Source organism: Pseudomonas sp. Pseusp16, from assembly GCF_047324915.1.
GTDB lineage: Bacteria > Pseudomonadota > Gammaproteobacteria > Pseudomonadales > Pseudomonadaceae > Aquipseudomonas > Aquipseudomonas fluorescens_CD.
Genome location: NZ_CP168522.1, coordinates 3,131,623 through 3,188,128, shown reverse-complemented (window position 1 = coordinate 3,188,128; position 56,506 = coordinate 3,131,623). Strand labels below are relative to the sequence as shown.

Genomic DNA, 56,506 nt, shown 5'->3' with positions numbered 1-56,506 from the left:
AAGCGTGTCGTTGAACCCGGACTCCGTGCTGGAAACCTGGTTCTTCCTGGCTGAGGGTCAGGCTTCGGCTTGATCGTGTGAAAACGGGCCGCTCTCTCTGTAGGAGCGAGCTTGCTCGCGATGGACTTCAACGATAACGCGTTTATCCTGGATAAACGTGGTGTCCTGAGGTTCTTCGCGAGCAGGGCTCGCTCCTACAGGGAGCGGTCTTTTTGAGATTCAAGTAGGGCGGGCTCCTGTAGGATGCCGCCCTTTTTTGTGCAAGAGATTATGCAAAGCAGCAGCAACCTATTTCCTGTCGCCCTGATCAGCGCCGAACGGCGCGGTGATCTGAGCGAAGATGTGTATCGTTTGAAGCCCGGCAACAGCCCTGACTTCACCGTCGAGCTGGCTGTGACGCGTCTCGGCTTGGCCGATGAGCCGTCTTCCCGCGGTGTGCCGGTGATCCTGCTGCACGGCAGTTTTTCCAATCGCCGGTTCTGGTTTTCTCCCAAGGGCCTGGGGTTGGGCGCTTATCTGGCCCGGTTGGGGTTCGACGTCTGGATTCCGGAAATGCGCGGTCACGGCCTGTCCCAGCGCAACCACGACTATCGCAAGAACCGTGTCGCTGACTACGCTCGCTATGACTTGCCGGCCATTGGCGCGTTCGTGCGCGAACAGAGCGGGCAGGTCCCGCACTGGATCGGTCACTCGCTGGGCGGCATTACACTGGCAGCGGCGCTGGGCGGCGAGTACATCGGTGAGCCAGTCGTGGCTTCGGCGGCGTTTTTTGGCGCCCAGGTCAGTCGCACCTACTGGCCATTGAAGATTCCGCCGGTGGAGTGGAGCGGTCGCTTCATTCTCAAACGTTTTGCCCAGTTGTCCGGATCAAGGCTCAAGCGCGGTCCGGAGGACGAGCCTATCGGCCTGGCCCTGGAAAGCATGCGTTGGTACGGTCTGTTCGGGCGCTTCGGCGATGCCGATAAAAACTGGTGGGACGGTTTGGCCGAGGTCAAGTTACCGGTGCTTGCCGTGAGCGCAGCGGGTGATCATCAGGATCCCGCGTGGGCTTGTCGCAAACTGTTCGAGCAGTTCGGTTCCGAGCACAAGCAATTTATCAATCTGGGTCGTGACCAGGGTTTTGTCGATAATTTCGGCCATGTTGAAATGCTTGTCAGCAAACCTGCCCAGGCTGAAGTCTGGCCTTTGGTGGTTCGCTGGCTGGCGGATCAGCAGACGCCGTTGTTGGGAGAGCAAGGGGATTTGGCCGCGGCGGTTTGAACCTGATGCTCTAACAAGGGCATTTCGCTCTGGTCGGCTTGCGGCTAAGATATGACGCATTGAGCTGTTCTGGTCACTTTCCGTGACTGAGCCATCACTGATGTTCGTGCTGTCTTCCTCTTTACAGGAGTTTCTCGATGATCCATTACCTCACGCCTGACCTGTGCGATGCCTATCCGGAACTGGTGCAGGTGCTGGAACCGATGTTCAGCAATTTCGGCGGCCGTGATTCTTTCGGTGGCGAAATCGTGACCATCAAGTGTTTCGAAGACAACTCGCTGGTCAAGGAGCAGGTCGAGCTCAAGGGCAATGGCAAGGTTCTGGTGGTCGATGGCGGGGGCTCCCTGCGCCGCGCGCTGCTGGGCGACATGCTCGCCGAGAAAGCGGCCAATAATGGCTGGGAAGGCCTGGTGATCTACGGTTGCATCCGTGACGTCGACGTCATTGCGCAAACCGACCTGGGGGTCCAGGCGCTGGCCAGCCACCCGATGAAAACCGACAAGCGCGGGATCGGTGATCTCAACGTTGCCGTGACCTTCGCTGGCGTGACCTTCCATCCGGGCCATTACATCTATGCGGACAACAACGGCGTGATCATCTCGCCCAGCCCGCTGAAAATGCCTGAATAAAAACGGCTGCAGATCAGAGGAGTGCGGATGTTCGAGGAAGAAAACGCGCAATGGGGGCTGGTGCATGCCCTGGTGCTGGACGGTAGAGGCGGCGCGCGTTCGATTGCCCGGACTGAACTTGATGACTTGCAGCTGCAGGCGCATGAAAGCCTGTGGCTGCACTGGGATCGCAGTCATCCGCAAACCCGGACCTGGTTACGCAAATCCAGTGGTCTGAGCGAATTCAGCTGTGACCTGTTGCTCGAAGAAAACACCCGTCCGCGACTTTTACAGCTTTCCGACAGCGAACTGCTGCTATTTTTGCGCGGGGTCAATCTGAACCCCGGTGCCGAGCCGGAAGACATGGTGTCGGTGCGGATCTTCGGTTCTGCCCAGCGGGTCATTTCCCTGCGTTTGCGTCCATTGCGCGCCACTGAAGAGTTGCTGGTGCAATTGGCCGACGGCAAAGGGCCGAAAACAGCCTCCGAACTCATCCTGTACATGGCGCAGTACCTCACCAACAAGGTGCAGGATCTGGTCAGCGACCTCTCGGAAGTGGTCGATGAGGAAGAAGAAAAGCTGGATGCCGACGAACGGTATGCGCCGGAACACGGTGCTGTATTGCAGATCCGCCGCAGGGCCGCCGCGTTGAAGCGTTTTCTTGCTCCGCAGCGGGATATTTTCGGGCAGTTGACCCGGATCAAGTTGCCCTGGTTCGTCGAGGACGATGGTGATTACTGGAACGAATTGAACAACAGCCTGACCCGCTACCTCGAAGAGCTGGAATTGACCCGGGAGCGGGTGGGGCTGGTTCTGGAAGCGGAAGACCGTCGGTTGAGCGTGCGCATGAATCGCACGATGTATCGCTTTGGCGTCATCACCGGGATCTTTTTGCCGATGAGTTTTCTGACCGGGCTTCTGGGGATCAACGTCGGTGGAATTCCATTCTCTGCCAGCCCTTATGGCTTTCTGATCGCCTGCCTGATGATGGTTTCGGTGGCGCTGGGGCAGTGGTGGTTGTTCCGACGTTTGCGCTGGGTCTGAGGGAAACCATGTGACCCGATCAAAACTCACCGCGTCTTCCACAGACATCACGAGAGGTGCGTATGCACGATCCGTTTGAACAGTCTTTGCGCGACATGCTCAACGCCTCACCGTCCACCCGGGACGACGATGCGTGCCTTGGGCGAGTACTCAAAACCGCCAACCGCCAGGTCGGCGCAGGCGATCTGTTCAGCCTGCTTGGCCGCTGGCTGCCCGCCCTGATGATCGCCCTGAACAACGGCTCGGCCCATGTCGCGCCAGTGTCCCGTCTTCGCAAACCTACCGCTCGCACTGCTGATAAGGCTGATTGAATATGGAACTTGATCTCTGGACCCAGAGCCTCGTCACTGCAATGACTGCGTTGTGGACCAAGGTTGCGAACTTCATTCCGAACCTGTTCGGCGCACTGGTCGTGCTGCTGTTGGGTTTCGTCGTGGCCAAGCTGCTGGACACCCTGCTTTCCAAATTGCTCGCCAAATTGGGCCTTGATCGCTTGATGGGTGGCACCGGTCTGACCAAGCTGCTGTCCCGCGCCGGATTGCAGGTTCCCATTTCGACCCTGATCGGCAAGATCGTCTATTGGTTCGTCCTGCTGATTTTTCTGGTTTCTGCCGCAGAATCTCTTGGGCTTGAACGAGTTTCAGCTACGCTGGATATGCTTGCGTTGTATGTACCGAAGGTTTTCGGCGCGGCGCTGGTGTTGCTGGTAGGCGTTTTACTGGCGCAACTGGCCAACGGGCTGGTGCGTGGAGCGGCAGAAGGCGTAGGCCTGGACTATGCTGCAGGGCTTGGACGAATTGCCCAGGGCCTGGTGATCATCATCAGTATTTCGGTTGCGATCAGCCAGTTGGAGGTCAAGACCGACCTGCTGAACCATGTGATCGTGATCGTTTTGATAACCGTTGGTCTGGCGGTAGCGCTGGCCATGGGCTTGGGAAGCCGGGAAATTGCCGGCCAGATCCTTGCGGGTATCTACGTGCGTGAGCTGTACCAGGTTGGGCAACAAGTGCGTGTTGGCGAGGTCGAAGGCCAGATCGAAGAGATCGGCACGGTTAAAACCACATTGCTGACCGATGAGGGTGAGCTAGTCTCTCTTTCCAATCGGATCCTCCTTGAGCAGCATGTGAGTAGCCGCTAACCCGGCAAACCCTGCTAATGTATGCCGCCGCAAAATGCCCGCTGATGCTGGCTGCGGCGGACATTGACCTGACTGTCGGCCCGACTTGTTTTGAATAAAGCCCAATCGTTATCCATGCGCTACGACCCCCGCGAGCTCTCTGATGAGGAGTTGGTCGCGCGCTCGCATACCGAGCTGTTTCACGTAACACGCGCCTATGAAGAACTGATGCGGCGTTACCAGCGAACATTATTTAATGTGTGTGCGCGATATCTCGGGAACGATCGTGATGCAGACGATGTCTGTCAGGAGGTCATGTTGAAGGTGCTGTATGGCCTGAAGAACTTCGAAGGTAAATCGAAGTTCAAGACGTGGCTATATAGCATCACGTACAACGAGTGCATCACACAGTATCGGAAGGAACGGCGAAAGCGTCGCTTGATGGACGCATTGAGTCTTGACCCCCTCGAGGAAGCGTCCGAAGAAAAGGCGCCGAAACCTGAGGAAAAGGGTGGACTTGATCGCTGGCTGGTGTATGTGAATCCGATTGACCGCGAAATTCTGGTGCTACGTTTTGTCGCAGAGCTGGAGTTTCAGGAGATCGCAGACATCATGCATATGGGTTTGAGTGCAACAAAAATGCGGTACAAACGCGCTCTGGATAAATTGCGTGAGAAATTTGCAGGCATTGCTGAAACTTAGTTCAGCGCAAATATCTCTTACGTGTAGGCAAGTTCTGTTAGACTTGCCGCCGAGTTGTCCCCCGGTTTGCGGGACTGCTTCACAATCACCAGATGGGGATTTAACGGATGAAACTGAAAAACACCTTGGGCTTGGCCATTGGTACTCTTATTGCCGCTACTTCGTTCGGCGCACTGGCACAAGGCCAAGGCGCAGTTGAAGGCGAGCTCAACTACGGGAAGAAGTACAACGACAGCGTTAACAACGTTGAAGACGGCTACACTCCTGGCGCCTCCATCGGTTACTTCTTGACCGACGACGTATCGTTGAACTTGACCTACAACAATGACGACCACACCCGTTCGAACAACGGTACTGGTAATCAGAAAATCGAAGGCGACCAGTTCGGTCTGAACGCTCAGTACCACTTCAACAACGCTGGCGACGCTCTGCGTCCTTACGTTCAAGGTGGTGTCAAGCACGGCAGCATGACCAACGTAGCCGCTGACGGCCACACCGGTCGTGACCAGTCGACTTTCCTGACTGCTGGCGCTGGCCTGAAGTACTACTTCCTCGAAAACGTCTACGCTCGTGCTGGCGTAGAAGCTGACTACAAACTGGACAACGGCCGTTGGGACTACATCCCGTCCGTAGGTCTGGGTGTGAACTTCGGTGGCGGCAACAAGCCTGCTGCTGCTCCGGTTCCAGCACCAGAAGTCTGCTCCGACAGCGACAACGATGGCGTTTGCGACAATGTCGACAAGTGCCCGGACACCCCGGCCAACGTAACTGTTGACGCTGATGGCTGCCCGGCTGTTGCTGAAGTCGTTCGTGTAGAGCTGGACGTGAAGTTCGACTTCGACAAGTCGGTAGTCAAGCCAAACAGCTACGGCGACATCAAGAACCTGGCTGACTTCATGAAGCAGTACCCATCGACCACCACTACTGTTGAAGGTCACACTGACAACGTCGGTCCTGACGCTTACAACCAGAAACTGTCCGAGCGTCGTGCAAACGCCGTTAAGCAAGTTCTGACCAACCAGTACGGTGTTGAGTCGTCCCGCGTTCAGTCCGTTGGCTACGGCGAATCCCGCCCTGTTGCTGACAACAAAACTGAAGCTGGTCGCGCTGTTAACCGTCGCGTAGAAGCGCAGGTTGAAGCTCACGCTAAGTAATTAGCGCGCAGCTCTGAGAAAAGCCCGGCTCAGGCCGGGCTTTTCTTTGCCTGCGATTTGGTGAGGAAGGACGCGTCAGGCGCGTTGAAGTCCAGCATTGATGTCGACGAATGGAGCCTCTTCGCGAGCAGGCTCGCTCCCACAGGAGGGGATGGCGTTAGCTGCGACTGCGCCGATCACCAGGATTGCCGGGCTTTTCAACTCGAAGGCACAGGCATCTTCCTCCATTGCCATCAGGCTGCTTCGACATTCCCGTTGATGCGGCAACGACGCGTTTTCAATCATCGCAACCGGCGTGTCTGCGGCCATTGCCCCCGCCAGCAATTGCTCACGGATTTCGCTGAGCTTTGCCACCCCCATGTAGATCACCAGTGTCGTGCCACCTTGGGCCAGCGCTTGCCAGTTCAGGCTGCTGTCATCCTGAGTGTGGGCGGTCACCAGCGTCACCCCGCGTGCCACGCCGCGCAAGGTCAATGGAATATCGCATTGCGTCGCGCCTGCCAGCCCGGCAGTGATGCCGTTGACCAATTCGGTCTCGATGCCACGCTCGCGTAGCCACTGCGCTTCTTCACCGCCACGCCCGAAGATGCACGGGTCGCCCCCCTTGAGTCTCACCACGCATTTTCCCTGGCGGGCATAACGCAGCATCAGGCGATGGATAAAGGCTTGCGGCGTTGAACGACAGCCACCGCGCTTACCCACCGGAATAATCCGTGCATCGGGGCAATGTTCCAGCACCGCGTCGTTGACCAGATCGTCGATCAGCACCACATCCGCTTCCCTCAACGCCCGAACAGCTTTGAGGGTCAGTAACTCGGGATCGCCGGGACCTGCACCCACCAGCCAGACTTTTGCACTCATAGTGTTTTCCTCACGAGATGGCGGCTTGCGGCTGCGCTGTGGCGGCCAGCAAACGCTTGATTTCCGGGACGCAGGAGCCGCATTGCGTGCCGCAACCCAATTCTTGTTTCAAGCCCTGCAAGTCCAGGCCGCGGCGGATGCCGGCGCAGACCGCGTTCTGGCTGACGTTTTTGCAGTTGCACAGGGTTTTGTTGCCGATCTCTTCAGCGTCGACCTGGCCCGGTGGGGCACTCAGTGGCGCCAGCAGCCAGCGCCGTAGCTGTTCATCGGCGCGACCTTCAAGCCAGAGGTTTTGCAGCCAGTGCCGGGCGAGGGTTTCACCCGCCAAGCGGATCGCGGTGATCCGGCCGTTCTCGATCCGCACGCGTTTACCGATGGAGCGTCGTGGATCGTCGTAGGCCAGGACCGGTCCATCGTTTAGCCCCAGGCATTGATCGATATCGCGCAGCAGTTGCGGATCTGGCGCCATGGCGCTGGCAGCGCGTATCAGCAGTGCAGGGCGCTCGCGACCGGTCAGGCTGAGGCTGACGTAGGAAAACGCCTCGCAGAGAGGGCGTAGAGTCTCAAAATGTTGTTGGACATCGCCCTCTATCAGCGCGAAAAGGTGCCAAGGCAATTGCACCGGTTCCAGGCGCACGCCGCTGTGTTTGAGCTCCGGTTGTTTCGACAAAGGGTCGAAGGCGGGCAGGGTGAGGCTGTTCACGCCCCCCTTGAGAAAACGGTCACCAAAATGCATCGGCAAGAAGGCTTGGCCCGGACGCACACTGTCGTCACTGGCGACCGGCATGATCACCGCGCCGCGGCGGCTTTTCAGGCTGATCAAATCGCCTGTTTGCAGGCGATGCCGGCGCAGCTCATCCGGGTGCAGGCTCAACACGGCTTCACTGACATGACCGAACAACTGCGCGGCGGTGCCGGTGCGGCTCATGCCGTGCCATTGATCACGCAGGCGGCCGGTGATCAGGGTCAGCGGGAAGCGTGCATCGCGTTGCTCTTTGGCGGCACGATACGGATCGGCCACGAACTGTGCGCGTCCGCTGGAAGTCGGGAAAATGCCGTCGAGATAGAGGCGGGCGGTGCCTGCGCTGGACCCCGTAGGAAAGGGCCATTGTTGCGGGCCGATTTTGTCGAGCAACCCGTGGCTGATCCCGGACAAGTCCAGATCCCGACCACGCGTCAGTTGTTTGTATTCGTCGAAGACCTGCGCCGGGGTTTCAAAGGCAAACAGGCTGGTCGCTTCCGGACGCAGATGTTTCTCCAGGCGCTGTGCGAAATCCACCGTGATCGCCCAGTCCGGACGTGCTTCACCCGGTGCGACGATCGCGCGGCGGACATGGGAAATACGCCGTTCGGAGTTGGTCACCATGCCGTCCTTTTCGCCCCAGCTGGCGGCGGGCAACAACAGGTCGGCAAACCTGGCGGTTTCAGTGGTGCGAAAGGCCTCCTGCAAGACCACGAATGGACAGGCTTCCAGTGCCGCGCGCACGGCAGTCTGATCGGGAAGAGACTGCGCGGGGTTGGTGCAGGCGATCCACAAGGCTTTGATCTTGCCGCTGGCCACCTGCTCAAACAACTCGATGGCAGTCAGCCCCGGGTTTTCAGGCAGTTGATCAACGCCCCAGTAAGCGGCCACGTCGGCACGGTGCTCAGCGTTGGCGGCGTCACGATGGCCCGGCAGCAGGTTAGACAGGCTACCGGTTTCCCGCCCGCCCATGGCATTAGGCTGACCGGTCAACGAGAAAGGGCCGGCACCCGGGCGGCCAATTTGCCCGGTGGCCAGGTGCAGATTGATCAGTGCACTGTTTTTCGCGCTGCCTGCGGTGGACTGATTAAGCCCCATGCACCACAGCGACAGAAAGCTTGGTGATGTACCGACCCACTCGGCACATTGCTGCAATTGCTCGACGCTGATTCCGCAGAGCTGCGAAACCATTTGCGGCGTGTAGTCACGCACCAGGCTTTTCAGCTCAGCCAGACCTTCGGTGTGGTCCCTGATGAAGTCACGATCAATCCAGTCTTCCCACAGCAGCAGATGCAAAATCCCATGGAACAGGGCGACATCGGTGCCAGGCAAGATCGCCAGGTGCAGGTCAGCCAAATCGCAGGTATCTGTACGACGTGGGTCAATGACGATGACTTTCATCTGCGGCCGGCGGGATTTGGCTTCTTCCAGCCGACGAAACAGCACCGGATGGGCGTAGGCCATGTTGCTGCCGACGATCATCACGCAATCGCTCAACTCCAGGTCTTCGTAGCTGCAGGGCGGGGCGTCGGCACCCAGGCTGCGTTTGTAGCCGACCACCGCCGAGGACATGCACAGCCGCGAATTGCTGTCGATGTTGTTGGTACCCACCAGGGCACGCGCCAGCTTGTTGAAGGTGTAGTAGTCCTCGGTCAACAGTTGCCCGGAAATGTAGAACGCCACGCTGTCCGGGCCATGTTCGGTTATGGTCGCGGCAAAAACGCTGGCGGCGTGATCGAGGGCGGTATCCCAGTCGGTGCGGTGGCGGGCAAGGCCTTTGCCCAGGCGCAGTTCGGGATACAGCGCCCGCGCCGTCACGTCCCCGGTCAGGTGCAGGGTCGAGCCCTTGCTGCACAGTTTGCCGAAATTGGCCGGGTGTGCCGGATCGCCGCTGACGCCGAGGATGCGCTCGCCGTCGTGCTCGATCAGCACCCCGCAGCCGACCCCGCAGTAACAGCAGGTGGACGCGGTGATCTGGCGGTCCATCAGCCTGCGTCCCGCAAGGCCAGCATCACTCGGCCATTTTCGACCCGTGCCGGGTGGTGGTGGGCGCAGCCGACGTCCGGGGCCAGGGCTTCGCCGCTTTGCAGATCGATTTGCCAGTTGTGCAGCGGGCAGGCCACTCGTTTGCCGTAGATCAGGCCTTGGGACAGCGGGCCGCCCTTGTGCGGGCAGCGGTCATCGAGGGCGAACACTTCGTCGTCGCTGGTACGAAAAATCGCGATGTCTCCCTTTGGGCCGGCGACGATCCGCGAGCCCAGGGCATTGATTTCATCCAGTGCGCAGATATCCAGCCAGTTCATGCCAGCACCTCCAGGTTTTTCACGGGGATGACGTCGAATTCTTTTTTCAGCTGTGGCTGTTCCAGGCGTTCCTTCCACGGGTCCTGTTCGAACGACAGCGAGAATTGCAGGCGATCGTTGAGCGCCTTGCGACGCTCCGGGTCCTCAAGCACGGCTTTCTTGATATGGTCCATGCCGACCCGCTGCAGGTAGTGCACGGTGCGTTCGAGATAAAAGGCTTCTTCGCGATAGAGCTGCAGGAATGCACCGTTGTATTCGCGGACTTCCTCGGCGGTTTTCAGTTTGACGAAGAATTCCGCGACTTCGGTCTTGATCCCGCCGTTGCCGCCGATGTACATCTCCCAGCCGGAGTCCACGCCGATGATTCCTACATCCTTGATGCCGGCTTCCGAGCAGTTGCGCGGGCAACCGGAGACAGCCAGTTTCACCTTGTGCGGTGACCACATGTTGAACAGGTCATGTTCCAGCTCGATACCCAACTGTGTGGAGTTCTGCGTGCCGAAACGGCAGAACTCACTGCCGACGCAGGTTTTCACCGTGCGGATGGATTTGCCGTAGGCGTGGCCGGACGGCATGTCCAGGTCTTTCCATACCCCTGGCAGGTCTTGCTTGCGGATGCCCAGCAAGTCGATGCGCTGGCCACCGGTGACCTTGACCATCGGCACGTTGTACTTGTCGGCAACGTCGGCAATGCGCCGCAGTTCCGAAGGATTGGTCACACCGCCCCACATCCGCGGGACGACAGAGTAAGTGCCGTCTTTCTGGATGTTGGCGTGAGCTCTTTCGTTGATCAGGCGCGATTGCGGATCGTCCCTGGCTTCCCCCGGCCAGGTGGAAATCAGGTAGTAATTGAGTGCCGGCCGGCAAGTGGCGCAACCATTGGGTGTGCGCCAGTTCAGGTAGCTCATGGTGCCGGCGATGGTCAGCAGGTGCTGCTCGCGAATGGCCTGGCGGATCTGTCCGTGGTTGAGATCGCTGCAGCCGCAGATGGCCTTTTCGCTTTTCGGCTTGACGTCGGCGGCGCCGCCCACGGTGTTGATCAGGATCTGCTCCACCAAACCCGCGCATGAACCGCAGGAGCTGGCCGCCTTGGTGTGTTTCTTGACTTCGTCGACACTGAACAGCCCGTGCTCCTGGATCGCCTTGACGATGGTGCCTTTGCACACGCCGTTGCAGCCGCAGACCTCGGCACTGTCGGCCATGCTCATGGCTTTGTCCTGGCCCTGGTGTCCTACGTCGCCGAGTGCATTTTCACCGAACATCAAGTGATCGCGGATCTCACTGATGGCATGGTTTTCACGGATCTGCCGGAAATACCAGCCGCCATCTGCCGTGTCGCCGTACAGGCAGGCGCCGACCAGCACGTCATCCTTGATCACCAGTTTTTTGTAGACCCCGCCGATCGGGTCCGAGAGGGTAATGGTCTCGGTGCCTTCACCACCCATGAAGTCGCCGGCGGAAAACAGGTCGATGCCGGTGACCTTCAGTTTGGTTGAGGTCACCGAGCCCTTGTAGGTGGCAAAACCGAGTTGCGCGAGGTGGTTGGCGCAGACCTTGGCCTGTTCGAACAGTGGCGCCACCAAACCATAGGCGATGCCGCGATGACTGGCGCACTCACCGATGGCATAGATCCGCGGGTCGTAGGTTTGCAGGGTGTCGTTGACCAGAATCCCGCGGTTGCACGGAATGCCGGATTTCTCCGCCAGTTCGGTATTGGGGCGAATGCCGGCGGCCATCACTACCAGATCCGCGGGGATGATGTCGCCGTTCTTGAATTGCACCGAACCGACCCGGCCGTTGCCCGCGTCGTGCAAGGCCTGGGTCTGTTCGCACAGGCGAAAGTGCAGGCCACGAGCCTCCAGGGCGGTTTGCAGTAATTGGCCGCTGGTCTTGTCCAGTTGCCGCTCCATCAACCACTCGCCGATGTGTACCACGGTGACGTGCATGCCCCGCAGCATCAGGCCGTTGGCGGCCTCCAGGCCGAGCAGACCGCCACCGATCACCACGGCGTGCCGGTGGGTTTTCGCGGTGTCGATCATGGCCTGGGTGTCGGCGATGTCGCGGTAGCCGATCACGCCCTCAAGGGTGTTGCCGGGAATGGGCAGGATGAAAGGTGTCGAGCCGGTGGCGATCAGCAGGCGATCGTATTCGGCTTCGCTGCCGTCTTCGGCAATGACCCGGCGCCTGACCCGGTCGATCTCCACCACTTTGCGGTTGAGCAGCAGTTTGATGTTGTTGTCCAGGTACCAGCTCAGGTCGTTGAGCACGATCTCTTCGAAGGTCTGTTCGCCCGCCAGCACCGGCGACAGCAGGATGCGGTTGTAGTTGGTGTGCGGTTCGGCGCCGAAGACCGTGATGTCGTACAGCTCTGTGCTCAGTTTGAGCAGTTCTTCCAGGGTCCGGACCCCGGCCATGCCGTTGCCGATCATCACCAGTTTTAGTTTTTTCATCAGGTTCTCCGGGGAGCTCAGGCCTGCCTCATCAGGGTTCAGGCCATGCTCGACAAATTTTGCGCAAACAAAAAAAGGCGTCCCGCCAGTTACCTGGCGAGGACACCTTTGTCCTGGTCCCGTTCTCTCGGGAAGTGCAGCCTTCGTCGTTGAAGCCTGCGCTTTATGTCTGTTGAAAGAGGTAATGCAGCGGTTGTGCCAAGTCGCTCAGGTCCCGTGTTTATTGGCGTTCATCCTCTTCATAGGGACAGAATCGTGAGGGAATGCACCGATTCAAAGCGCGCTGCCCGCTAATGGAGCGCAACCACCAGCAGCACCAGATTGAGCAACAGCGATACCAGCGCCAATGTCCGCCAGACTTTCAGTGGCTCGCGTTCCAGCAACGGCTTGGGGCGCACATTCAAACTGCGGCGTTCGCCCTGTTCGATCAGCAGCAGCCATTCTTCCGCCGTTTCGAAGCGTTGATCGGGGGCCACCGCCACGGCGCGCTCCAGGTTATGGGCGATCCAGTCCGGCAAGTCGGGCCGGTAGCGGCTGGCGTTGACCGGGATGCCAAACCTGGGGCGCTGGAACGCTTCGATTTCGCCATAGGGATAGTGCCCGGTGAGCAGGAAATACAAGGTCACACCGACGGCGTACAAGTCCTGCTGTGGCGTCGGCATTTCGCCGCGAAAGGCTTCTGGCGCGATGTAACTGGGTGTACCCGGCAGGGCCCAGGGTAGATCTTGCGAGAGACCGGGGCAGTAGGCGAGGCCGAAATCCAGCAGGCGCAGCTCACCATCGTGCCCCAGTAACAGGTTTTCCGGTTTGATATCGCGATGCAGAATCTGCCGTCGATGCAACAGGCCGACCGCTCGCAACAAGCGTTCGGCGATGTCTTGCCACTGGGGCAGCGGCAACGGTCCGCTTTGCTCATACCGTTGCGCCAGGGTAGCGCCCGAATATTCACGCATCACGTAGTACAAATGCTGACGCTGACTGGCGGCATGGACTTCAGGAAAATGTCGACCGGCCACGCGTTTGAGAAACCACTCTTCCGACAGCAGTGCTTGCCCAGCCTGGTGATCGTCGTGCAGGCGCCCCGGCAGCGTTTTCAGCAGCCAGGGTTGTTGCTGATTGTCGCGAACGCGATAAAGCAGTGATTGCTGGCTCTGGGCGACGATCCCCTCGACTTGCCAGCCCTCGAACGCCTGACCCGGTTTCAAGGCTGGCGGCAGTGGCCATTGCTGCAAGTGAATCAACGCATCGCCAATGCTTGCTTCACCGAGGGCATCAATCCGCACCAGTAAAGCGCTGGCATTGTCCTGGCTGCCCGCCAGGTGTGCGGCATTGACCAGGGTTTGCGCAGCGCTTTTCAAGTCCGGTTGATCACGCAGGATCGCCGCAATGGCGGTATCGCCCAGGACGGCCCAGATGCCATCGCTGAGCAGGACGAAACTTTCATCGGGGCGCAACTCACCGTCAAGAAAATCCAGCACCAGATGTTGATCGAGGCCCAGCGCCCGTTTCAGCACATGTTGCATGCCCGGCTGGTCCCAGACGTGATCCTCGCTGATTCGCTGCAATCGATCGGCGTGCCAGCGATACACCCGACAATCACCGACATGGGCCAGGGTAAAACGCCGACCGCGCAGGACCAGCGCACTGAGGGTGGTCAGCAGCGGTTGTCCGCCGCCGTTGGCCTGCAACCAGCGGTTTTGTGCCAACAGCAGACGGTCAAGTGCCTGGGCGACGCTCCAGGTTTCCGGCGTGGCGTAGTAATCCAGCGCCAGCGCCTGCAACGTCGAACGGGCAGCCAGACCGCCATCGGCGCACTGGCTGACACCGTCGGCGATGGCGAACAGGTAGCCTTTGCTCGCCGCCAGCGCAGGAGCCGGCGTGACCAGGCGCAAGGCATCCTGGTTTTCCTCGCGGGGACCGATGGCGCTGGCTTCGGCGAAACTCAGTTGCAGGCTCATCGCGACCTCAGACCCGCGCAGCTGTCACGGCGGCCGAACCCCAGGTGGTTCTCCAGCGGCGTTTCACGCCGTGCAGGCCGAACCAGGCCAGCACGCCGAGGCTGGCGAACAACCACAGCGCCAGTTGATAGCTGCCGGTGCTTTGCTTGATCGCGCCCATGCCGGCCGCGAGTGCAAAACCACCGATGCCGCCAGCCATGCCGATCAGGCCGGTCATCACGCCGATTTCCCGACGAAAACGCTGCGGCACCAACTGGAATACCGCGCCATTACCGGCACCCAAACCGAGCATGGTGCAGACGAAAAGCGCCAGTGCGGCGTAGGAGTTCGGCAGGTTGAAACCTACAGCGGTAATGCAGATTGCCGCGACGGTGTACATCGCCAGCAAGGTCCGAATACCGCCGAAACGGTCAGCCAGCGCACCGCCCAAGGGGCGCATCAGGCTGCCACCGAACACGCAGGCAGCGGTGTAGTAGCCGGCAGTGACCGGGCTCAGGCCGTACTGGTCGTTGAAGTAACCGGGCAGGGCGCTGGCCAGGCCGATGAAGCCGCCGAACGTCACGCTGTAGAAAAACATGAACCACCAGCTGTCACGATCGCCCAGGGCCTTGAAGTAGTCGGCCATGGATTTGGCTTTTGGCCGCTCGGGGGCGTTTTTGGCCAGCCAGGCGAAGACGATCAGGGTCAGGATCAGCGGAATCAGGGCGAAGCCGAACACGTTGCTCCAGCCAAACGCCGCCGCCAGCACCGGGGCGATCAATGCGGCGAACACCGTACCCGAGTTCCCTGCACCGGCGATGCCCATGGCCTTGCCTTGATGCTGCGGCGGATACCACTGCGATGCCAAGGGCAGGGCGACGGCGAAAGACGCGCCGGCCATGCCTAGGAACAGCCCCAGCAGCAACGCTTGCTCGTAGCTGTGGATACCGAGTTTCCAGGCGCCGAACAGGGCGCAGATTACAATGACCTGACCGATCAGGCCGGCTGTTTTGGGCGACAGGCGATCAGCCAGCATTCCCATGATAAAACGCAAGACCGCCCCGGCCAGAATGGGCGTGGCCACCACCAGGCCGCGTTGCTGCGTTGTCAGGTGCAGGTCGGCGGCGATCTGTACCGCCAGAGGTCCGAGCAGATACCAGACCATGAAGCTCAGGTCGAAATAGAGGAAGGCTGCGAACAATGTCGGTGTATGGCCAGATTTCCAGAAGCTTGAATTCATCGCGCACCTCAGCTGTGAAGAGTCTCGGAAGGAGTCATGAGCTTGCAGGTGGGGCGCCGTTACGGCCGCACCACCGGCCCCGTGCTGTGGGGCCAAAACGAAAAAACGCCGCGACCCGATTCGCCAGGGGCAAATGAGGTGCGCGACGTCTTTGTCGTAGGTGGGGCAACCGCCGTTGGTTACCTGTGGTGATTACTTAGCGAGATTTGTGCCAACAGTTAGAGACCGAGTCGCCGCCATTCGCGAGCAAGCCCGCTCCCACATGGATAGTGGGTGTCCACAAAACCTGTGGGAGCGGGCTTGCTCGCGAAGGCAATAGAACATTCACCACTGGACTTCAGCCAAGCAACTCGCTCATGGCAATGATCTGCTCCGCCACTTGAATCAGCTTCTGCTGTCGGCTCATCGCCTGGCGGCGCATCAGGGTGTAGGCCTCTTCCTCGTTGCAATTCTTCATTTTCATCAGCAGCCCTTTGGCCAGTTCGATGCGCTTGCGCTCGGCCAATTGCTGGTCGCGGGCATGCAACTGGGCACGCAAGGCCTGGTCGCTTTCGAAGCGCGCCATGGCCACATCGAGAATCGGCTGCAGGCGTTGTGCGTGAATGCCTTCGACGATGTAGGCACTGACCCCGGACTTGATCGCCTGTCGCATCACCTCGGGGTCGTGCTCGTCGGTGAACATCACAATCGGTCGGGGCTGGTCGCGAGTCACCAGCACCACTTGTTCCATGACATCGCGCCCCGGTGACTCGGTATCGATCAGGATCACATCCGGACGCACCGTTTCGACGCGTTCGGGCAAGTCGATGGTCAGGCCGGATTCATCGATCACTTCGAAACCGGCCTCGGTCAGGGCGGCCTTCAGGCGTCCGACTTTTTTGGCAGTGTCGTTGATCAGCAGGATACGCAGCATGTTCGTGGTCTCCTGTCAGCGGCTGGCAAAAAGGGTTGAGCTGTCGCTCAGGGCGTGCAGTTTGAAACTGCGGGCATAGCCGGCCGGGTCCGAGCCGTCCCAGATTTTGCCGTCGATCAACTGACTGCTGCGCATCTCCTTACCCAGTGCCGCGACACCTACAGCGCTGGCCGCTTCACGATATAAGTCTAGTTGCTGGACTTGACGGGCCACGGCCAGGTAATCCGGGTCGTCGCGCAACAAACCCCAGCGACGGAATTGGGTCATGAACCACATGCCATCGGACAGATGCGGCAGATTGACCTCGCCTTCACCATGGAAGCGCAGGGCGTGCGGGTCTTGCCAGCGATTGCCCAGACCATCGGCATAGTCGCCCAGCAGGCGCGGCTCGATGCATTCCAGTGGTGCATCGAGGTATTGCGCTGCACTGAGCAATTGCGCGGTGCTGCGACGATTTTCGCTGCTTTCTTCGATGAAGCGACTGGCCTCCAGAATCGCCATCACCAACGCGCGGGCAGTGTTGGGGTATTGCTCGACGAAGGCGCGGGTGCAGCCCAGGACCTTTTCCGGGTGATCGGGCCAGAGGGTCTGGGTGGTCGCCATCGTGAAACCAAGACCCTGTTGCACTGCGCTGGCGGACCAGGGCTCACCGACACATAAACCGTCGATGCGCCCTGCTTGCAGGTGCGCGACCATTTGTGGCGGCGGCACCACCACGCTGTCGACATCCTGCAGCGGGTGAATGCCCTGGCTGGCGAGCCAGTAATACAGCCACATGGCATGGGTGCCGGTTGGAAAAGTCTGGGCGAAGGTGAGTTTTGAGCGAGTTTGGTGCACGTGCCGATCCAATGCCTCAGGACTGGTCACTCCCAGCGCCTGCAAGCCGCGGGACAGATTGATGCTCTGGCCGTTCTGATTCAGGCCCATCAACACGGCCATATCGGTCGCGGCCACACCACCGATGCCCAAGTGAACGGCGTAGACCAGACCGTAGAGGCTGTGGGCTGCATCGAGTTCGCCGCTGACCAGCTTGTCTCGAAGGTTGGCCCAGGACGACTGGCGCTTGAGGTTCAGGGTCAAGCCGTGGGGTTGGGCGAAGCCCTGGGTGGCGGCGACAACCACCGAGGCGCAGTCGCTCAGGGCCATGAAGCCGAGATTGATTTCGGTTTTTTCCGGGGCATCGCTGCCATTGACCCAGGCCAGAGGGCCGGCTGACGGTTCGTTCATCGCGCGTTCACCTTGCAAAAAAAACGTCGTCACCGGTCCGTGCATGAGCAGGCCGGGGACGACGCCATTGTCTTTGCACACATTCCGTCGTTGGCATGGGTGCTGGTGCCTTGAATGGTGCAAGGCATATGCCAGTCCGGGCTTCATCAGCTTTCCATCAGGATTCAACGCGCCATCTCTTTCATCCTGCCGACTCCTGATCGTCAGGCTGTGAAGGAGGTTGGCGTGCACATCGAATCACCAGGCGCACCAGGTTTCCCTGATGCCCGTTTCAGCGGGCGGGTGCTGCATCTGTGCGTCAGCGAATCCCCTGTACATCTGGTTTCGCAACGGTGCGCATCGGCCTGCCACCTGCAGGTCGGCTGGGAAGGGCTGATTGCGATGAACGGAGTATTTGAGGTGCGCGGCAGTGTGCAGGTCTTGCCAATTCCGCAAGCAGCACTGGTGAAACTGCAAGTGTTCATCGATCTGGGGAACGCGCTGAACGATCAACGACTCAACCAGGCTCCCTGGGCGGCATTGCCGGTGGCGCATCAAACCGTTCAGTCCGAGAGAGCGCTTGAGCGCTGGTATATCGAACAGGCCATGACCGGTGGTTTGGCTTATCAAGCCTTTGCCAGCGTGCTGCGTCATACCGAGAGTTACGGACTTGTGCGTTTCCTGCTGGAGCAGGGCACCCACAGCGAAAAGTTGAGCATCCTGGCGCAGCGTTATGGCGTTTCCGTGTCGCATTTTCGTCGACTGTGCCAACAGGCGCTGGGCACGGCAGCCAAGCCTGCCTTGCGTGGCTGGCGGACGGCCCAGGCACTGCTGAACATGAGTCTGCAGGACGGCTCCCTGACGGATGTGGCGCTGGAGTTCGGTTTTGCCTCTTCTTCGCATTTCTCCAAGGAAATCCGTGAACTGGTGGGCTTTGCCCCCAGCAGCCTGGCCGACATTACCTACCTTCCAGGCAAGTGAGTCGATGAACCGCCGATCGTTGTCCATATCCCTTTTGCCCATCTGCTTAAGTGGCGTGTTCCTGCTCGCACCCTTTGCCGCGCAGGCCGATGTTTTCAGTTTCGAGGCCCGTGAACAGAGCGCACGCACCTTTTTCAGCGAGCTGTCCGGATCACTGGGCAAGCCGGTGATCGTCAGCAAGGCTGCTGCGATCAAGCGGATCTCCGGTACGTTCGATCTGCTCGTGCCGCAACGAACCTTTGAGCGCGTCGCCTCGCAAATGGGCTTGATCTGGTACAGCGACGGTCAGGCGATTTATCTGTATGACGCCCCGGAAATCAAAAGCTCCATGGTCTCGCTGCAAACCCTGACCGTGGCCAGGCTGCAGGCGTTCCTGGAGCGCTCCGGATTGCACGATGCCCGTTATCCGTTGCGTCATGACGGTCTGCGTACTTTCCATGTGTCGGGGCCGCCGATGTATGTCGATCTGGTTGTGCAAGCGGCCGGGATGATGGATAACCAGCGCTCGGAACTGTTGCTGGGCAAGCAGCAGATCGGTGTCATTCAGGTACGGAACACCTTTGTCAGCGACCGTAAGTACGAACTGCGCGATGACAAGGTGACCATCCCCGGGCTGGCCACCGTGATCGAGGATCTGTTGCGCGGTGAGACGCGCGAGGTCGAGCCGTCGGTGGCGCAAGTTCCTGCGCCGCGTCCACAGGGATTGATGCCGGCGTTTCCCCTGGAAGGCCTGGCAACCAACCCTGCGGATCAGGACCCGGCAGCGCCGCGGATCATTGCGCGAGACATGGCTGCCGGAAACATTCGGGTAGTGGCATACCCGGACACCAACGCCTTGCTGGTCAAGGGGTTGCCGGAGCAAGTGCGCTTTATCGAGAACCTGGTGAGTGCGCTGGACACGCCGAAACGACACGTGGAACTGTCGTTGTGGATCATTGATTTGCACAAGGATGAACTCAATCAACTGGGCATCAACTGGCAAGGTGCGTTGAGGTCGGGGAAATTCGCTGCATCGCTCAATGCCGGCTCGGCGACCACCCTCGATGGCCTGTCGTTCGTGACCCAGGTCATGGCGCTGGAGCGCACCAACCGGGCCAACGTGGTCTCGCGACCGGTCATCCTCACCCAGGAAAACGTACCGGCGATCTTCGACAACAACCGCACGTTTTATGCCCCGCTGGTGGGCGAGCGCAGTGTCGATTTGCAGCACGTCACCTACGGCACGCTGGTCAGTGTACTGCCCCGTTTCGCCCAGGCGGACGAGGTCGAGATGTCGCTCAATATCGAGGACGGCAACGAGGTCGAAAAACCGGATCAGGGCAAGCAGCCTGGCACATTGCCGACGGTCGGCCGCACACGGATCAGCACGGTGGCGCGGGTGCCTCAGGGCAAGAGTCTGTTGGTGGGCGGTTTCACCCGCGATGACAACAGCGAGCAAGTCGGCCGGATCCCGGTACTGGGTTCGATTCCGTGGGTCGGACGCTTGTTCAGCTATCGGCAGAATCGCTCGGCCAATACGGTGCGGGTGTTCCTGATTCAACCCAAGGAGATTGTCGACGTACTGCAACCCGCCACGACTGAACCGGCCACGCAGTTGCTGAGCCCGGAGCAGCATGAGCGTGTGCGCCGTGCCTATTTTCGGGCAGCCATAAAATGATCCTGCCACCGATTTCCACCGGAGGGCGAGCCGCCCAGGCGAGGCTTAATACCGAGAAAGCTGCTGAGCATCCACAGCCGCAGGCAGATGCCGATATCGATCTCGACGACAGCGGTACGACCGCCACCGTCCAGCGCTTTGTACACAGCAGCGATGAAATGTCCGCGGCACTGGCGCAGTTCCGTGGTCGTCGGCATTTCGAACTCAAGTCCGACACCCTGACCGATAACTTCGAAAGGGTCCTGGACGACGACACCGTGCCCAAGGCGCGACAGATACTCAACCTTGCCCGGTTGACCGATAAATCCGTCACCTGGCTGTTGCAAATGGCGCGAAAACTGTTCGCCGATGACAGCGACCTGGCATTGGTGCTACGAGAACTGTTGCGCCGCAGGAAACTCGAGACAGGCACTCGTCGGCGACTCGAAACGCTGTTGCAGACGGTGGTTGCCCAGGGCTCCCCCAAGCGCATGAACGCCGGGATCAACGCCGCCCTGAAAGCCCGGATGTTCGGTAAAGGCATGGCGGTGCACGCAGGCCTGTTGCGTGAGACGTACCGCGATTTTCTCGAGTCGGACCAAGGTCCGCTCAGTTGCTACCAGGACTGGATCGCGCTGTACGGTCCACACCAACGCATGAGCGTGCTGGCCTTCATCGAAGCGGCGTTGCTCACCGACATCAGTGCCCAGGATCCCAGTTGCTCGCGCGCAGAGTTCGGCCAACTGCTGGTCAGGGTGAACGAGCTGAAGTGCCTGCGTTCAGCCGATGAGCTGTTCATCGGCCGCCTGCTCGGTGATGCTCTCATCTGCCGGCACAACCCCCACGAGCCTGACTGGCTGGTGTTCCTGTTCGGCCTGTTGGCCTACCCCGATGAGCTAGATCAGCTGCTGCTCGGCGCATTGGGCGAGGGCGTGCTGTTGAGTCCGCACCGTGAACGCTCGACCGTTCTACAAACGGTGCGCCGGCTCAGCCTGCAACTGCCGACACCGCTGTTTGCCGATGAAGAGGCGCCGGTGCGTCTGGCACAGCAGTTCACCCGACTGGCTGACATCGCCTATGCCCACGAATGTATTGAGCAGCGACGCCGCGGTGGTGGCTCATGACTTTTTCCCGGAACTGACCTGCCATGCTCAATGTGTTTTTGCGCAACGTCGGCGCGCGCCCGGAGCTGCTGATCCTGACGCTGATGGTGATGATCATCGCCATGCTGATCATTCCCCTGCCGACAGTGCTGGTGGATTTTCTCATCGGCCTGAACATCGTCATCTCGCTGCTGGTGTTCATGGGCTCGTTCTACATCGAACGCATCCTCAGCTTTTCGACGTTTCCGGCCTTGCTGCTGTTGACCACGCTGTTTCGCCTGGCGCTGTCGATCAGCACCAGCCGGCTGATTCTCAGTCAGGCCGATGCGGGGGAGATCATCGCGTCCTTCGGTGAGTTCGTGATCGGCGAAAGCCTGGTGGTGGGCTTTGTGATTTTTTCCATCGTCACCATTGTCCAGTTCATCGTGATCACCAAGGGCTCGGAGCGGGTGGCCGAAGTCGCGGCGCGCTTCTCGCTGGACGGCATGCCGGGCAAGCAGATGAGCATCGACGGTGACCTCAAGGCCGGCGCCATCACTGCCGAGGAAGCCAGGGAAAAACGCAGCGTGCTGGAGCGCGAAAGCCAGTTGTATGGCTCGTTCGACGGCGCGATGAAGTTCATCAAGGGCGATGCGATCGCCGGCATCATCATTATCTTCGTCAACTTCATTGGCGGCATGGCCATCGGCGTCGGGCAAATGGGCATGGACATGTCCACAGCCTTGTCGACCTACACCCTGTTGACCATTGGCGATGGTTTGGTGGCGCAGATTCCCGCACTGCTGATCGCCATCGGTGCCGGTTTCATCGTCACTCGTGTCAACGGCGATGACGCCAACCTGGGGCGCAACATGCTCGCGCAGATGCTGGGGCATCCGTTCGTGCTGGGGGTGACGGCGCTGCTGGCGGTGGGTGTCGGCCTGCTGCCCGGGTTTCCGTTGCTGACTTTCCTGCCTATTGCCGCCGTCCTGGCACTGGTGGTGTTCGTCCGGCAGCGCAAGGCTTCCCGAGGTGAAAGTACAAATGAAAACCGCCCGACCTCTGCCCAGGGGGATGCCATGCAGAGCGGATCGGGTCTGCTCGACGACATTGACAACATTGCCACCGAAACCGTCGCCTTGATGTTGCTGGTGCCCACGGCGCGGTTGGAAGAGTTGAGCAAGGCCCGCTGGGCCGCACGTTTTCGCAGCCAGTTTTTCGTCGACTACGGGTTGCGCATTCCCGAACCGCAGATTCGCGCCAGCGAGGCGTTGCCGGCCCATCAAGTGGCGGTATTGATCAATGAAGTACGCGCCGAACAGTTCGACATCCATTTCGATCAATGGCGTCTGCTCGACTACTCGCCGGAGCTGGAGCCCTTGGGCTTTGCCCTGGTGCGCGGCAATGACAGCAATCGCCTGGGCGGTGTCTGGGTCAACGCGGCCGACAGGGAGCGGGTGCAGCAGTTGGGGTATCACCTGCGTGCGGCGGACGAGGAATGCTATCGCTGCCTGGTCACGCTGCTGGCGCGCAATATCCAGGAGTTTTTTGGCGTGCAGGAAACCAAGCAACTGCTCGACGAAATGGAAGCGCGCTACCCCGATCTGCTCAAGGAAGTGTATCGCCACGTCACGGTGCAGAAGATCGCCGAGGTGCTGCAGCGGTTAATCGGCGAGCGCATTTCAGTGCGCAACATGAAGCTAGTTCTCGAGTCGCTGGCCCATTGGGCGTCGCGGGAAAAGGACGTACTGGCACTGGTCGAGCACGTCCGCGGCGCGATGGCCCGCTACATCAGCAACAAGTTTGCCCAGGGCAATGACCTGCGTGTGCTGTTGTTGTCGGCGGAGTTCGAAGAGGTGGTGCGACGAGGGATTCGACAAACGTCGGGCGGCAGTTTCATCAACCTGGAACCGGCCGAGTCGGAGGAGCTGATGGACCGACTGTCTGTCGGTCTGGACAGTGTGCACATCGCCCACAAGGACATGGTGCTGCTGTGTTCGGTCGATGTGCGGCGCTACATCAAGAAGCTGATCGAGGGACGGTTCAGGGAGCTGGACGTGATGTCGTTCGGCGAAGTTTCCGAAACGGTCTCGGTCAATGTCATCAAAACGCTGTAAGGAAAACCTGTAAATGATGCCAATGGATATCGCTGACCTGTTGCGCGAAGCACTGCGCCACAGCGGCTGCAAGGACAGCCAGATCGGACATTTTGACAGTCACAGCACGATTGAAATGCAAATGAGGGATCTGCCCGATGTCAACGTCGGGGACGTGGACGGGGATATATGGGTCTGGGCCGCAGTCATGGAGATCGGGCCTGCACAATTGGGCCATAGCGCCGCTGCGTTGTTGCAGATTTTACTGCAGGGTTGCCCCTGGTCCCGCAGTGGGCAGTTGCACCTGTGCGAGGTAGAAGGGCAGCTCGAGTTGCGGTTGATGTGCAACGAACACGCCCTCAGTGATGCCAGCCATTTCGCCCAGGCCCTGGACCATTTTGTGGTGGTGCTCGAAGAGCTGTACGGCATTCTGCGTCTGTGAGCGGGCGACTGGAGAGAACCGCTGCCCATCCTTTGCGACTGAGCGGTCCCTTGGTTGAAGCGGCGCTGGGCAACGTGGTGATCGGCGAGGTCTGTGAAGTGCGTCGGCATTGGCGCTTGCCTGATATTGCGGCCAGGGCGCAGGTCATTGGCTTCAAGCCCGGTGCTGTGTTGCTCAGTTTGCTCGGCGATGCGAAAGGCTTGTCCAGGGAGTCGATGATTGTGCCCACGGGCGCGACACTGCAATTGACCTGCAGCGACGCCTTGCTCGGCAGCGTGGTCGATCCCCGGGGCGTCATCGTCGAGCGCCTGGCGCCGTCAACGGCGGTGGCTCAACAGGACTATCCCGTGGATGCCGACCCGCCGTCGTACCAGCAGCGGCGCCCGGTGGCGCAGCCGCTGCGCACCGGCATTCGTGTCATCGACGGCTTGCTGACCTGCGGTGTCGGTCAGCGCATCGGCATTTTTGCCGCTGCCGGTTCCGGCAAAACCACCTTGATCAACATGTTGATCAACCACACTGACGCCGATGTATTTGTCATCGGCCTGATTGGCGAACGCGGGCGCGAAGTGACCGAATTCATCGAGCATTTGCGCCAGTCCGAAAAGCGCTCCCGTTGTGTGGTGGTGTATGCCACTTCGGATTTTTCGTCGGTGGATCGTTGCAACTCGGCCCTGCAGGCCACGGCCATCGCCGAGTATTTTCGTGACCAGGGTCGGCGCGTGGTGTTGTTGCTCGACTCGTTGACACGCTACGCCCGGGCTCGACGCGACCTGGCCCTGGCGGCCGGTGAAGCACCGGCGCGGCGGGGGTATCCGGCCTCGGTGTTCGATGCCTTGCCACGCTTGCTGGAGCGACCCGGTGTGACCGCTTCCGGCAGCATTACGGCCTGGTACACGGTCTTGCTGGAAAGTGACGATGAGCCGGACCCGATCGCCGAGGAGATCCGTTCCATTCTTGACGGCCATGTGTACCTCAGTCGTGCCCTGGCGGCCAAAGGTCACTACCCGGCGATCGATGTCTTGCGCAGCGTCAGCCGCGTGGCGACGCAAGTCACCCCGCCCGAGGTACAGCAACTGGCGGCGGCGACCCGGGAAATGCTGACGCGACTTGAGCAGCTGCAGATTTTCCTCGATATGGGCGAGTACACCCAAGGCGCCGATGCCGCCAATGACCACGCGCTGCAGCACCGCGAGGCCCTCACCCGGTGGCTGCGTCAACCCACGCAAGAATGTTGTGAACCGGAAGAAACCGTACGGAGCTTGCATGAACTCATTGCCTGATCGGCAGCGTTTGTTGGCGTTCAGTCTGTTTCGTCGCCAGCGTGGCGAGCGGGCCGTACTGCGTACGCAACAGCAATTGCAGCCGCTGCTAAAGGAGCGGGTCGATTTCGAAGGGCAGGAAGCTGCGCTGCAAAGTCTGCTGGCCAGTCATCGCGCCAACGACTGTGTGCTGGATCACGGGCAGCTGTTGGCGCTGCTGCGCAGGCAGGCCGTGATCCGTCGGCAGATCGATCTGTTGCGGGTCGAGCTAGATCGTGTGGATCAGCAGTGCCGACAGGTCGAGAAAACATTGAATGAGCAGCGCGAGCAACTGCGTTTTCTGCAGCGCAAACACGACAAGTACGAGCGGTGTGTCCAGCAGCTGTTGCGTGAGCAACGACTTGAGCGGGTGCGCCGGGAAGAGCGAGAGACAGAAGAAATGAGCGGAGTTCAGCGATGAAAGATGTATCTGTCATTTCACTTCTGCCGGTTCAGGCCCTGGACCCCGTCACCGAAGGCTCCATGGATGAGCTGCGAGACATGCTTGTATCTGAGCAAGAGGAGGAGCTGCCGCAAGGTGTACTGGAGCTTATGGCGACCTTGATCCTGCGTCATCGCCCCGTGATCGAAACGGGGCGCACAGGGTCTCGACAATCGATGGCCATCGCCCAGGCGACGGATCTCGAGCGCGACGAGGTACGATCGACTGCCCGGGTGGCGACGTCTTATCCACAAGCGAGCCCGTTGTACGGCAAGCCGATAAACCATTTGTTGCCGCAATCAATGGCAGCTGCTGCTTCCCCCATCAATCGGGTCACAGCGTCACCGCACTTGAATCCGCCAACTTCGAGTTCGGTTGAACCGGCATTGATCGGGCGTCCATCGATCGCGGTTGAGCCGGTGTTGATCGAGCGCCCATCGAGCACCGTCGAATCACTGTCAGTCGAGCGTGCTGCCAATTCCAGTGCACCGTCGGTACCCACCTTCGATGGGCCATTGCCCGAAGCCTTGTCGAGCCATCCAACCCCGCGCCAGGTGCCGTGGGTTGCACGACTTTCCATCCTTCCACCTGCGACACTGCAACCGCTGCCAGCGCTCGACGTAACGCTTGAAACCCTGTCGGGTTCGGACCGGAGTTTGCTGCAGGTACCGTTCAACAAAGGCACTGCCAGCGGACAAGTGACCATTAGCCGCGTGCCAGACGAACCCACCCGGAACCTGCAGCTCAGCCCGAGCAATGCCTTGGTGTTCGAGCAAATCAAGGTGCCCTTCGAGCAGGTTCGCGAGCCTGCCTGGCGGCTGACAGACAGCGGCGGCGAGCAACAGCGTCAGGGCTCCCACCAGGCGCCGGACGACGAGCAGGCCGAAGATCCCGGGCTTCCGGCATGAGCGCGTTGAAACTGCGCAGGGTCGACGCCCAGGCGCATGCCCACCTGCAGGCGGTTCAACGCTGGCGGTGTGCCGGTCACTGTGCAGGGGCGGGTCGGCTGCCAAAGCTGCCCGGCTATCTAGGTTTTCGCGCACGGGGTAATGACGGTGGCTGGCGGGGGCTGATCGTCGCCCGCGACTGGCTGCATCACTCGCTCCCCCAATTACAGTCGCTGTTGGCGGTCGAGTGCTCGGTGGCGAGTATCGCCGGGTTGTTTCGAGCGGTACCACAACCCTTGCTGCCGGGAGTGGAGGAGTTGCACTACCGGGAGATGGCCGATGTCGATTGTGTCGTCCCCAACGAACTGCCAACCCACGACTTGCCGTGGCTCGACACGCCTCTGGGGCGAGTGTGGTTTACGCAATTGCCCTGCGCACGCGTCGTTCATGAAACCCGGGGGGCCAACTCGTGGCTGAGTGATTTGCCGCTGCGTCTGGAGCTGATGCTGGGTGTCAGTCACCTGAGCGTTGCGCGCCAGATCCGACTGAACGAGGGCGATGTCCTGCGGATCATTCAGCGCACTCAACAATGTTGGCTGACGGATCGATGCCTCGGCGTTTTCACGTTTACCGAAGAGGGAATACTCATGCAATCGACCGTGGCCGATGCCCATCAACAGAACATGCCGGAACCCCGTTCAGAGGCCGGCCTTGATACTCTGCCGGTACGCCTGGAGTTCCTGCTCGCTACCCATGAAATCGACCTGGCCACGCTGTCGCAGATCATCGACGGACAACTGATCCCGCTGGCTGACGATGCCGCACGGCAAATCGAGATTCGCGCCAATGGCAAGCGAGTTGCCCGTGGGGAACTGGTGCAACTGGACGAACAGTTGGGCGTCGAATTGCTCGAGGTCTATCGGAAACCCCGCGATGAATGACGTCTCGCTGATCGCGCTGTTGGCATTCGCGTCCTTGCTGCCGTTTCTGGTAGCGGCAGGCACCTGCTACATCAAGTTTTCCATCGTCTTCGTTATCGTGCGCAACGCCTTGGGATTACAGCAAGTGCCGTCGAACATGGCCCTCAATGCGATTGCCCTGATGCTGGCGGTTTTCGTCATGACGCCAGTGATGAAGCAGGGGTATGGCTATTACAAGGCAGAGGCGGTGGCGTTCACCGATATCGAGTCAGTGGTGAATTTTGCCGAGAATGGTTTGGGCGGCTACAAGGACTACCTGCGCAAGTACACCGACCCTGAACTGGCGCTGTTCTTCGAGCGGGCCCAAACGGTGCAGGATGAACACGAAGCCGGTCTGCCTGCCGATGAAGAACTCACCCCCTCGTTGTTTGCATTGCTGCCAGCCTATGCGCTGAGTGAAATCAAAAGCGCGTTCAAGATCGGCTTCTATCTGTATTTGCCGTTCGTGATTGTCGACCTGGTCATCTCCAGCATCCTGCTGGCGCTGGGCATGATGATGATGAGCCCGGTGATCATTTCGGTGCCGATCAAACTGGTGTTGTTTGTCGCCCTGGACGGCTGGGCATTGCTGTCGACCGGGCTGGTCAAGCAATACCTGACCTTGCTGGCGTAGGGGCGGCCATGAACGATCTGGTCTATGCCGGCAACAAGACCCTGTACCTGATTCTGTTGATGGTGGCCTGGCCGATCATTGTCGCCACGGTGGTCGGCCTGGTGGTCGGGTTGATTCAGACCGTGACCCAGTTGCAGGAGCAGACGCTGCCATTTGGTATCAAGCTGCTGGCGGTTGCGGCGTGCCTGTTTCTGCTCTCGGGCTGGTATGGCGAAACCCTGCTCGATTTCAGTCGTGAAGTCATGCGTCTGGCGTTGGGCTAGGCCGATGTCGGTGACCTTGTTTTTCGATCTGTACGCGTTGTTCGCCGCGGCGATTCTGGGCGTTGCACGGCTGGCGCCGATTTTTTTCATGCTGCCGTTTCTCAACAGCAGCGTGCTCACTGGCGCTGCGCGTCAAGCGGTCATTGTGTTGGTAGCGCTGGGGTTCTGGGCCTACGTTGGTGTGCCATTACCTGCCCTCGACGGGCTGGCGTTCTTTGGTCTGTTGCTGCGCGAGGCGGGGATTGGTGTATTGCTGGGATGCCTGCTGTGCTGGCCGTTCTGGGTACTGCACGCCATGGGCAACCTGATCGACAATCAGCGCGGGGCGATGCTCAGCAGCACTGTGGACCCGGCGAACGGTGTCGACACTTCGGAACTGGCGAACTTCCTCCAGTTGTTCGCCGCCGCGGTGTATCTCGAAGGCGGCGGCATGCTGTTGATGCTTGAGACCGTCGGCCACAGTTACCGGATCTGTGCGCCGGCTAACGGCTGCGAGCTGTACCTGCAACCGATCCTGAGCCTGTTGGATGCGCTGGTGAGCAAGACACTGGTGATCAGCGCGCCGGTGGTGGCCACTCTGTTGATCAGCGAAGCGTTGCTCGGCTTGCTGTCGCGGTATGCGCCGCAGATGAACGCATTCTCGGTGTCGTTGACGGTCAAGAGCCTGGTGGCATTGGTGGTGTTGATGCTGTATTTCGCCGTGCACCTGCCGGACGAAGTGCTGCGCATGGGAATGAAGTCCCAGGCGCTGGAGCATTATCTGGGTGCCGACGGGGAGGCGGTCGATGTCGTCCAGCGCCTCGAAGACTGAGAAGCCGACAGCCAAGCGCCTGCGGGATGCGTCGCGCAAGGGGCAGACGTTCAAGGCCAAGGACCTGGTGGTCACCTGCCTGACCCTGTGCGGCATCAGCTACATGGTGTTCAACAGTTCGCTGATTGAAATCATGGAAGTCTATCGACGCATCATCGCCAGTGACTTCGACGTCGACCTGCAAAAGTACTCGGCGATGCTGGTGGTCGTGGGGCTCAAGGCGCTGCTGCCGCTGTTGCTGGTATGTGTCCTGACCAGTGCATTGCCCGCGTTGCTGCAAAGCGGTTTTGCCCTGGCCAGCGAAGCCTTGAAGCTGAACCTGGGTGCGTTGAACCCGATCAATGGCTTCAAGAAACTGTTCAGCCTGCGCACGGTCAAGGACACGGTCAAAGCGCTGTTGTATCTGGGCAGTTTTGCCCTGGCGCTGTGGATCGTCTGGGTCACGCAGCGGCAATTGCTGTTCGCCCAACTGTTTGCCCAGGCACCGGATCTGTTCGCCATCTGGGGGCATTTGCTGCTGGTGCTGGTGTTGGTGTTTCTGGCCTGTGTCCTGTTGATCGTGGTGCTCGATGCGCTCAGCGAGTATTGGCTGTTCATGAAAGATCAGATGATGGACAAGGACTCGGTCAAGCGCGAACACAAGGAGCAGGACGGCAATCCGGAAATCAAGGGACGTCGTCGTGACCTGCATCGGGAATTGCTGTCGGAACAGGTCAAATCCGACGTGCGCAGCTCGCGGATGATCATCGCCAACCCGACCCACATTGCCATCGGCGTGTATTTCCGCCCGGAAATCACCGTGCTGCCGTTCATCTCCCTGATGGAAACCAACCAGCGCGCCCTGGCCGTTCGAGCGTATGCCAAGGAGGTCGGTGTGCCGGTGATCAACGATATCGCGCTGGCCCGGCGGATCTTCAAGACCCACCAGCGCTACAGCTTCCTCCAGGTGCAGGAAATCGAAGAAGTGCTGCGCCTGTTGATCTGGCTCGAACAGGTCGAACAAGCCTGACCCCGATCCTTGTAGGAGCGAGCTAGCTCGCGATGGTCGTGAACGATAACGCGCAAAAAACTGACACCCAACGGCGCCCTCTGGTTTTTCGCGAGCGAGCTCGCTCCTACAGGGGGGCAGGGGTCGTTATCCATCCCGGCGTTGGCATGAGCGCAATTTGGCAGCGCCTTCGCCAGCGCTTTGGCTCAATGCATTGGTCAGCAGCGCTGACGTTTTTTCAGGAGTGTGGCCGATGAGTCGCAACAACAAAGAAGATGAACAGGTCGCCCTTGAAGTGGTGGATGCGGTGCTCGCAGGCGCGCCGTTGAAGGATGTGCAGGGCATCAGCGATGAGCAGATGAACAGCCTGTATGCCTTTGCTCACCAGTTTTATGAGCAGGGCCGGCTGGACGACGCCGAGAAGTTCTTTCACTTCCTGTGCATCTACGACTTTTACAACAGCCATTACTGGATGGGGTTGGCCGCGGTACACCAGCTCAAGCAGAACCATCAGAAAGCGATCGACCTGTATGCGATCGCCTTTGCCCAGGGCAAGAACGACTGGCGGCCGATGTTCTACACCGGCCAGTGTCATCTGGCGCTGGGTAAGGTCGGAAAAGCCAGGTTGTGTTTCGAACATGTGCTTGAGCAGGCCTCGGAAGATGATCTGCGCAAGCAGGCTCAGGTGTATCTCGACACCTTGAGTCAAATTGAAAAGGACTGTTCGGAGGACTGAACATGAGTGAAATCAGAAGCACTTTCAATCCGGCATTTCAGGGGGCATTGAGTCGAACTGACGCTTTTGAAAAATATGGCAAGGCCGCCGCCGAAGCTGCCAGGACGGTGGACTTTCAGAAAGCCGGCCAGGAGGCGCTGGCTCGCCTGATGTCGGTGAATTACGAAGGTCAGCACGGCACATCCCCAAGTGGCGCGGGAAGACCAGTGCTGCATGCGCCACCGCCCCGTGCTGACGGTAATAAACAGGAAGCCAACGGTGATCTGTTCACGTTGTTGATGGCGATGATCAGCGAGCTGATTGGTGAGGTCGATGTCAACAAGCTGAAGAATCGCCTTGCGATGTTGCAAAGCATGGCCGGCGCTAAACAACAGGGGCATGAAAAACTGGCTGCCGAATATGCCGCTGCGGTCGAGGCATTGGCGACAGCCGAGGAGGCCATCGGCGGCAGCCAGGAAAAACTCGAGAAACTGCGCGAGCGTGTTCAGCATTTTCAGGGCCTGCTGGAGGAAAGCGAAGCCCGCCTGGCCGAACTTGATCCGGAGTCACCGGAATATGCGAGCGAGCTGGCGCATCGTGACCAGCTCAAAGGCGAGTTGGCGGACCATATCCAGACGTTTCAAAAAGCCACCAATGCTCACCTGAAACTGATCGAGATCGCCAATGCCTGTGCCAAAACCCTGGCCGTGGTAGCCGCGAAAGCACAGGAGGCCGGTCTCGGCGGTTCCTCCATCAAGGAGTCCCATGAAAAGACGTTGAGCAGCAGCGCGCTGGCGCTGTTGAACCGACTGAAAATCATCGAGCTGTTGGGGGAGTCCGCGCAGAACAAGGAGGAACTCAGTCAGGAGCTGTTCCAGGAGTTGCAGGCCAGGCTTCAGGAGCACATGAAACTTGAATCGGAAAAGTATCTGGAGGAAGTCCGCAAGGCCGAGGCGTTGCAAAAGACCATGGGCTGCATCGGCGCGATCGTCGGCGCCGTTTTGGCCGTGGCGACCATCGTTGCCGGCGTGCTGACCGCCAACCCGGTGCTTATCGCCGTGGGCGTGATCGGTGCGGCGATCATGATTTCCGATGCGGTGGTCAAGGAAGCGACCGGAAAGTCGTTCATGGCCGAAGCCATGAAACCGCTGACCACCGTGATGCAGGAAGCCATCAAGTTGTTCACCGAGCTCTACATCAAGTTGCTGTTGGCTGTTGGCGTCGATGAGGAAACGGCGAAGGACATTGCACAAATCGCCGGCATGATCCAGGGCATCGCCGCAACCCTGGCTGCCGTTGCGCTGGTGGCCGTCGTCGGGGTGCAGGTGATCGGCCCCATGGTCAGCGCCGTCGCTTCGAAACTGGCTTCGGTCATTGCCCAGGCGGCACCGGCGGCGATGCAGGCAGCCCGGCAATTGGCTACATCGGTGGGCAACTCGCTGACCCAGATGCTGACCCAACTGCGCAGCTTCATCACCAGTGGCGCCGACCCTGTGACACTCGCCCGTTACGCCGCCAACCTTGAGATCGCTCAGGCCTTCACCGAGTTCAGCAATGTGGCGGTGCAGGGCGGATTGCAGATCAGGAGTGGCGCACACCAGGCCCAGGCTGCCGTGCATTTGGCTGATGTGAAGGTGCGCATGGCGATCAGCGAGGAAATCACGTCCTACCTGACCCGACTGGTCGAGGATTACGGCAATGCGATGCAGGACAGAACCCGTCAGGTCGAGCAGGTGTTTGCCGATTTGCAGCGCAGTCATTCCGTGAGCCTGCATATCGCACGGCACGTTTGAGCATATGGATAAAAGGAGTTTCTAATGAGCGGATCCAGCCCTGTTGGCAGCACCTCGCCTGCGGTATTCATTCACGATCTGGCCAACGATGCCGGCCTGAGCGAATTGATTACCCAGGAACGGTTTTCAAAAGATCGCAATGACAAACGCCTTTCGGATTCGGCGTTGATCGACCAGGTCGTGGGAGTGCAAGTGCTCCATGACACTCAACCCACGGCGGTTACTGCCGAGGCGCTCAAAAACACCATTAATGCCTACCAGCCCTCCGATTCCGATTGGCAAGACTTTGCAGGGGGCATGAGTTTGCTCGACGATAAAGTCAGGAACGATCTGATGTTCGACCCCGGCGCCTGGGAAAAACACGCGAGTGTACTGGTTGCCGCCATCATCGCACTGAACATCGCGCGGGTAGCCAATGCGCAACTGCGCGGGCATTTCAGCGTCATGGCCGCCGACGCCGCCAAGTCCCAGGGCGCCGCCATTGTCGAGTCGGGCAGGGCCGCGCTCAACAGTGCCATCACCGCCGCCGTGGTTTCCGGTGCCATCGCCGGCTTCGCCATGGTCAAGACGTTCCAGGGGCTAGGGCTGAAGCATGCGGACATCAACCTGCACAAGCGCAACTCCCTGGACGCCGGCAACGTCGAACGCGACCTCAGGCGTGACCGAAACCGCGATGACTGGAACCCGCAAACCACCTACAAGATCAAGACCTTCGATGATTTTGGCCGCACCACCTCAGTCGATTTCAAACCCAAGGGCTCCACGCTGACACCTCAAGAACAAGCCTGGTTCGACGGGGAAATGCTCAAGGCGCAGAAAGTCGGGCAGACCTCGGACTGGTTGAGCCAGATGGGCGGAAAGGGCATTGAGAAGAAGCTGGAAATTGGTCGTGCGCTCAACGCAATGTCGATGAGCATGAGCCAGGTGGTGTCCGGCATGGTGCGCATGGCCGAGCACGCTGCACGTGAGCAGGAGGTCTTGCAGCAAAGTGCGCAGAACACCCAGAAGAGTTTGAGCGATGAAGTCGGGCAGAAAGATTCGGCCGAGGCGGCGCTGTTGCAAAAGCTGATGGAGATGGTGATGCAGCTGTTTCAATCGCGCGCTGAAGTCATTCGCGCCATAAGTGCTTGAGCAGGGGAACAGCATGATCATTACGAAAACCACGCTGTCAGCGCTTAAACCACCGGCAGATTTCAACGTGGGCACTGAAACATCCGTACCTGCTGAAATGCTTCGAGACGTCAATACCGCTTCTGCCTTGGCGGGGTTGCTCGAAAGCTCGACTAAAACGCTCAATCGTAGCCTTGAAAATCTTCTTAAAGCCCAACCGGACAAATTTCAGGTGCGGTCGCAGATGGGCGCGCAGCAAGTTGAGCAGTACGGCGCACTGATCACTCATTGCTTGCAAACGCTTTCTGCGGAACAGCGGCAGAAACTCTTCGAGCACAGCCTGCAAAAGATGCCCGTGCCGGCTGAGATTGTGGACGATTTCGAAGCTGGCGTGAAATCATCGAATGATTTTTTCGATAAGCTGCTTGAACTGATCGACCTGATCAAGAACGGTTATCTGGCCGGTTATGAACATATCATCGCGGCTTACTCGGAGTTCTTTAAGGACTTCAACGCGGAGATAACTGCAAAGTTAAAGGACTGGATTGAAGGCGCGAACGAAGGTAAAGAGGTCAAGATAAATGCGGGCGACATCAGGCACGCGTTGCATGCGCTGATTGGAAAGTACTCACCTCCAAATCCGGCGGCAGTATTGTTTCCCGCTCCAGGCATGGCAGGCGCTACCAGGGAGGAAGCAGAAAAATGGCTCAAGGCGTTAGGCCTGCCTGCCACCTGCCTTCACAATAACGGGGACGGCACGTTCAGCGTGGTCATGGACCTCGGGCCGCTGAATACGATGATGAACAGCCTGCCACCCAATGTTTATTGGATTACTTGGGATACCGCGAAATTCCAGGCCTGGCAAACCGGTTTCAATGCCCAGGAGGAACGCATGAAAAACATGCTGCAGTCCTTCACGCAGAAGTATTCGAACGCCAACTCTTATCATGACAATTTCAACAAGACTTTGTCTTCGCATCTCAATCAGTTTTCCGACATGTTGAAGGCTATGTTGAATTTTTGATGCGTATGAAAATAGCGTAATCAAGAAGTTTTCACTCTCATGAAGCGGGTGTCACGGTTCGTCTGAACTCGCCTTACGCCTGCTTCTCACTGCACTGGATAAAGAATGTCGAATGATTTGAGTAATGCTTTTGAAGTTGAAAGCAAGGTAATCAAGGTGTTGTCGGATTACTTTCCTGCGGGCCGACGAAAAATTCAGATCGATTCGCGGTTGCTGGAGGATTTGTGTGTGGATTCCATAAGTCTGGTCGAAATCGTGATGGCGCTGAATGAAACGTTCGGTATTGAACTGTCTGAGGCTGATGTCGGGACGTGGAGGACGGTCAAGGATGTTTGTTTTTCGGTGAAGGGTATGGGTGGTTTCAATGACCCAGATAAAAGCAGCCTGTAAATTGATGTGCTGTTAATCAATGTAACGAAAATTCCTACAACGCTTTCCGGAAAAACATTTGATTTCAATAGCTAAGTCCTACGGATTAGTCCCGCTCAACTTTCTATAGTCGCGCAGCTTGTCATCTTGAGCCTGACCACCCACAGGCTCAATTGCGCTTCAGTACCTTTCTATAGAGATGTCTCAGAGTATGGACAGTGCAGCTGATCGAACGCCGGTGAAATCATTTGTTTTTAAACACTGGCAATTGCAAAGCGATGGAACGCTGATGCGAGATGGACAAGGAGTTCACATCCCACCCAAGGAGTTGAACGTATTGCGTCTGCTGCTGAAGTCGGCGGGTTCGGTGGTCAGCAAGGATCTTTTGCTGGATCAGGTATGGCCCGGGATGGATGCCGCGGAGGAGTCGTTGACTCGTTGTATTTACGCCTTGCGCAAGTTGCTCAGGGAGAACAGGGATTTTATTGCAACAGTGTACGGCCAGGGTTATCGATTCACCTGTCCGGTTGTCGAGCTCGACGCGCCGAACCAGGCGAAGACCGCATCACCTTCGCTGGCCGTTCTGCCATTACGAAATCTGGACGAGACTTCAGCGCTGGATCTGCAGGATGTAATGATCCGTCAGTTGACCACTGTATTCGGCGGGGCATTGCATATCATCCCCTCGGGATTGATGGCGGCCTGCAGACAACCAGTCGATGTGCGCTCGTTGGTTGAGCAGTTCTCCGCGGACTACTGCCTGAGTGGGCGCTGCACCGGCACGAGTGAACAACTGTGGTCGGTCGAGTTGATCCGTGGCAGCGATCACACTCTATTGCATGGTCAGACACTGGACGCCTGTGACCTCGCAGAGGCGCTTGGCACATTGGCCTGTCTGGTTGCGCAACGTACTCCAGGGCTGCGTCCCGTTGGTGACTCTTGTGCTTCGTACCCAGCCGCCGTGGCTTATCTCAGTGGCTTGTGCAGCTTGCAACAGCACACGCCGCAAAGCCTGCGCGATGCCCTGGTGCAGTTTCGACAGTGCCTGAAATTCGATGCCGGGTATGCGCCGCCCTGGTGTGGTTTGGCGGATGTGTGGCTGGGGCAGGCGATGATCGGTCTTTGTTATCAGGGACGAGCGGTGGAAGAGGCTCATACGGCGATTTCCAATGCATTGGCACTGGACCCTGGCAGCATTCCGGCTTTGACTCGCCTGGCGCTGCTCACCAGTCTTCGCGGTTGCGAACAGGCGGCGCAGGCGCTTTTTCGACGTTGTCTCCTGACTGCCGACCAGGCTGACGTGCATTACTTTCATGCGTGGCATCACTGGTTCTGGCGGCGCAATGAGCTGGCGGCACAGAGTATCGACAAGTGCCTGCATCATGATCCGGATTGCGTAAGGGCGCAGGTCTTGCGCGTGCGTATCGCGCTTGCACAAGGCGCCACGGAAGCCGTGCTCTTGGCGCGTCGGGCGTTGCAGCAAGGTAGAGCGGGCAATCCTCTGTCGATGATTCTGCATGCACTGGTGTTGGCGTACTTTGGTCAGCATGCGGCAGCCTGGCATGAGCTCGAACAAGCCGGTCTGGTTGAAAGCGCTGTCGGTGAGCAGGGGCTGGCAGCCTGGAGTGTGCTATTCGGAGGCAATCCACTTATCGCCCGCAACCAGTATGCAAACTGGATGCGCCTGATGAAGTCTCCAGCCATTGGCGAGGGGCAGGGTGGGGCAGTTATTGCGCCACTCTGGCAATCCTTGCTGCGCTCGACAGACGTTTGCCATCCGGTGTCGCCCCCGGCTGTTCCATTACAGGATCGGCCGGCGTTCGATAAAGGACGGCGTCTGGCATGAGGCTGCGCATGATCAACGGGTTGATCGTGCTGGTGTGTCTTGGCGCGGATCAGGCCCATGCCTGGTGCTGGAGTCGAGCAGGGGAGCAGCATGCAATCGAACCCGAACTGCTCCGGGCGATTGCCGATGTCGAATCAGGCCTGCAGCCAGGTGCAATCAACCATAACAAGGACGGCACACGGGACATCGGGCTGATGCAGATCAACAGCAGCCATTTTCCCCGATTGAATGCACAGGGCATCACCGAGCAACGGCTGCTGGAGGAGCCTTGCCTGTCGGTCGAAGTCGGTGCGTCGGTGCTCGCCGGTTTTGTCGCCCGTTATGGTTACAACTGGACGGCGGTGGGCGCCTACAACGCCGGCAATTCACCTCACCGGCAAGCCGCGCGTCTTCACTATGCGCGCAAGGTCTGGCAGCGCTACCAGGTCATCACAGCACCTTGAGACGGTTGGCTGGGCGATTCTGATGCTCTTCGGGGTGTAATCGGCAGAATTCGATCAGGAGTCCTGCCGCCAGCCTTTCTACCATGGCCACTCATTTCATGGCTCTGGAGCTTGAACGGTGACTGACCTGGCGGCCCCCACCTCACAACCCTGCGTGCTACGGATACTCAACGGTCCATTGCAAGGCTGCGAATTCTCCCTGGGCGAAACCAGCACTTTGTTCGTGGTGGGGGCGGTGGATCTGCTGGGGGAGGGGGCATTGGCTACCAGCGTTCCGGCGGACGCCATCTTCATCCCCCTGGATCAGGGGGGCTGCAATTTTGAGGTGCTGACGGATCAAGTCACGACGGATGGCCTTTCGCTGCGGCTACTCAACGCGTCAGCCGAAATACGTCACTGTGCCTTTCAAACCAGGGTGCAGGTCGGCGAACTGCAGATTGCCTTGCGTCCCGGGAATCAATCCTGGGCGCCTGAAGTTCTGCGCCAGCCCCACAGCATTTCATCCGATACAGCCGCTGAAGTGTGGTGGCGCTCCAGTTTGACACGATGGGCCGCCAGCGGCCTGGTGCTGGCTGTACTGGTCTGCGTAGTCGGTATCTGGTCGGTCCCGGAGCCGACGCCTGAAACCGATATTCGCGCGCTGATCGCAGGTGCCAGTGCGCAAGTGGAGGTGCTGCCCGGTCGTGATGATTCGGTCTACGTATTTGTGACTTCCGAGCGCGATGCCGGCTGGAGCCGGCAGGTATTGATGCGCCACAACACGTTGAGCGGCAAGGTGCTGGTGATCGACCAGGAACGTCGTCGACTGGAGCAGCTGTTGGTCGACCATGATCCGCAGCTCGCCTGGCACTTCCTGGATCTCAAGGACCCGTCGGTACCGCGGCTGTTGCTGAGCGCTCAACGCAATCTGCTGACGCCCCAAAAGCAAAAAGCACTGCTTGATGCGCTGCTGGCAGCCGCCCCTTATGCCCGGGATATCGCGGTGCAGGTACAGGATGACCACCTGCTCAGCGATCTGGCGCAGGAAGGCTTGCAACGCCTTTCACTGGGCTATAGCCGGGTCGAGCAGGGTGACAGCGTCACCTTTGCAGTGACCGGCAACTTGCAGGATTCCGAACTGGCCGCCGCTCGCCAATACATCGACGATTTTTACCGACAGTGGGGTAATCGCTTCGTGCATTTCGCTGTCGAGCTCAAGGACGACACGCTCAAGGGCAAATCGTTTCTAACCGGCCCGCAGGGCTACATCAAGATGACCTCGTCATCCTGGCATTTTCCAACACAACACTGAAAGGTGATTCATGGCTGAGATCGGTAGACCCATAGACTTTCCCGATGACTTTCTCGGGCGTCAGGCCGCAGCGTTCGAAAACGGTGCCGCCTCCCTCAAGACCGCGCTGGACAAAGCGTTGGAAGACTTGAAGAAGGATGCATCGGACCCCGGTCTGCTGGCCGCCTATCAGGCCGCATTTTCCTCCTACACGGTATTCCGGAACGCCCAGACGAACACGATCAAGGGCTTCAAGGACATCGACATGGCGATCATCCAGGCGGCTCGCTGACGCTTTCTTTCCGGCCGGCCATTGGTGCGTGACGATGGCCATTCTCATGGGTGCATCGCATGTCTATTGAAAACATTTTCGCTTCGTCAATCCAGCGCACAGCGTTCACTGAGTTGCGTGGCCCGCAGGCGGGTCCGATCGTTTCCCTGGAGTCTCGGTTGATCGAAGCGTTCGCCGGTTCCGCAGTCAACAGCGAGCAGGAGGTGGCAGCCATCAACCAGGTAATGCAAAGCCCCGATATCGCCAGCCCTGAAGTATTGGCGCAATTGCAGGAGATGACCGGGCAATACAACGTGGACATCAATTTGCTCAACGTGCTGGTGCGCAAAGCGGTCGGCACGGCCGAAACCCTGTTGCGTGCGTCATGAAGCCAGGCGTGTTGTTGATGCTGTTGTGCCTGGCGCTGTCGGGGTGTCGCCAACCCAATCTGCTCGAAGGGCTGGACCAGCAGCAGGCCAATGAAGTGCTGTCGGTCCTGCAACGCAACAACATCGCGGCGGTGAAAATCGACGCTGGCAAATCCGGCTATTCGGTGAAAATCGATCAGGTGGATTTTTCCGCCGCCGTCGATTTGCTCAACCTCTATTCGCTGCCCTCCAGGCCACGCCTGCAAGTGGCGGAGATGTTTCCCGCCGACTCTTTGGTCGCCTCGCCCCGCGCTGAAAAAGCCCGGCTGTACTCAGCGCTGGAGCAGCGGCTCGAACAGTCGCTGGGTGTGCTCGAAGGTGTGGTTTCAGCGCGGGTACATGTCAGCTACGACCTGGATGCCGGTGAAGGCGGGCGCAAGTCGCCGCCCATTCACCTCTCGGCGGTGGCAATCCATGAGCGCGATATCGAACCGCAATTGCTGATCACCAATATCAAACGTTTTCTCAAGAACAGTTTTGCGACGGTCGAGTACGAGAACATCTCGGTAGTGTTGTCGAAACGGTCCCCGACACAGCATGTCGCGCCGTCCGTGGCCGCCACGCAGGGGCATTCGTACTGGACGTGGTTGTTGGCCGTAATCACCGGACTGTTGTTGGCCGGTGGCACAGCCTGGACTTACCGCCATTCGAACGCAGGAGGGCGTGATGTCGCACGCTGAATGTTTAGGGCAAATTCTCGCCGAGCCTCTGGGTTACCTGCACCCTCAGCGCCTGACTGTCCCGGCGGGATTCGATAGCCCTGAGGCAAGAAACCTGCTCAACCGGATAGTGCTTGAAGGTCTGGAATTGCAAGGTCCGTGGCCTTCGTCATCGCTGACCTCCGTGGCGAAACAATGGGTTCGCCATTGGCGACTATTGCCCCGAATCGCCAGGTTGATGGGCGCTCATCGCTTGATGCCCGATCTGGCGCGAGGAGCGGCGCTGCTCTGCCTGCCATTGCCATTGCGCCGGTTCGCCGGTTGCAACTTAAGAGTCAGAAGCGGCCTGCCAATCGAATCCTTGCCTGTTTCAATGGAACAGGTCGAAGCCGCTGGCCTCAATGCGTTATGGAGCTGGCACGAGCAAGTACCGGCCATGTTGCTCGAACGCCTGGCCCTGCAATTTTCCGAACCGGTTGTGCGCTTGCACAAGCAATGGCCGGTCACTGAACCCAGCCCGGTGCTTTTCTTTCTGGCGGTGCAGCATGCTCGACACTATCCGAACCCTGACTGAACTTCCCGAGTCGAGCGAGGCGCTGGTGTTGCGCGAGGACATTGCCGCCGCGCGTCGGCGTCGCACCTTGCAGCAGCAGGCGCAGCGCTGGGCCCGTGATTGTATCGAGCAGGCCCGACGTGATGCCGTGGCAGTTTGCGCCCAGGCCTTTCAGGAAGGCTATGCCGAGGGCATCTTGTGCGCGACCGGGCAGTTGGCTGACGGTTTGCTGAAGTCCCAGGCGCTGGGGCTGCAATTGCGCAAAGACCTTGCGCAGGCCGCCCGCGATTTGCTCGCACAAGCCTTGAGTCGTCCCGAATGGCTGGATGACATGCTGGAGCGCTGGCTGAGCGAGCAACCGGGCGACACGGGCGCGGTGTTGCAAGTGCTGCTGCCACTGCATTGCCGGCCGCAAGGCAAGGAACTGCGCGAGCGCTTGCGCGGGCTCTGGTCCGGCGAACTGGTCCTCGACTATCACCCGCAAGAGCGCTATGTGGTGCGGCTTGCGGATCAGTTGCTCGAATTCGATGTGGAAACGGCCCGGCAACGGCTGGAACCGCGGTTGCTGGCGTGCGTGGCGAATCTGCCGGAGTCGGTTCGCGCTCTGGACCGGGTTTCCATGCAGGCCCTCACGGATCTGTATTCGACCTTTGCCGAACGCTCGGCCGGTTGCAATCAAACTGCCCCGACCGAGGTCCGCCATGAAGATTGAAACCGTCAACAGCTCCAGCACGATGGCGCACGGTGCAAACCCATCGGTCGAGACGCTTGAGTCGCGTTTGCTTGCTGCCAGTCAGGAACGCTCTGGCAGCAAGCGCCCGGACCCCGAGTTCGAGCGTCTGTATCAACACCTGTTGGCGATGGAAGGGCAAGGAAAGAACGCCATCCATGAATATCTCCGCTCGCTGCGGGGGGCGGATGGTGAATCACCTGTTTACCCCACTGCCAAGGCGTTGATGGCGGTCACCCTGCAGGTTCTGGTTCGATTGAAGGACGAGAAACTGGAGGACTCGCTGCTTTACAAGGAAGTCAGCGGCGCGAACTCCCTGGCGTTCAGCATGGACCTGTTCGTCAAGGGCTTCATGCGGGAGGTGTTCCAGCCGATTGGGGACGAGGCGTGGGAAAAGAATGAGTGGTGACGACCGCTCGATAGCCTTGAAAAAAATGCATCCAACAACTTAGAGCAAAAAAATGGTTAATTCGATTGGCTCAGGGACTGAAAACTTTCGCACCTTTTTAGACAGTGCTACGTCATCTTCAACTGCGCAGAAGGGTAGCTCCCTGATTGATGCGCTTGATCTTGCGGGGATGGATGTTCAAGTCAAGAGGCTGGGAACGAGGCGGCAAACTTTAGCGACGTTGACGCATCTGGCTCCGATATCGGGGCAATTGGATCGCTGCATTAGTGAATTCGGCGAATCAGGGCGGCGGCAGGTAGATGATGTGCTTCTCTATCTCGATGGTGGGAAAAACACCGGGACAAATGAAATATTGTCTGAAGCCGCGTTGAGGGGCGCGAGTACCCGCGAAGATCGAATCTTGGCGGTTTTTGAGGTATGCAAAGATTTTCTAACGGGGACTAACCTGCTGAACGCTGCCGCGCGCACCGGGGGGATCGTCGCTATGACTACCATCGCGCGCGAGGCCTTCGCATTTTACGCGGCACAATTCACCAGTACGACCGACTTCGGCGAAATGGGCCCCGAATTGGTTGTGGTCGCTGAAGTCCTCGTCGTTGCGGGATTGAGTGTGTTGGGAGCTGTTCTCGATTGGCGTGCGAATACGGACAATACCTATACGCGGCTTGGACGGGTGTGCATGGCCAGCATCGTAGCCGGTGGGCTGCTTTTCGCCGCACTTACCGGTGGGTTGGAGGGTTTGGTACCTAACGCGAGCAAAACAATTCTCTATTGCGCGCTTCGAGAAGCATTCCAATCCGTTTTTTTTCTGAAGGATAACGCAGGTGGATCGACTATCAAGTCGACCGGGGCAAGCATGGCGTCGTATGGAATGTGCCAGCTTGTACTGGCAGAAGTGAGTGCCTTTGTGCCACTCAGTGGTTCGGGGCGGTTTTCTGCGGGGCTCGGCCACAGTGTGGTCGCAGACTTGATCCAGGGCGTATTGAATGGCTCAGGAGAGACTGCTGACAGCGTCATCTCTGTTCTAAGCAGATTTGTCTTTTCTCCGTCATTGGGATTGAGGCCCTCTATGCCGGATCCCGAGTCAGTGGAGCAACGTGCTCGGCAGCTGCGAGCGCAAGTACGTTTGCCGTCGGTGGAACAACTCGCTGATACGGCAACGACCTATTTCCCTACCCGTTCTATGGCGTTTTTAGGGGCTCAGTTTGTGGGGGCTGCGGTGACCTCTCTGTTGGAGAGGACTGATTACAGTGACAACACTCAAGGCCATATTGTGAATGTCTGCGTGGCAATGATGCTGATGCTCATCTACTTTCCCTTCGTCTGGAGCTGTTCACAAGGTACACCCAAGAAGCTGGACGGGAATTCAGAGGCGTAGCGTCGAACTGTAAATGTTCGCAGCGATTTGCAGTGGTCAACTGATTCCGGATACCTCGATAGGTGGAGAATGCATCTATCGAGGTGTCCGGGGAAATTAGACCACTACAATTTCCATTGATCGTTTCATGTCGTCGCTCGCCCCCAACCCTCCACCCGGCTATAATCCCCGCCACTTTTCGCCGCCCTGAGTCCAACCCGCCCATGTACACCCTGGCCCGTCAGCTGTTGTTCAAACTCTCCCCGGAAACCTCCCACGATCTGTCCCTGGACCTGATCGGCGCGGGCGGACGTCTTGGGCTCAACGGCTTGCTGTGCAAGGCCCCGGCGAAGATGCCGGTGAATGTCATGGGCCTGGACTTCCCGAATCCGGTGGGACTGGCTGCCGGCCTGGACAAGAACGGCGCGGCCATCGATGGGTTCGCCCAACTGGGTTTCGGTTTTGTCGAAATCGGCACCATCACGCCGCGTCCGCAGCCGGGCAACCCGAAGCCACGCCTGTTCCGTCTGCCGGAGGCCGAGGCGATCATCAATCGCATGGGCTTCAACAACCTCGGCGTCGACCACCTGCTGGCCCGTGTGGCGGCGGCCAAGTACAAGGGCGTGCTGGGTATCAACATCGGCAAGAACTTCGATACGCCGGTCGAGCGCGCGGTGGATGACTACCTGATCTGCCTGGACAAGGTTTACGCCCACGCCAGCTATGTGACGGTCAACGTCAGTTCGCCGAACACGCCGGGCCTGCGCAGCCTGCAATTCGGTGACTCGCTCAAGCAGCTGCTGGCTGATCTGGCCGAGCGCCGTGCGGAGCTGGCCTTGCGTCACGGCAAGCATGTACCGCTGGCGATCAAGATCGCGCCGGACATGAGCGACGAAGAAACCGCGCAGGTTGCACAAGCGCTGATCGAAACCGGAATGGATGCCGTCATCGCCACCAACACCACCCTGAGCCGCGTAGGCGTCGAAGGCATGGAGCATGGCGACGAGGCCGGTGGTCTGTCTGGCGCACCGGTTCGCGACAAGAGCACCCACACCGTGAAAGTGCTGGCATCGGAGCTGGGTGGTCGCCTGCCGATCATCGCTGCCGGTGGCATTACCGAAGGCAAGCACGCGGCGGAGAAAATCACCGCAGGCGCGAGCCTGGTGCAAATCTATTCGGGCTTCATCTACAAAGGCCCGGCGCTGATTCGTGAATCCGTAGACGCCATCGCAGCACTGCGCTGAGCCTTTGTACTTGTAGGAGCGAGCTTGCTCGCGATGGTCGTTAACGATAACGCGTGCTTTCTGGATACACGCGGTGTTCTCGGGTTCATCGCGAGCGAGCTCGCTCCTACAAGGGGTTGTTCTGGGCCAATAAGCAGGCATAAAAAAGGGCTCCTTAAAAGGAGCCCCTGGGCCGGAGCCCGCCGTCCGGATGGGACGTGCGTGGTTAATTCAGTACAAAATCAGATTGTCGTGTCGGAGTGTTGTGCCCTGTAATTAGCCGACGGCGTGAAGTTCGTTGAGTCTGTGGATTCCCGCAGTGCCGGTCATACCGTCCCAGTTGTCGCCGCGTCCTTCTCGCCAGCCGTTGATCCAGGCTTGACGTACCGACGGTAGAGTAAATGGGCAAAGCTCACGGGATTTACCACCAACGCCATATTGATATCCGCGCAAAAATGCTCTTTCCAACGGATCACGCTTAAGTCTTCTCATAGGGTGTTGCCCTCACTTGTTGACTGTATTTATCGCGTTGACCTCAATCGAGGTCTGGCAGAAATGTCTGCCGTTGGGGGCTCGCTGCCGGCGTGGCGAGCCAAGGTGTTGGCGTCCGTTGTGGCGCCAACCTGTATTGAGTTCTAACCAATGCGTCACATCGAGGGAATGATCGTTTTGTCATAAGGACGTAACTATTAATGTGCTAAGGCCATAAGTAACAGCGTGTTTGTAGCGTATTTATTGGCCAAACCCCGGTATGATCGGCCCTGCGCTGGATGATGGGCTTAATCCTTTAGTGAGAATGGCTCCCGTTGCCGGGAAGCACTATTCGACGAAGGGTCGACTTATGACATTTTGTTGCATCAACTTTTTTATCTGCCCTTGCATCTAAGCTCATTTAACCCGGGCAGCAAGGGTGGAACGGCACAACTTCGTGCTACGCGGGCGCTCTTCGAGAAAAGCGCCTGATTGAAAACCGGACCGGCAATGCGTTGCCCGGTCACTCAGCTAAAGGTTCTGGAATTCCCATGTCCGATCGTTTCGAACTCTTCCTCACTTGCCCAAAAGGCCTTGAAGGCCTGCTCATCGAGGAAGCCGTCGGGCTTGGCCTTGAGGAAGCGCGGGAGCACACCTCTGCCGTGCGCGGCATGGCCACGATGGAAACCGCTTATCGCCTGTGCCTGTGGTCGCGCTTGGCCAACCGCGTGCTGCTGGTGCTCAAGCGTTTCCCGATGAAAGATGCCGAAGACCTGTACCACGGCGTGCTGGACATCGAGTGGGAAGACCACATGCTCAATGACGGCACCCTGGCCGTCGAATTCAGCGGCCATGGCTCGGGTATCGACAACACCCACTTCGGCGCACTGAAGGTCAAGGACGCCATCGTCGACAAGTTGCGCACCCCGCAAGGCGACCGTCCGTCCATCGACAAGCTCAACCCGGACCTGCGCATCCACCTGCGCCTGGACCGTGGCGAAGCCATCCTGTCCCTCGACCTGTCCGGTCACAGCCTGCACCAGCGTGGTTATCGCCTGCAGCAAGGTGCGGCACCGCTGAAGGAAAACCTCGCGGCCGCGATCCTGATTCGTTCCGGCTGGCCACGTATCGCAGCCGAAGGCGGCGCTCTGGCCGACCCGATGTGTGGTGTCGGCACGTTCCTGGTGGAAGCGGCGATGATCGCCGCCGACATCGCGCCGAACCTGCGTCGCGAGCAGTGGGGCTTCACCGCCTGGCTCGGTCACGTTCCGGCGCTGTGGAAAAAACTCCACGAAGAAGCGTCCGAGCGCGCAGAGGCCGGGCTGGCCAAGCCACCGTTGTGGATTCGCGGCTATGAAGCCGATCCACGACTGATTCAACCGGGCCGTAACAACGTCGAACGGGCCGGCCTGAGCGAGTGGATCAAGATCTATCAGGGTGAAGTCGCGACTTTCGAGCCGCGCCCGGACCAGAACCAGAAAGGCCTGGTGATCTGTAACCCTCCGTACGGCGAGCGTCTGGGCGACGAGGCGAGCCTGCTCTACCTCTACCAGAACCTCGGCGAACGCCTGCGCCAGGCCTGCCTGAACTGGGAAGCGGCGGTGTTCACCGGCGCGCCGGACCTGGGCAAGCGCATGGGCATCCGCAGCCACAAGCAGTATTCGTTCTGGAACGGCGCCTTGCCGTGCAAGCTGCTGCTGATCAAAGTGCTGCCGGACCAGTTCGTCACCGGCGAGCGCCGCACCCCGGAGCAACGCCAGGTCGAGCGTGAACAAGCCGCCTATGATCAGGCGCCAAACGAGCCGCAGGAACGCAAGTTCAACAAAAACGGCAACCCGATCAAGCCGACACCGGCACCGGCTCCGGTGGTCGAGCAGCCGCGTCTGAGCGAAGGCGGGCAGATGTTCGCCAACCGCCTGCAAAAGAACCTCAAGGCCATGGGCAAGTGGGTCAAGCGTGAAGGCATCGACTGCTACCGCGTCTACGATGCCGACATGCCGGAATACTCAATGGCCATCGACCTGTATCACGATTGGGTCCATGTGCAGGAATACGCCGCGCCGAAATCCATCGATCCGGAAAAAGCATCGGCCCGCATGTTCGATGCCCTGGCAGCCATCCCGCAGGCGTTGAACATCGACAAGAGCCGTGTGGTGGTCAAGCGCCGCGAGCGTCAGAGTGGCACCAAACAATACGAGCGCCAGGCGGCGCAGGGCAAATTTGTCGAGGTCAATGAAGGCGGCGTGAAGCTGTTGGTGAACCTCACCGACTACCTCGACACCGGTCTGTTCCTCGACCACCGGCCGATGCGCATGCGTATCCAGAAAGAGGCGGCCGGCAAACGCTTCCTCAATCTGTTCTGCTATACCGCAACGGCCAGTGTGCATGCGGCCAAGGGCGGCGCGCGCAGCACCACCAGTGTCGACCTGTCGAAAACCTATCTGGACTGGGCACGCCGCAACCTGTCACTGAACGGTTTTTCCGACAAGAACCGCCTGGAGCAGGGAGATGTGATGGCGTGGCTCGAAGCCAGTCGTGACGAGTACGAGCTGATCTTCATCGACCCGCCGACGTTCTCCAACTCCAAGCGCATGGAAGGCGTGTTCGACGTGCAGCGCGACCAGGTGCAACTGATTGACCTGGCCATGGCGCGTCTGGCGCCTGGTGGGGTGTTGTACTTCTCCAACAACTTCCGCAAGTTCGAACTGGAGGCCAACCTCGGCGAGCGTTATGCGGTCGAGGAAATCACCGCCCAGACCATCGATCCGGATTTTGCCCGCAACGCCAAGATCCATCGCGCCTGGAAAATCATGGCTCGTTGACGGTTGAACCCACCTGTAGGAGCGAGCTTGCTCGCGATGGTCGATAACGATAACGCGTGCTTTCTGAATGCACGCGGAGTACTTGAGCCCATCGCGAGCAGAGCTCGCTCCTACAGGGTACTGGTCAAATTAGTGGCTAATAGCTATAACTCAACTCATGGCCAAAGGGCTTTCCCGCACCTGGCGTTTTGAGTTTGCGTTTTATGTCGTTGCACGCCGTGCGCCCAAAAATCCTGGGGTTTATCAGCGAAGATGTCTCGGCCTGGCTGATCGCGCTGCTGGTGTTACTTGTCGGCGGGGTGCTCACTGGGTTGTTGGCGTGGTCAACGCTGAATCTGTTTCACCATCAATTGCGGCAACGCTTTCAACTGCTGGCCAGTGAGCGTTACAGCCGTATCGAAGAGCGTTTCGAAGATCAGGAGCAGCGCCTCGATGGCCTGCGCCGTTTTTTCGCCAATTCCGATTCGGTTTCCCGAGCGGAATTCGACGGTTATACCCAGCCTTTGCTGCTGCGAACCCAAGCCTATTCCTACGCGGAACGGGTCACCGGCGAGCAGCGGGCGGCGTTCGAGCGCCGTGTGCGTGACGAAGGCCTTAGTAACTTCACCCTGCGCGAACTCGATGCCGACGGTCAGCTGAAACTGGCGGGCGAACGCGACGAGTACGTGGTGGTGCTCTATAGCCAGACCCAAAGCAAACTCGGTTCTCCCCTCGGTTACGACTTGCTGGCCCAGCCGCTGCGGCGTGCCACGCTCGATCGGGCTGATCAGCATGCCGGTATGGCAGTGTCGCAACCGATGCATCTGGTGAATATCGAGCCGGCTTATGCACGGGGGGTGCTGCTGGTCGCGCCGGTCATGCAGCGCAACAGTCAATACCACAAGGCCACGAAGCCCTACGGTTATGTCATGGCCGTGATCAGCATGCGCCAGTTGCTGGCGGACGGACTGCCTGAAGCGAGCCGCGATTATCTATCGGTGCGCATCCTCGATTTGTCGACCGACGACCAGCATGAAGTGCTGTTCGAGTCGCCCAACCCGCCGGCCATCAGCGAGTTGTCCGCCACGCGCCTGTTGCGCATGGCCGACCATGACTATCAAGTTGATATCCAGCCCAGCGAGGCCTTTATCCAGGCCAATCATTCATCGGTGACCAGTGTGATGGTGCTGGGTGGTTTGCTCAGCGTGTTGCTCAGTGCCTTGCTGTATGTGCTGGTCAGTCAGCGGCAGCGGGCGTTGAGGCTGGTCGAGCAACGCACCCAGGAGCTGCGCGATCGAGAGCAAGAACTGCGCGGCACCCATGGTCAGTTGCGTGGCGTGCTGAATGCCGCCACCCAGGTTGCGATCATCGCCACCGACCTGCGCGGCATCATCAGCACTTTCAACGCGGGTGCCGAGCAGATGCTTGGCTATACCAGTGCCGAAGTGGTCGGCCATATGACCCTGGAGAACCTCCACCTGCCCCGGGAACTGGCCGCTCGCTCGGCAGAGTTGAGTGCACGTTATGGCAAACCGGTTCCAGCCTGCCACGCGATGCTGGTCGAAGGTGACATGGAGGGCAGCCACGAGGCGCGGGAATGGACGTTGGTGCGCGGCGATGGCAGCCATTTGATGGTCAACATGCTCGCGACGCCGGTGCTCGACGAACAAGGCCTGTGGGTCGGGCACCTGGCGGTGTGCATCGATATCACCGAACGCAAACGGGTCCATGAAGCGCTCGCGGCACGGGACCTGCTGTTGAAGAAACTCAGCGCCCACGTACCCGGTGGCATCTACCAGTTCAAGATGGAGTTCGACGGGCGCTTCAGTGTGATCTACGCCAGCGACGGCATTCGCGAGATCTACGAGCTGGAACCCGACGTGCTGCTGCTCAATGCCGAGTCGATCTTCACCCGGATTCACCCGCAGGACACCACCCGTGTCCGCGCTTCGATCCGCGCCTCGGCCGACACCCTCAGCCCCTGGCGTGAAGAGTACCGCGTGCAACTGCCGCAACGTGGTTTGCGTTGGGTTCGCGGCGAAGCCACTCCGGAGGAGCTGCCTGGTGGTGGTGTGCTGTGGCACGGCTACGTCTCGGACATTTCCGATATGAAGCGGGTGGAAGAAGAATTGCGCGCATTGTCGGTCACCGATTCGTTGACCGGTATCCACAATCGGCGTTATTTCCAGGAGCGCCTGACCACCGAAATGGCCAGGGTAGAGCGCGGCGGTGGGGATTTGTCGGTGATCATGCTCGATATCGACCATTTCAAGCGCATCAATGACCTGCATGGCCATGCCATCGGTGATCGGGTGTTGCAGGCGGTCTGCCAACGGATCGGCCACCGGTTGCGTCGCACCGATGTGTTCTGCCGCTTGGGCGGTGAGGAGTTCATGGTGCTGTGCCCGGATATCAACGGCGAACATGCCTACATTTTGGCCCGGCAATTGTGGCAAGGCTTGCGCAGTTCACCCATCGAAGATGTCGGTACCGTTACCGCCAGTTTCGGGATTGCCAGTTGGCGGGCCGGAGAGGGCGCCGATGCCTTGCTGTTACGCGCGGACTCGGGGGTCTATGCGGCGAAGCAGGCAGGAAGGGATCGGGTAGAAGGGGAGATGAATTAACCCGGGTTGTACGCGACTCATGTGGGAGCGGGCTTGCTCGCGAAGGCGGTTTGTCAGTCACATCGAGGTTGGATGTGCCGCCGTCTTCGCGAGCAAGCCCGCTCCCACATGGGGTGTGTGGTGCTTTACAGAACCGAAGCCGTCTGCGGCGTTTTCGGTTGGCGGTACAGGTCGAGCAGCACCTGATCGAGCACTGAAGAGGCGCCGAACGGGGCCTTGTCGTTGAGGATCGCTACCACTGCCCAGGTATTGCCGTTGACGTCGCGACTGAAGCCGGCAATCGCCCGCACGGTGTTCAGGGTACCGGTCTTGACGTGGGCTTCACCGCGCATCGCAGTGGTCTTGAGGCGCTTGCGCATGGTGCCGTCGGTGCCGGCAATCGGCATCGAGCTGATGTATTCGGCGGCATACGGGCTGTGCCACGCCGCTTCAAGCATCGAGGCCATTTCCCGGGCGCTGACGCGCTCGGAGCGGGACAGGCCGGAGCCGTTCTCCATCACCAGATGCGGCGCGGTGATGCCTTTTTTCGCCAGCCACTGACGCACCACACGCTGGGCGGCCTTGGCGTCGTCACCATCGGCATCGGTGCGGAAGCGTTGACCAAGGCTCAGGAACAACTGCTGGGCCATGGTGTTGTTGCTGTACTTGTTGATGTCGCGGATGACTTCCGCCAGGTCCGGCGAGAATGCCCGGGCCAGTACCTTGGCGTCTTTCGGTGTTGGCGCCAGCACATCCTTGCCCTGGATGCTGCCACCCAGTTCCTTCCAGATCGCCCGGACGGCGCCGGCGGTGTAGGTCGCATGGTCGAGCAGCGACAGGTAAGTCTGCGAGCTGCAGCCTTCACCCAGTTGACCGCCAACCGTCACGGTCACGCTGCCATCGGCCTGTGCCACCGGGTTGTAGCGCACGCCACCGGTGCATTGCTTGGAGTTGAGGGCCTTGACCTGGTTGTCGATGCGGATGCTCGCAATCGGCGGTTCCACCGAGACCAGCACCTTGCCCGAGTCATTGCGCGCGACGAAGCGCAGCGCCTTGAGGTTGACCAGCAGCGAGTCGGGTTTGACCAGGAACGGCTTGTTCTCGTCGTTGCCGTCGTCATTGAACTCCGGCAGTTGCGGTTGCACGAAGAAGGTTTTATCCAGCACCAGGTCACCGGTGACCTGGGTGACGCCGTTGGCACGCAGGTCACGCATCAGCAGCCAGAGTTTTTCCATGTTCAGCTTCGGATCGCCGCCACCCTTGAGGTAGAGGTTGCCGTTGAGGATGCCGCCACTGAGGGTGCCGTCGGTGTAGAACTCGGTTTTCCACTGGTGGTTCGGGCCGAGCATTTCCAGGGCCGCGTAGGTGGTGACCAGTTTCATGGTCGACGCCGGGTTGACCGAGACGTCTGCGTTGAACACCGTCGGGGTGCCGGGGCCGGTGAGCGGGATCATCACCAGCGACAGGGCGTTGTCCTGCAACTTGCTGGCTTTCAGGGCTTTTTCAACGTTGGGCGACAACGCAGTGTTGATGGGAGCTGCGGAAACGGAGAGGGCCAGGGGAAAAAGAAAACCGGCCAACAGCAATGGACGCAAAGATTTGATCATCTGAAATAAAACCCTACAGCCGAGGGGGGAATAAGACGAGGGCATGGAGATAAATTCCCTCAATGGTCATGAAAGTGTCGGCATTATGCCCCAAGGTGTCACGGCTTGTGCCGTGCGCGGGCGGTCTGACGGGCTATTTTTTTACCGACGGTAGGCATAGTGGCCCACAGAGTCAGGCAATCGGCGGCTTAAACTGCTAAAGTGCCGCCCGTTATTACTTAAGAGGATTGTTCCAATGGCGACTAACCGTTCCCAGCGTCTGCGCAAAAAACTGTGCGTCGATGAATTTCAAGAGCTGGGTTTCGAACTGAACCTGGATTTCAAAGAAGATTTGGCTGATGAAGCCATTGATGCTTTCCTCGATGCGTTCCTCAAAGAAGCCATGGAAGCCAACGGCCTGGGCTATGTTGGCGGCGACGACTACGGTCTGGTTTGCCTGCAGAAGCGTGGCTCGGTCAGCGCTGAACAGCGCGCTGCCGTTGAAGCCTGGCTCAAAGGCCGCACCGAGCTGACCAGTGTTGAAGTCAGCCCGCTGCTGGACGTCTGGTACCCGGAAAAGCCGATCAATCCGGTAGCTTGATGTTCTGAAAAAAACGGCGACCCGAGGGTCGCCGTTTTTTTGCCTGCTCTTTGTAGGAGCGAGCTTGCTCGCGATGAACCTGAGAGCGCCGCGGGGTCTCAGGTTTCCAGCGTTATCGTTGACGACCATCGCGAGCAGGCTCGCTCCTACAGTTCAGAATCACCAGAGTCACCACCCCCGCGACAATCCCCCAGAACGCCGAACCGATGGAAAACAGCGTCAGCCCCGATGCCGTGACCATGAAGGTGATCAGCGCGGCTTCACGCTCCTTCACTACGCTCATGGCAATGCTCAGGCCGTTGATGATCGAGCCAAACAGCGCCAGCGCAGCAATCGACAGCACCAGTTCCTTGGGCAGCGCGGCAAACAATGCGGCGAGCGTCGCGCCGAACACGCCGGCGAACCCGTAGAAAATCCCGCACCAGACGGCTGCGGTGTAGCGCTTGTTGCGATCTTCATGGGCGTGCGGTCCGGTGCAGATCGCTGCGCTGATCGCCGCCAGGTTGATCCCGTGCGAGCCGAACGGTGCCAACAGCAAGCTGGCGATGCCGGTGGTGGTGATCAGCGGCGAGGCTGGCACCGTGTAACCGTCGGCGCGCAATACGGCGATACCGGGCATGTTCTGTGACGTCATGGCGACGACAAACAGCGGGATGCCGATGCTGATGGTCGCTGCCAGGGAGAAGTGTGGCGTGGTCCAGACCGGCGTCGCCACCTCCAGGTGAAAACCGCTGAAATCCAGCAGCCCCATGAAGCCTGACAATGCCGTGCCGATCAGCAATGCCGCCAGCACCGCATAGCGCGGCGACAGGCGCTTGACCAGCAGATAAGTGGCAAACATCCCCAATACCAGGCCGGTGCGGTGTTGCGCCGCGACGAAAATCTCGCTGCCGATCTTGAACAGGATCCCTGCCAGCAGGGCGGCGGCCAAGGATGCCGGGATTTTTTTCACCAGCCGTTCGAAGCTGCCGGTCAACCCGCAAATCGTCACCAGCACCGCGCAGGTAATATAGGCACCAATGGCCTCACCGTAGCTCACGCCGCCCAGGCTGGTGATCAGCAACGCGGCACCGGGGGTCGACCAGGCAATGGTGATCGGCGTGCGATAGCGCAGGGACAGGCCAATGGAGCACACCGCCATGCCGATGGAAATCGCCCAGATCCACGAAGAAATCTGCCCGCTGCTCAGGCCCGCCGCTTGCCCGGCCTGAAACATCAGCACCAGGGAGCTGGTGTAGCCGGTCATCATGGCGATGAACCCGGCGACGATGGCCGAGGTCGAGGTATCGGCCAATGGACGGAGTTGGGTGTGCGTGGCGTCGTTCATGACGGCGGTGTTCCTTATACCAATGAAGATGTCCGCAGCGATGCAGAGCCATGTGGGAGCGGGCTTGCTCGCGAAGAGGGCGTGTCAGTCGACATTGATGTTGCTGACAGACTGCATTCGCGAGCAAGCCCGCTCCCACAGGAGGGCGGATTCTGCGAACAAGCCTAAACTCAAAAGTAACCAGGCGTTGCGATACAGCCGAGGCAACATTCAGCCGTACAGTCGTGTTGCCACCATCCATTGTGTACAATCGTGGTGTTTTTTACGCGATACTTGCCAGCGACCCACTGTGCCGTATTACAGTCACCGTCAATTCGCCGCAGTTCTTCCGACTCGAGTGCCCATGAACGAACAGTTGCAACCCCTAAAGAAACAACCGCGAGCAGGCAAAGCCGGCCGCAGCGGTACCCAGGACGATATTGTCTACGCGCATATCTTCGAGGCCATCCTCGAGCAGCGTCTGGCGCCCGGCACCAAGTTGAGCGAAGAAGCGCTGGGGGAAATTTTCGGGGTCAGCCGCACCATCATTCGCCGCGCCTTGTCGCGCCTGGCCCATGAAGGCGTGGTGCTGCTGCGTCCGAATCGCGGCGCCGTCGTCGCCAGCCCGAGCGTCGAAGAGGCGCGACAGGTGTTCATGGCCCGACGTCTGGTCGAGCGCGCGATCACCGAATTGGCGGTGCAGCACGCCACCGCCGAGCAGATTGCCGAATTGCGCCAGATGGTCAACGACGAGCGCGACAGCTTTTCCCGTGGCGACCGTGGTGCCGGCATCCGCCTGTCGGGCGAATTCCACCTGAAACTGGCCGAAGCGGCAAAAAACGCCCCGTTGATCAGCTTCCAGCGCAGCCTGGTGTCCCAGACTTCGCTGATCATCGCCCAGTACGAAAGCGGCAACCGTTCCCACTGCTCCTACGACGAGCACACCCAGTTGATCGACGCCATCGAGAAACGCGACGCTGAACTGGCGGTCGACTTGATGATGCATCACATGGATCACATCGACAGCAAGCTCAACCTCGACGAGGAAAGTGCTTCGGATGATCTGCATGCGGTGTTCTCGCATTTGTTGCAGACCAAGAAGCCAGGGCGTTCGCCAGCGAAAATCTGATGGACCGCGGTGCCTGCTTCGCGAGCAAGCCCGCTCCCACATTGGAATGCGTACACCTGTGGGAGCGGGCTTGCTCGCGAAGGCGGCATCAATGACACAAAAAATCCCCCGGGGCTGAACACCACCGGGGGATTTTTTATGCCTGGCAAATTTTACCGCTGATGCACCAGATTCCCCGCCGCATAAGTCTGCAGCACTGTCCGGTCATCCCCCAGCGTCATCAACACGAACAACGTCTCGGCGATGTTATTGGCCTGCTTCAGGCGATAGCCCAGCAGTGGCGTGGCGTTGTAGTCCAGCACCAGGAAGTCGGCGTCGGTGCCCGGTTGCAGGTTGCCGATCTTGTCTTCCAGACGCAGCGCGCGGGCGCCACCGAGGGTTGCCAGATACAGCGACTTGAACGGGCTCAGGCGTGCGCCTTGCAGCTGCATGACCTTGTAGGCTTCGTTGAGGGTTTGCAGCAGCGAGAAACTGGTGCCGCCGCCCACATCGGTGCCGATGCCGACATTGAGCTTGTGCTTCTCGGCCATCGGCAGGTTGAACAGGCCGCTGCCGAGGAAGAAGTTCGAGGTCGGGCAGAACGAGATGGCCGAACCGGTTTCTGCCAGTCGCGCGCACTCCTCATCGCACAGGTGCACGCCGTGGGCGAACACCGAGCGCTCGCCGAGCAACTGGTAGTGATCGTAGACGTCCAGGTAGCCCTTGCGTTCCGGGAACAGCTCCTTGACCCACTCGATCTCCTTGAGGTTTTCGCTGATGTGGGTCTGCATGTACAGATCCGGGTATTCAGTCAGCAACTGGCCGGCCAGGGTGAGTTGTTCCGGGGTGCTGGTCGGTGCGAAACGCGGGGTGACGGCGTAGTGCAGGCGACCCTTGCCGTGCCAGCGCTCGATCAACGCCTTGCTTTCCACGTAGCTGGATTCGGCGGTGTCGGTCAGGTAGTCCGGCGCGTTGCGGTCCATCATCACCTTGCCGGCGATCATCCGCAGATCCAGCTGTTGGGCGGCTTCAAAGAACGAGTTCACCGATTGCGGGTGCACGCTGCCGAACACCAGCGCAGTGGTGGTGCCGTTGCGCAGCAGTTCCTTGATGAAAATGTCCGCGACTTCGTCAGCGTGGGCCTTGTCGGCGAACTGGCTTTCGCACGGGAAGGTGTAGGTGTTGAGCCAGTCCAGCAATTGCTCGCCGTAGGCACCGACCATGCCGGTTTGCGGCAAATGGATGTGGGTATCGATGAAGCCGGGAGTGATCAGTGCGTCCTGATAGTGGGTGATTTCGACGTCAGCCGCCAGGGTCGGCAGCAGTTCGCTGGCGTGGCCGAGGGCGCTGATCTGGCCGTTATCCACAACCAGCAAACCGTCTTCGAAGTACTCGTAGGAGGCTTCGATGCCCACGATGGCAGGGTCGGCGATGCTGTGCAGGATGGCGGCGCGGTAGGCTTTGCGAGTCAGAGGCATGAGAATTCTCAGTTGGAGGCTTGGCTGCGGCGTGACGCAGGCAGCAATTTGGCAATCGATCCGGTGCTGGCGGTGTGCTGACCGAAATTCGCGTTATAGGTGGCGATGATTTCGCCGGCGATGGAGATGGCGATTTCCACAGGCAACTTGCCTTTGACTTCGCCGATACCCATCGGGCAGCGCATGCGTTGCACGACGCTGGTGTCGAAGCCGCGGTCGCGCAGGCGATGTTCGAACTTCACGCGCTTGGTCTTCGAGCCGATCAGGCCGAAGTAGGCGAAGTCGTTGCGCTT

General features: G+C 59.4%; 54 protein-coding genes (2 of these 54 running past the window's edge). 41 read left to right on the top strand and 13 right to left on the bottom strand.

What is annotated here, in order from left to right:
* From ppsA to ACEN8Q_RS14365, 8 genes are all read left to right on the top strand, one after another.
* Positions 1–73, top strand: the 3' portion of a protein-coding gene (ppsA, locus tag ACEN8Q_RS14400; protein WP_008017605.1) for a phosphoenolpyruvate synthase. Its footprint begins 2,303 nt before the window's first position; 73 of the gene's 2,376 nt are visible here — the last part of the coding sequence; the start codon falls outside the window, past its left edge; its stop codon occupies positions 71–73.
* A 197-nt stretch (positions 74–270) separates the two neighbouring features.
* The gene (locus ACEN8Q_RS14395; RefSeq protein WP_413422021.1) at positions 271–1,260 is read left to right on the top strand and encodes an alpha/beta fold hydrolase; all 990 of its coding nucleotides are present in this window, start codon (positions 271–273) and stop codon (positions 1,258–1,260) included.
* 140 nt (positions 1,261–1,400) lie between these two features.
* The gene (gene rraA, locus ACEN8Q_RS14390) at positions 1,401–1,889 is read left to right on the top strand and encodes a ribonuclease E activity regulator RraA (RefSeq protein WP_177323558.1); all 489 of its coding nucleotides are present in this window, start codon (positions 1,401–1,403) and stop codon (positions 1,887–1,889) included.
* A gap of 27 nt (positions 1,890–1,916) precedes the next feature.
* Complete coding sequence (locus ACEN8Q_RS14385) at positions 1,917–2,912, top strand: zinc transporter ZntB (protein ID WP_413422023.1); 996 nt, start codon at positions 1,917–1,919, stop codon at positions 2,910–2,912.
* A gap of 62 nt (positions 2,913–2,974) precedes the next feature.
* A complete protein-coding gene (locus tag ACEN8Q_RS14380; protein WP_008017601.1) occupies positions 2,975–3,223 on the top strand; it encodes a hypothetical protein in 249 nt (82 codons plus the stop codon).
* A 2-nt stretch (positions 3,224–3,225) separates the two neighbouring features.
* Positions 3,226–4,050, top strand: a complete 825-nt coding sequence (locus ACEN8Q_RS14375) for a mechanosensitive ion channel family protein (protein WP_046053154.1) — start codon at positions 3,226–3,228, stop codon at positions 4,048–4,050.
* 90 nt (positions 4,051–4,140) lie between these two features.
* Positions 4,141–4,731 carry an RNA polymerase sigma factor SigX gene (gene sigX, locus ACEN8Q_RS14370; RefSeq protein WP_075949123.1) on the top strand — a complete coding sequence of 197 codons (591 nt, stop codon included), beginning with the start codon at positions 4,141–4,143 and terminating at the stop codon, positions 4,729–4,731.
* A gap of 107 nt (positions 4,732–4,838) precedes the next feature.
* Positions 4,839–5,885 carry an OmpA family protein gene (locus tag ACEN8Q_RS14365; protein ID WP_057399268.1) on the top strand — a complete coding sequence of 349 codons (1,047 nt, stop codon included), beginning with the start codon at positions 4,839–4,841 and terminating at the stop codon, positions 5,883–5,885.
* A 75-nt stretch (positions 5,886–5,960) separates the two neighbouring features.
* Here the strand turns inward: ACEN8Q_RS14365 and cobA are convergent, their stop codons facing one another.
* From cobA to ACEN8Q_RS14325, 8 genes are all read right to left on the bottom strand, one after another.
* A complete protein-coding gene (gene cobA, locus ACEN8Q_RS14360) occupies positions 5,961–6,746 on the bottom strand; it encodes a uroporphyrinogen-III C-methyltransferase (protein ID WP_413422026.1) in 786 nt (261 codons plus the stop codon).
* Between the two features lie 10 nt (positions 6,747–6,756).
* On the bottom strand, positions 6,757–9,474 hold the full coding sequence (locus ACEN8Q_RS14355) for a molybdopterin-dependent oxidoreductase (RefSeq protein ID WP_413705388.1): 2,718 nt from the start codon (positions 9,472–9,474) through the stop codon (positions 6,757–6,759).
* The gene (nirD, locus tag ACEN8Q_RS14350) at positions 9,474–9,791 is read right to left on the bottom strand and encodes a nitrite reductase small subunit NirD (RefSeq protein ID WP_102698809.1); all 318 of its coding nucleotides are present in this window, start codon (positions 9,789–9,791) and stop codon (positions 9,474–9,476) included. The genes ACEN8Q_RS14355 and nirD overlap by 1 nt, the downstream gene beginning before the upstream one ends.
* The gene (nirB, locus tag ACEN8Q_RS14345; RefSeq protein ID WP_413705387.1) at positions 9,788–12,241 is read right to left on the bottom strand and encodes a nitrite reductase large subunit NirB; all 2,454 of its coding nucleotides are present in this window, start codon (positions 12,239–12,241) and stop codon (positions 9,788–9,790) included. The genes nirD and nirB overlap by 4 nt, the downstream gene beginning before the upstream one ends.
* A 290-nt stretch (positions 12,242–12,531) precedes the next feature.
* Entirely contained in the window at positions 12,532–14,199 is a 1,668-nt protein-coding gene (locus ACEN8Q_RS14340) for a protein kinase domain-containing protein (protein ID WP_413422032.1), read from the bottom strand.
* Positions 14,200–14,206: 7 nt separating this feature from the next.
* Complete coding sequence (locus ACEN8Q_RS14335; protein WP_104449766.1) at positions 14,207–15,418, bottom strand: nitrate/nitrite transporter; 1,212 nt, start codon at positions 15,416–15,418, stop codon at positions 14,207–14,209.
* A gap of 337 nt (positions 15,419–15,755) precedes the next feature.
* Positions 15,756–16,331: an ANTAR domain-containing response regulator gene (locus ACEN8Q_RS14330; RefSeq protein ID WP_008021841.1), complete on the bottom strand. Its 576-nt coding sequence runs from the start codon at positions 16,329–16,331 to the stop codon at positions 15,756–15,758.
* A gap of 15 nt (positions 16,332–16,346) precedes the next feature.
* The gene (locus tag ACEN8Q_RS14325) at positions 16,347–17,558 is read right to left on the bottom strand and encodes a CmpA/NrtA family ABC transporter substrate-binding protein (protein ID WP_413422035.1); all 1,212 of its coding nucleotides are present in this window, start codon (positions 17,556–17,558) and stop codon (positions 16,347–16,349) included.
* 174 nt (positions 17,559–17,732) lie between these two features.
* Here ACEN8Q_RS14325 and ACEN8Q_RS14320 point away from each other — a divergent pair, with 174 nt between their 5' ends.
* The 29 genes from ACEN8Q_RS14320 to ACEN8Q_RS14180 all read left to right on the top strand — a co-directional run bounded on the left by ACEN8Q_RS14320 (position 17,733) and on the right by ACEN8Q_RS14180 (position 44,280).
* Positions 17,733–18,518 carry a helix-turn-helix domain-containing protein gene (locus tag ACEN8Q_RS14320; RefSeq protein ID WP_413422095.1) on the top strand — a complete coding sequence of 262 codons (786 nt, stop codon included), beginning with the start codon at positions 17,733–17,735 and terminating at the stop codon, positions 18,516–18,518.
* 4 nt (positions 18,519–18,522) lie between these two features.
* Positions 18,523–20,175: a type III secretion system outer membrane ring subunit SctC gene (gene sctC / locus ACEN8Q_RS14315; RefSeq protein WP_413705386.1), complete on the top strand. Its 1,653-nt coding sequence runs from the start codon at positions 18,523–18,525 to the stop codon at positions 20,173–20,175.
* Positions 20,172–21,278 (top strand): type III secretion system gatekeeper subunit SctW, encoded by a 1,107-nt coding sequence (gene sctW / locus ACEN8Q_RS14310; protein ID WP_413705385.1) that lies wholly within the window; start codon positions 20,172–20,174, stop codon positions 21,276–21,278. Before sctC ends, sctW begins: the two co-directional genes overlap by 4 nt.
* Positions 21,279–21,301: 23 nt before the next feature.
* A complete protein-coding gene (locus tag ACEN8Q_RS14305; RefSeq protein WP_413705384.1) occupies positions 21,302–23,353 on the top strand; it encodes an EscV/YscV/HrcV family type III secretion system export apparatus protein in 2,052 nt (683 codons plus the stop codon).
* A 13-nt stretch (positions 23,354–23,366) separates the two neighbouring features.
* Positions 23,367–23,774, top strand: coding sequence for an Invasion protein B family (locus tag ACEN8Q_RS14300; RefSeq protein WP_413422043.1), 408 nt, complete (start codon positions 23,367–23,369; stop codon positions 23,772–23,774).
* Complete coding sequence (sctN, locus tag ACEN8Q_RS14295; RefSeq protein WP_413422045.1) at positions 23,771–25,057, top strand: type III secretion system ATPase SctN; 1,287 nt, start codon at positions 23,771–23,773, stop codon at positions 25,055–25,057. Before ACEN8Q_RS14300 ends, sctN begins: the two co-directional genes overlap by 4 nt.
* Positions 25,041–25,496: a type III secretion protein gene (locus tag ACEN8Q_RS14290; RefSeq protein WP_413422047.1), complete on the top strand. Its 456-nt coding sequence runs from the start codon at positions 25,041–25,043 to the stop codon at positions 25,494–25,496. The genes sctN and ACEN8Q_RS14290 overlap by 17 nt, the downstream gene beginning before the upstream one ends.
* Positions 25,493–26,425 (top strand): invasion protein, encoded by a 933-nt coding sequence (locus ACEN8Q_RS14285; RefSeq protein WP_413705383.1) that lies wholly within the window; start codon positions 25,493–25,495, stop codon positions 26,423–26,425. The genes ACEN8Q_RS14290 and ACEN8Q_RS14285 overlap by 4 nt, the downstream gene beginning before the upstream one ends.
* Positions 26,422–27,345, top strand: coding sequence for a FliM/FliN family flagellar motor switch protein (locus tag ACEN8Q_RS14280; protein WP_413422051.1), 924 nt, complete (start codon positions 26,422–26,424; stop codon positions 27,343–27,345). Before ACEN8Q_RS14285 ends, ACEN8Q_RS14280 begins: the two co-directional genes overlap by 4 nt.
* Positions 27,338–27,997, top strand: a complete 660-nt coding sequence (locus ACEN8Q_RS14275) for an EscR/YscR/HrcR family type III secretion system export apparatus protein (RefSeq protein ID WP_413422053.1) — start codon at positions 27,338–27,340, stop codon at positions 27,995–27,997. Before ACEN8Q_RS14280 ends, ACEN8Q_RS14275 begins: the two co-directional genes overlap by 8 nt.
* 8 nt (positions 27,998–28,005) lie before the next feature.
* Positions 28,006–28,260: an EscS/YscS/HrcS family type III secretion system export apparatus protein gene (locus ACEN8Q_RS14270; RefSeq protein ID WP_413705382.1), complete on the top strand. Its 255-nt coding sequence runs from the start codon at positions 28,006–28,008 to the stop codon at positions 28,258–28,260.
* 4 nt (positions 28,261–28,264) lie between these two features.
* Positions 28,265–29,071: a type III secretion system export apparatus subunit SctT gene (gene sctT / locus ACEN8Q_RS14265; protein WP_413705381.1), complete on the top strand. Its 807-nt coding sequence runs from the start codon at positions 28,265–28,267 to the stop codon at positions 29,069–29,071.
* Entirely contained in the window at positions 29,046–30,080 is a 1,035-nt protein-coding gene (locus ACEN8Q_RS14260; protein WP_413422057.1) for an EscU/YscU/HrcU family type III secretion system export apparatus switch protein, read from the top strand. Before sctT ends, ACEN8Q_RS14260 begins: the two co-directional genes overlap by 26 nt.
* A gap of 232 nt (positions 30,081–30,312) precedes the next feature.
* A complete protein-coding gene (gene sicA / locus ACEN8Q_RS14255; RefSeq protein WP_413422059.1) occupies positions 30,313–30,795 on the top strand; it encodes a type III secretion system translocator chaperone SicA in 483 nt (160 codons plus the stop codon).
* A 2-nt stretch (positions 30,796–30,797) separates the two neighbouring features.
* Positions 30,798–32,567 (top strand): type III secretion system translocon subunit SctE, encoded by a 1,770-nt coding sequence (gene sctE / locus ACEN8Q_RS14250; protein WP_413422061.1) that lies wholly within the window; start codon positions 30,798–30,800, stop codon positions 32,565–32,567.
* Positions 32,568–32,591: 24 nt separating this feature from the next.
* On the top strand, positions 32,592–33,698 hold the full coding sequence (locus tag ACEN8Q_RS14245) for an IpaC/SipC family type III secretion system effector (RefSeq protein WP_413422063.1): 1,107 nt from the start codon (positions 32,592–32,594) through the stop codon (positions 33,696–33,698).
* A gap of 13 nt (positions 33,699–33,711) precedes the next feature.
* Positions 33,712–34,701, top strand: a complete 990-nt coding sequence (locus tag ACEN8Q_RS14240; RefSeq protein WP_413422065.1) for an IpaD/SipD/SspD family type III secretion system needle tip protein — start codon at positions 33,712–33,714, stop codon at positions 34,699–34,701.
* Positions 34,702–34,806: 105 nt separating this feature from the next.
* Complete coding sequence (locus tag ACEN8Q_RS14235; RefSeq protein WP_413422067.1) at positions 34,807–35,091, top strand: acyl carrier protein; 285 nt, start codon at positions 34,807–34,809, stop codon at positions 35,089–35,091.
* Positions 35,092–35,281: 190 nt separating this feature from the next.
* On the top strand, positions 35,282–36,916 hold the full coding sequence (locus ACEN8Q_RS14230) for a winged helix-turn-helix domain-containing protein (protein ID WP_413705380.1): 1,635 nt from the start codon (positions 35,282–35,284) through the stop codon (positions 36,914–36,916).
* An 8-nt stretch (positions 36,917–36,924) separates the two neighbouring features.
* The gene (locus ACEN8Q_RS14225; protein ID WP_413705379.1) at positions 36,925–37,359 is read left to right on the top strand and encodes a transglycosylase SLT domain-containing protein; all 435 of its coding nucleotides are present in this window, start codon (positions 36,925–36,927) and stop codon (positions 37,357–37,359) included.
* Positions 37,360–37,477: 118 nt separating this feature from the next.
* Positions 37,478–38,650, top strand: coding sequence for a PrgH/EprH family type III secretion apparatus protein (locus tag ACEN8Q_RS14220; RefSeq protein ID WP_413705378.1), 1,173 nt, complete (start codon positions 37,478–37,480; stop codon positions 38,648–38,650).
* Between the two features lie 10 nt (positions 38,651–38,660).
* Complete coding sequence (sctF, locus tag ACEN8Q_RS14215) at positions 38,661–38,921, top strand: type III secretion system needle filament subunit SctF (RefSeq protein ID WP_413422075.1); 261 nt, start codon at positions 38,661–38,663, stop codon at positions 38,919–38,921.
* A 59-nt stretch (positions 38,922–38,980) separates the two neighbouring features.
* Positions 38,981–39,289 carry a type III secretion system inner rod subunit SctI gene (gene sctI / locus ACEN8Q_RS14210; RefSeq protein ID WP_413422077.1) on the top strand — a complete coding sequence of 103 codons (309 nt, stop codon included), beginning with the start codon at positions 38,981–38,983 and terminating at the stop codon, positions 39,287–39,289.
* The gene (locus ACEN8Q_RS14205) at positions 39,286–40,008 is read left to right on the top strand and encodes an EscJ/YscJ/HrcJ family type III secretion inner membrane ring protein (RefSeq protein ID WP_413705377.1); all 723 of its coding nucleotides are present in this window, start codon (positions 39,286–39,288) and stop codon (positions 40,006–40,008) included. The genes sctI and ACEN8Q_RS14205 overlap by 4 nt, the downstream gene beginning before the upstream one ends.
* Positions 39,995–40,561, top strand: coding sequence for a secretion system protein (locus ACEN8Q_RS14200; RefSeq protein WP_413705376.1), 567 nt, complete (start codon positions 39,995–39,997; stop codon positions 40,559–40,561). The genes ACEN8Q_RS14205 and ACEN8Q_RS14200 overlap by 14 nt, the downstream gene beginning before the upstream one ends.
* A complete protein-coding gene (locus ACEN8Q_RS14195; protein ID WP_413422083.1) occupies positions 40,533–41,252 on the top strand; it encodes an oxygen-regulated invasion protein OrgB in 720 nt (239 codons plus the stop codon). Before ACEN8Q_RS14200 ends, ACEN8Q_RS14195 begins: the two co-directional genes overlap by 29 nt.
* The gene (locus ACEN8Q_RS14190; RefSeq protein WP_413705375.1) at positions 41,242–41,679 is read left to right on the top strand and encodes a hypothetical protein; all 438 of its coding nucleotides are present in this window, start codon (positions 41,242–41,244) and stop codon (positions 41,677–41,679) included. Before ACEN8Q_RS14195 ends, ACEN8Q_RS14190 begins: the two co-directional genes overlap by 11 nt.
* 52 nt (positions 41,680–41,731) lie before the next feature.
* Positions 41,732–43,057 carry a hypothetical protein gene (locus ACEN8Q_RS14185; RefSeq protein WP_413422087.1) on the top strand — a complete coding sequence of 442 codons (1,326 nt, stop codon included), beginning with the start codon at positions 41,732–41,734 and terminating at the stop codon, positions 43,055–43,057.
* A gap of 203 nt (positions 43,058–43,260) precedes the next feature.
* The gene (locus ACEN8Q_RS14180) at positions 43,261–44,280 is read left to right on the top strand and encodes a quinone-dependent dihydroorotate dehydrogenase (RefSeq protein ID WP_413422089.1); all 1,020 of its coding nucleotides are present in this window, start codon (positions 43,261–43,263) and stop codon (positions 44,278–44,280) included.
* A gap of 255 nt (positions 44,281–44,535) precedes the next feature.
* Here ACEN8Q_RS14180 and rmf read toward each other — a convergent pair whose 3' ends face one another.
* Positions 44,536–44,751: a ribosome modulation factor gene (gene rmf, locus ACEN8Q_RS14175; RefSeq protein ID WP_003223300.1), complete on the bottom strand. Its 216-nt coding sequence runs from the start codon at positions 44,749–44,751 to the stop codon at positions 44,536–44,538.
* Between the two features lie 530 nt (positions 44,752–45,281).
* On the opposite strand from rmf, the gene rlmKL reads away from it, so the two are divergent.
* Positions 45,282–47,552: a bifunctional 23S rRNA (guanine(2069)-N(7))-methyltransferase RlmK/23S rRNA (guanine(2445)-N(2))-methyltransferase RlmL gene (gene rlmKL, locus ACEN8Q_RS14170; RefSeq protein WP_413422091.1), complete on the top strand. Its 2,271-nt coding sequence runs from the start codon at positions 45,282–45,284 to the stop codon at positions 47,550–47,552.
* Between the two features lie 203 nt (positions 47,553–47,755).
* Entirely contained in the window at positions 47,756–50,155 is a 2,400-nt protein-coding gene (locus tag ACEN8Q_RS14165; protein ID WP_413705374.1) for a diguanylate cyclase, read from the top strand.
* 125 nt (positions 50,156–50,280) lie between these two features.
* Here ACEN8Q_RS14165 and dacB read toward each other — a convergent pair whose 3' ends face one another.
* The gene (gene dacB / locus ACEN8Q_RS14160; protein WP_413427376.1) at positions 50,281–51,741 is read right to left on the bottom strand and encodes a D-alanyl-D-alanine carboxypeptidase/D-alanyl-D-alanine-endopeptidase; all 1,461 of its coding nucleotides are present in this window, start codon (positions 51,739–51,741) and stop codon (positions 50,281–50,283) included.
* A gap of 235 nt (positions 51,742–51,976) precedes the next feature.
* Between dacB and ACEN8Q_RS14155 the strand changes: the two genes are divergently transcribed.
* Positions 51,977–52,321 (top strand): YggL family protein, encoded by a 345-nt coding sequence (locus ACEN8Q_RS14155; protein ID WP_007971486.1) that lies wholly within the window; start codon positions 51,977–51,979, stop codon positions 52,319–52,321.
* Between the two features lie 112 nt (positions 52,322–52,433).
* Here the strand turns inward: ACEN8Q_RS14155 and ACEN8Q_RS14150 are convergent, their stop codons facing one another.
* On the bottom strand, positions 52,434–53,648 hold the full coding sequence (locus tag ACEN8Q_RS14150; RefSeq protein WP_413705373.1) for a benzoate/H(+) symporter BenE family transporter: 1,215 nt from the start codon (positions 53,646–53,648) through the stop codon (positions 52,434–52,436).
* 343 nt (positions 53,649–53,991) lie between these two features.
* Between ACEN8Q_RS14150 and ACEN8Q_RS14145 the strand changes: the two genes are divergently transcribed.
* Entirely contained in the window at positions 53,992–54,756 is a 765-nt protein-coding gene (locus ACEN8Q_RS14145; protein ID WP_008021853.1) for a GntR family transcriptional regulator, read from the top strand.
* A 152-nt stretch (positions 54,757–54,908) separates the two neighbouring features.
* Here ACEN8Q_RS14145 and guaD read toward each other — a convergent pair whose 3' ends face one another.
* Both guaD and xdhC read right to left on the bottom strand, forming a co-directional pair.
* A complete protein-coding gene (guaD, locus tag ACEN8Q_RS14140) occupies positions 54,909–56,213 on the bottom strand; it encodes a guanine deaminase (protein WP_413705372.1) in 1,305 nt (434 codons plus the stop codon).
* Between the two features lie 8 nt (positions 56,214–56,221).
* Positions 56,222–56,506, bottom strand: the final stretch of a protein-coding gene (xdhC, locus tag ACEN8Q_RS14135; RefSeq protein ID WP_085716804.1) for a xanthine dehydrogenase accessory protein XdhC. Its footprint extends 558 nt past the window's final position; only the last 285 of its 843 coding nucleotides appear in the window; the start codon falls outside the window, past its right edge; it ends in the stop codon at positions 56,222–56,224.

Excerpts from the sequence above, each read along its gene's own strand:
- ACEN8Q_RS14165 (WP_413705374.1), top strand. The coding sequence starts at position 47,756 with ATGTCGTTGCACGCCGTGCGCCCAAAAATCCTGGGGTTTATCAGCGAA.
- nirD (WP_102698809.1), bottom strand. The coding sequence starts at position 9,791 with ATGAACTGGCTGGATATCTGCGCACTGGATGAAATCAATGCCCTGGGC.
- rlmKL (WP_413422091.1), top strand. The coding sequence starts at position 45,282 with ATGTCCGATCGTTTCGAACTCTTCCTCACTTGCCCAAAAGGCCTTGAA.
- ACEN8Q_RS14205 (WP_413705377.1), top strand. The coding sequence starts at position 39,286 with ATGAAGCCAGGCGTGTTGTTGATGCTGTTGTGCCTGGCGCTGTCGGGG.
- ACEN8Q_RS14225 (WP_413705379.1), top strand. The coding sequence starts at position 36,925 with ATGATCAACGGGTTGATCGTGCTGGTGTGTCTTGGCGCGGATCAGGCC.
- guaD (WP_413705372.1), bottom strand. The coding sequence starts at position 56,213 with ATGCCTCTGACTCGCAAAGCCTACCGCGCCGCCATCCTGCACAGCATC.
- cobA (WP_413422026.1), bottom strand. The coding sequence starts at position 6,746 with ATGAGTGCAAAAGTCTGGCTGGTGGGTGCAGGTCCCGGCGATCCCGAG.
- ACEN8Q_RS14290 (WP_413422047.1), top strand. The coding sequence starts at position 25,041 with ATGAACTCATTGCCTGATCGGCAGCGTTTGTTGGCGTTCAGTCTGTTT.
- nirB (WP_413705387.1), bottom strand. The coding sequence starts at position 12,241 with ATGAAAAAACTAAAACTGGTGATGATCGGCAACGGCATGGCCGGGGTC.
- sctE (WP_413422061.1), top strand. The coding sequence starts at position 30,798 with ATGAGTGAAATCAGAAGCACTTTCAATCCGGCATTTCAGGGGGCATTG.
- rmf (WP_003223300.1), bottom strand. The coding sequence starts at position 44,751 with ATGAGAAGACTTAAGCGTGATCCGTTGGAAAGAGCATTTTTGCGCGGA.
- ACEN8Q_RS14385 (WP_413422023.1), top strand. The coding sequence starts at position 1,917 with ATGTTCGAGGAAGAAAACGCGCAATGGGGGCTGGTGCATGCCCTGGTG.
- ACEN8Q_RS14185 (WP_413422087.1), top strand. The coding sequence starts at position 41,732 with ATGGTTAATTCGATTGGCTCAGGGACTGAAAACTTTCGCACCTTTTTA.
- ACEN8Q_RS14285 (WP_413705383.1), top strand. The coding sequence starts at position 25,493 with ATGAAAGATGTATCTGTCATTTCACTTCTGCCGGTTCAGGCCCTGGAC.
- sctF (WP_413422075.1), top strand. The coding sequence starts at position 38,661 with ATGGCTGAGATCGGTAGACCCATAGACTTTCCCGATGACTTTCTCGGG.
- ACEN8Q_RS14240 (WP_413422065.1), top strand. The coding sequence starts at position 33,712 with ATGATCATTACGAAAACCACGCTGTCAGCGCTTAAACCACCGGCAGAT.
- ACEN8Q_RS14245 (WP_413422063.1), top strand. The coding sequence starts at position 32,592 with ATGAGCGGATCCAGCCCTGTTGGCAGCACCTCGCCTGCGGTATTCATT.
- ACEN8Q_RS14230 (WP_413705380.1), top strand. The coding sequence starts at position 35,282 with ATGGACAGTGCAGCTGATCGAACGCCGGTGAAATCATTTGTTTTTAAA.
- ACEN8Q_RS14275 (WP_413422053.1), top strand. The coding sequence starts at position 27,338 with ATGAATGACGTCTCGCTGATCGCGCTGTTGGCATTCGCGTCCTTGCTG.
- sctW (WP_413705385.1), top strand. The coding sequence starts at position 20,172 with ATGATCCTGCCACCGATTTCCACCGGAGGGCGAGCCGCCCAGGCGAGG.
- ACEN8Q_RS14200 (WP_413705376.1), top strand. The coding sequence starts at position 39,995 with ATGTCGCACGCTGAATGTTTAGGGCAAATTCTCGCCGAGCCTCTGGGT.
- ACEN8Q_RS14190 (WP_413705375.1), top strand. The coding sequence starts at position 41,242 with ATGAAGATTGAAACCGTCAACAGCTCCAGCACGATGGCGCACGGTGCA.
- ACEN8Q_RS14145 (WP_008021853.1), top strand. The coding sequence starts at position 53,992 with ATGAACGAACAGTTGCAACCCCTAAAGAAACAACCGCGAGCAGGCAAA.
- ACEN8Q_RS14380 (WP_008017601.1), top strand. The coding sequence starts at position 2,975 with ATGCACGATCCGTTTGAACAGTCTTTGCGCGACATGCTCAACGCCTCA.
- ACEN8Q_RS14325 (WP_413422035.1), bottom strand. The coding sequence starts at position 17,558 with ATGAACGAACCGTCAGCCGGCCCTCTGGCCTGGGTCAATGGCAGCGAT.
- sctC (WP_413705386.1), top strand. The coding sequence starts at position 18,523 with ATGAACCGCCGATCGTTGTCCATATCCCTTTTGCCCATCTGCTTAAGT.
- sctI (WP_413422077.1), top strand. The coding sequence starts at position 38,981 with ATGTCTATTGAAAACATTTTCGCTTCGTCAATCCAGCGCACAGCGTTC.
- ACEN8Q_RS14150 (WP_413705373.1), bottom strand. The coding sequence starts at position 53,648 with ATGAACGACGCCACGCACACCCAACTCCGTCCATTGGCCGATACCTCG.
- ACEN8Q_RS14280 (WP_413422051.1), top strand. The coding sequence starts at position 26,422 with ATGAGCGCGTTGAAACTGCGCAGGGTCGACGCCCAGGCGCATGCCCAC.
- ACEN8Q_RS14195 (WP_413422083.1), top strand. The coding sequence starts at position 40,533 with ATGCTCGACACTATCCGAACCCTGACTGAACTTCCCGAGTCGAGCGAG.
- ACEN8Q_RS14155 (WP_007971486.1), top strand. The coding sequence starts at position 51,977 with ATGGCGACTAACCGTTCCCAGCGTCTGCGCAAAAAACTGTGCGTCGAT.
- ACEN8Q_RS14365 (WP_057399268.1), top strand. The coding sequence starts at position 4,839 with ATGAAACTGAAAAACACCTTGGGCTTGGCCATTGGTACTCTTATTGCC.
- sicA (WP_413422059.1), top strand. The coding sequence starts at position 30,313 with ATGAGTCGCAACAACAAAGAAGATGAACAGGTCGCCCTTGAAGTGGTG.
- dacB (WP_413427376.1), bottom strand. The coding sequence starts at position 51,741 with ATGATCAAATCTTTGCGTCCATTGCTGTTGGCCGGTTTTCTTTTTCCC.
- ACEN8Q_RS14300 (WP_413422043.1), top strand. The coding sequence starts at position 23,367 with ATGATGCCAATGGATATCGCTGACCTGTTGCGCGAAGCACTGCGCCAC.
- ACEN8Q_RS14235 (WP_413422067.1), top strand. The coding sequence starts at position 34,807 with ATGTCGAATGATTTGAGTAATGCTTTTGAAGTTGAAAGCAAGGTAATC.
- sctT (WP_413705381.1), top strand. The coding sequence starts at position 28,265 with ATGTCGGTGACCTTGTTTTTCGATCTGTACGCGTTGTTCGCCGCGGCG.
- ACEN8Q_RS14335 (WP_104449766.1), bottom strand. The coding sequence starts at position 15,418 with ATGAATTCAAGCTTCTGGAAATCTGGCCATACACCGACATTGTTCGCA.
- ACEN8Q_RS14355 (WP_413705388.1), bottom strand. The coding sequence starts at position 9,474 with ATGGACCGCCAGATCACCGCGTCCACCTGCTGTTACTGCGGGGTCGGC.
- ACEN8Q_RS14260 (WP_413422057.1), top strand. The coding sequence starts at position 29,046 with ATGTCGTCCAGCGCCTCGAAGACTGAGAAGCCGACAGCCAAGCGCCTG.
- ACEN8Q_RS14270 (WP_413705382.1), top strand. The coding sequence starts at position 28,006 with ATGAACGATCTGGTCTATGCCGGCAACAAGACCCTGTACCTGATTCTG.
- ACEN8Q_RS14395 (WP_413422021.1), top strand. The coding sequence starts at position 271 with ATGCAAAGCAGCAGCAACCTATTTCCTGTCGCCCTGATCAGCGCCGAA.
- ACEN8Q_RS14330 (WP_008021841.1), bottom strand. The coding sequence starts at position 16,331 with ATGCTGCGTATCCTGCTGATCAACGACACTGCCAAAAAAGTCGGACGC.
- ACEN8Q_RS14305 (WP_413705384.1), top strand. The coding sequence starts at position 21,302 with ATGCTCAATGTGTTTTTGCGCAACGTCGGCGCGCGCCCGGAGCTGCTG.
- ACEN8Q_RS14340 (WP_413422032.1), bottom strand. The coding sequence starts at position 14,199 with ATGAGCCTGCAACTGAGTTTCGCCGAAGCCAGCGCCATCGGTCCCCGC.
- ACEN8Q_RS14375 (WP_046053154.1), top strand. The coding sequence starts at position 3,226 with ATGGAACTTGATCTCTGGACCCAGAGCCTCGTCACTGCAATGACTGCG.
- ACEN8Q_RS14180 (WP_413422089.1), top strand. The coding sequence starts at position 43,261 with ATGTACACCCTGGCCCGTCAGCTGTTGTTCAAACTCTCCCCGGAAACC.